At 69.0% G+C, this 57524-nt stretch carries 50 protein-coding genes and 1 pseudogene; 37 read left to right on the forward strand and 14 right to left on the reverse strand.

The features are described 5' to 3' along the window. Positions 1–266: HNH endonuclease signature motif containing protein (locus ACIA03_RS18040; protein WP_396984938.1), on the forward strand; the 266-nt coding region annotated here is incomplete at its 5' end. A 157-nt stretch (positions 267–423) separates the two neighbouring features. On the opposite strand, the gene ACIA03_RS18045 is transcribed toward ACIA03_RS18040, so the two are convergent. The 3 genes from ACIA03_RS18045 to pepN all read right to left on the reverse strand — a co-directional run bounded on the left by ACIA03_RS18045 (position 424) and on the right by pepN (position 4193). After that, positions 424–591: a hypothetical protein gene (locus ACIA03_RS18045; protein WP_396984940.1), complete on the reverse strand. Its 168-nt coding sequence runs from the start codon at positions 589–591 to the stop codon at positions 424–426. A gap of 131 nt (positions 592–722) precedes the next feature. After that, on the reverse strand, positions 723–1736 hold the full coding sequence (locus ACIA03_RS18050; protein WP_396984942.1) for an LCP family protein: 1014 nt from the start codon (positions 1734–1736) through the stop codon (positions 723–725). 48 nt (positions 1737–1784) lie between these two features. Beyond that, positions 1785–4193, reverse strand: coding sequence for an aminopeptidase N (pepN, locus tag ACIA03_RS18055; protein ID WP_396984944.1), 2409 nt, complete (start codon positions 4191–4193; stop codon positions 1785–1787). A gap of 223 nt (positions 4194–4416) precedes the next feature. Here pepN and ACIA03_RS18060 point away from each other — a divergent pair, with 223 nt between their 5' ends. Together ACIA03_RS18060 and pth are read left to right on the forward strand one after the other, a co-directional pair. Next, a complete protein-coding gene (locus tag ACIA03_RS18060; RefSeq protein ID WP_396984946.1) occupies positions 4417–5040 on the forward strand; it encodes a 50S ribosomal protein L25/general stress protein Ctc in 624 nt (207 codons plus the stop codon). Next, entirely contained in the window at positions 5037–5648 is a 612-nt protein-coding gene (pth, locus tag ACIA03_RS18065) for an aminoacyl-tRNA hydrolase (RefSeq protein WP_396984948.1), read from the forward strand. The genes ACIA03_RS18060 and pth overlap by 4 nt, the downstream gene beginning before the upstream one ends. Here the strand turns inward: pth and ACIA03_RS18070 are convergent. Then, complete coding sequence (locus ACIA03_RS18070; protein ID WP_396984950.1) at positions 5638–6267, reverse strand: LuxR C-terminal-related transcriptional regulator; 630 nt, start codon at positions 6265–6267, stop codon at positions 5638–5640. The genes pth and ACIA03_RS18070 overlap by 11 nt on opposite strands. Before the next feature lie 418 nt (positions 6268–6685). Here ACIA03_RS18070 and ACIA03_RS18075 point away from each other — a divergent pair, with 418 nt between their 5' ends. The 5 genes from ACIA03_RS18075 (at position 6686) to ACIA03_RS18095 (ending at position 12803) form a co-directional block, all read left to right on the forward strand. Next, complete coding sequence (locus ACIA03_RS18075; protein ID WP_396984952.1) at positions 6686–7678, forward strand: sensor histidine kinase; 993 nt, start codon at positions 6686–6688, stop codon at positions 7676–7678. Beyond that, the gene (locus ACIA03_RS18080; RefSeq protein WP_396984954.1) at positions 7659–8351 is read left to right on the forward strand and encodes a response regulator; all 693 of its coding nucleotides are present in this window, start codon (positions 7659–7661) and stop codon (positions 8349–8351) included. Before ACIA03_RS18075 ends, ACIA03_RS18080 begins: the two co-directional genes overlap by 20 nt. A gap of 140 nt (positions 8352–8491) precedes the next feature. Continuing rightward, positions 8492–9838, forward strand: a complete 1347-nt coding sequence (locus ACIA03_RS18085; protein ID WP_396984956.1) for an exopolysaccharide biosynthesis polyprenyl glycosylphosphotransferase — start codon at positions 8492–8494, stop codon at positions 9836–9838. 84 nt (positions 9839–9922) lie between these two features. Next, positions 9923–11986, forward strand: coding sequence for a serine/threonine-protein kinase (locus ACIA03_RS18090; protein ID WP_396984959.1), 2064 nt, complete (start codon positions 9923–9925; stop codon positions 11984–11986). A 10-nt stretch (positions 11987–11996) separates the two neighbouring features. Next, complete coding sequence (locus ACIA03_RS18095; protein WP_396984961.1) at positions 11997–12803, forward strand: 3'(2'),5'-bisphosphate nucleotidase CysQ; 807 nt, start codon at positions 11997–11999, stop codon at positions 12801–12803. A 604-nt stretch (positions 12804–13407) separates the two neighbouring features. On the opposite strand, the gene ACIA03_RS18100 is transcribed toward ACIA03_RS18095, so the two are convergent. Continuing rightward, the gene (locus tag ACIA03_RS18100; RefSeq protein WP_396984963.1) at positions 13408–13893 is read right to left on the reverse strand and encodes an SRPBCC family protein; all 486 of its coding nucleotides are present in this window, start codon (positions 13891–13893) and stop codon (positions 13408–13410) included. 30 nt (positions 13894–13923) lie between these two features. On the opposite strand from ACIA03_RS18100, the gene ACIA03_RS18105 reads away from it, so the two are divergent. Continuing rightward, positions 13924–14664 (forward strand): dienelactone hydrolase family protein, encoded by a 741-nt coding sequence (locus ACIA03_RS18105; RefSeq protein ID WP_396984965.1) that lies wholly within the window; start codon positions 13924–13926, stop codon positions 14662–14664. Beyond that, on the forward strand, positions 14664–15173 hold the full coding sequence (locus ACIA03_RS18110) for a gluconokinase (RefSeq protein ID WP_396984967.1): 510 nt from the start codon (positions 14664–14666) through the stop codon (positions 15171–15173). Before ACIA03_RS18105 ends, ACIA03_RS18110 begins: the two co-directional genes overlap by 1 nt. A 139-nt stretch (positions 15174–15312) precedes the next feature. Here the strand turns inward: ACIA03_RS18110 and ACIA03_RS18115 are convergent, their stop codons facing one another. Then, a complete protein-coding gene (locus tag ACIA03_RS18115) occupies positions 15313–16212 on the reverse strand; it encodes a crotonase/enoyl-CoA hydratase family protein (RefSeq protein WP_396984969.1) in 900 nt (299 codons plus the stop codon). A 115-nt stretch (positions 16213–16327) separates the two neighbouring features. Here ACIA03_RS18115 and ACIA03_RS18120 point away from each other — a divergent pair, with 115 nt between their 5' ends. Next, positions 16328–17455 (forward strand): sensor histidine kinase, encoded by a 1128-nt coding sequence (locus tag ACIA03_RS18120; RefSeq protein ID WP_396984971.1) that lies wholly within the window; start codon positions 16328–16330, stop codon positions 17453–17455. After that, positions 17452–18120, forward strand: a complete 669-nt coding sequence (locus ACIA03_RS18125) for a response regulator (RefSeq protein WP_396984973.1) — start codon at positions 17452–17454, stop codon at positions 18118–18120. The genes ACIA03_RS18120 and ACIA03_RS18125 overlap by 4 nt, the downstream gene beginning before the upstream one ends. Before the next feature lie 19 nt (positions 18121–18139). Here ACIA03_RS18125 and ACIA03_RS18130 read toward each other — a convergent pair whose 3' ends face one another. The 3 genes and pseudogenes from ACIA03_RS18130 to ACIA03_RS18140 all read right to left on the reverse strand — a co-directional run bounded on the left by ACIA03_RS18130 (position 18140) and on the right by ACIA03_RS18140 (position 21079). Next, the gene (locus tag ACIA03_RS18130; protein WP_396984975.1) at positions 18140–18916 is read right to left on the reverse strand and encodes an ABC transporter permease subunit; all 777 of its coding nucleotides are present in this window, start codon (positions 18914–18916) and stop codon (positions 18140–18142) included. A 68-nt stretch (positions 18917–18984) separates the two neighbouring features. Beyond that, positions 18985–19641, reverse strand: a pseudogene (locus ACIA03_RS18135) (ABC transporter ATP-binding protein); the annotation flags it as partial. A 100-nt stretch (positions 19642–19741) separates the two neighbouring features. After that, entirely contained in the window at positions 19742–21079 is a 1338-nt protein-coding gene (locus ACIA03_RS18140; RefSeq protein ID WP_396984977.1) for an LCP family protein, read from the reverse strand. 113 nt (positions 21080–21192) lie between these two features. Between ACIA03_RS18140 and ACIA03_RS18145 the strand changes: the two genes are divergently transcribed. From ACIA03_RS18145 to ACIA03_RS18180, 8 genes are all read left to right on the forward strand, one after another. Further along, positions 21193–22695: an LCP family protein gene (locus tag ACIA03_RS18145; protein WP_396984979.1), complete on the forward strand. Its 1503-nt coding sequence runs from the start codon at positions 21193–21195 to the stop codon at positions 22693–22695. Between the two features lie 98 nt (positions 22696–22793). Further along, on the forward strand, positions 22794–23729 hold the full coding sequence (locus tag ACIA03_RS18150) for a glycosyltransferase family 2 protein (protein WP_396984981.1): 936 nt from the start codon (positions 22794–22796) through the stop codon (positions 23727–23729). Next, complete coding sequence (locus tag ACIA03_RS18155) at positions 23726–24643, forward strand: glycosyltransferase (protein ID WP_396984983.1); 918 nt, start codon at positions 23726–23728, stop codon at positions 24641–24643. The genes ACIA03_RS18150 and ACIA03_RS18155 overlap by 4 nt, the downstream gene beginning before the upstream one ends. 37 nt (positions 24644–24680) lie before the next feature. Continuing rightward, positions 24681–25874 (forward strand): UDP-galactopyranose mutase, encoded by a 1194-nt coding sequence (gene glf / locus ACIA03_RS18160; RefSeq protein ID WP_396984986.1) that lies wholly within the window; start codon positions 24681–24683, stop codon positions 25872–25874. Further along, positions 25871–27886: a glycosyltransferase gene (locus tag ACIA03_RS18165; protein ID WP_396984988.1), complete on the forward strand. Its 2016-nt coding sequence runs from the start codon at positions 25871–25873 to the stop codon at positions 27884–27886. The genes glf and ACIA03_RS18165 overlap by 4 nt, the downstream gene beginning before the upstream one ends. After that, positions 27870–28769 (forward strand): ABC transporter permease, encoded by a 900-nt coding sequence (locus ACIA03_RS18170; RefSeq protein ID WP_396984990.1) that lies wholly within the window; start codon positions 27870–27872, stop codon positions 28767–28769. The genes ACIA03_RS18165 and ACIA03_RS18170 overlap by 17 nt, the downstream gene beginning before the upstream one ends. Further along, positions 28766–29563: an ABC transporter ATP-binding protein gene (locus ACIA03_RS18175; RefSeq protein ID WP_396984992.1), complete on the forward strand. Its 798-nt coding sequence runs from the start codon at positions 28766–28768 to the stop codon at positions 29561–29563. The genes ACIA03_RS18170 and ACIA03_RS18175 overlap by 4 nt, the downstream gene beginning before the upstream one ends. 125 nt (positions 29564–29688) lie before the next feature. Then, entirely contained in the window at positions 29689–31827 is a 2139-nt protein-coding gene (locus ACIA03_RS18180; RefSeq protein WP_396984994.1) for an N-acetylmuramoyl-L-alanine amidase, read from the forward strand. Positions 31828–32362: 535 nt separating this feature from the next. On the opposite strand, the gene ACIA03_RS18185 is transcribed toward ACIA03_RS18180, so the two are convergent. Next, positions 32363–33073, reverse strand: a complete 711-nt coding sequence (locus tag ACIA03_RS18185) for a TIGR03089 family protein (protein ID WP_396984996.1) — start codon at positions 33071–33073, stop codon at positions 32363–32365. A 23-nt stretch (positions 33074–33096) separates the two neighbouring features. Here ACIA03_RS18185 and ACIA03_RS18190 point away from each other — a divergent pair, with 23 nt between their 5' ends. Then, the gene (locus ACIA03_RS18190; protein WP_396984998.1) at positions 33097–34173 is read left to right on the forward strand and encodes a mannose-1-phosphate guanylyltransferase; all 1077 of its coding nucleotides are present in this window, start codon (positions 33097–33099) and stop codon (positions 34171–34173) included. A gap of 151 nt (positions 34174–34324) precedes the next feature. On the opposite strand, the gene ACIA03_RS18195 is transcribed toward ACIA03_RS18190, so the two are convergent. From ACIA03_RS18195 to cofD, 3 genes are read right to left on the reverse strand one after another with little or no spacing between them, the layout of a single operon-like run. Beyond that, complete coding sequence (locus tag ACIA03_RS18195) at positions 34325–35107, reverse strand: DUF3105 domain-containing protein (protein ID WP_396985000.1); 783 nt, start codon at positions 35105–35107, stop codon at positions 34325–34327. Positions 35108–35148: 41 nt separating this feature from the next. Continuing rightward, positions 35149–36120, reverse strand: coding sequence for a coenzyme F420-0:L-glutamate ligase (locus tag ACIA03_RS18200; RefSeq protein WP_396985002.1), 972 nt, complete (start codon positions 36118–36120; stop codon positions 35149–35151). After that, positions 36117–37130, reverse strand: a complete 1014-nt coding sequence (gene cofD, locus ACIA03_RS18205; protein WP_396985004.1) for a 2-phospho-L-lactate transferase — start codon at positions 37128–37130, stop codon at positions 36117–36119. Before cofD ends, ACIA03_RS18200 begins: the two co-directional genes overlap by 4 nt. Positions 37131–37484: 354 nt before the next feature. On the opposite strand from cofD, the gene ACIA03_RS18210 reads away from it, so the two are divergent. The 3 genes from ACIA03_RS18210 to ACIA03_RS18220 all read left to right on the forward strand — a co-directional run bounded on the left by ACIA03_RS18210 (position 37485) and on the right by ACIA03_RS18220 (position 42692). After that, positions 37485–37739, forward strand: coding sequence for a WhiB family transcriptional regulator (locus ACIA03_RS18210; RefSeq protein ID WP_008361238.1), 255 nt, complete (start codon positions 37485–37487; stop codon positions 37737–37739). A gap of 217 nt (positions 37740–37956) precedes the next feature. Beyond that, a complete protein-coding gene (locus ACIA03_RS18215; RefSeq protein ID WP_396985007.1) occupies positions 37957–40863 on the forward strand; it encodes a glycosyltransferase in 2907 nt (968 codons plus the stop codon). Then, positions 40860–42692, forward strand: a complete 1833-nt coding sequence (locus ACIA03_RS18220) for a DUF5719 family protein (protein ID WP_396985009.1) — start codon at positions 40860–40862, stop codon at positions 42690–42692. The genes ACIA03_RS18215 and ACIA03_RS18220 overlap by 4 nt, the downstream gene beginning before the upstream one ends. A gap of 519 nt (positions 42693–43211) precedes the next feature. Here ACIA03_RS18220 and ACIA03_RS18225 read toward each other — a convergent pair. Then, positions 43212–43628, reverse strand: coding sequence for a metallopeptidase family protein (locus ACIA03_RS18225; RefSeq protein WP_396985011.1), 417 nt, complete (start codon positions 43626–43628; stop codon positions 43212–43214). Here ACIA03_RS18225 and ACIA03_RS18230 point away from each other — a divergent pair. From ACIA03_RS18230 to ACIA03_RS18290, 13 genes are all read left to right on the forward strand, one after another. After that, positions 43627–44079 carry a DUF3499 domain-containing protein gene (locus ACIA03_RS18230; protein WP_396985013.1) on the forward strand — a complete coding sequence of 151 codons (453 nt, stop codon included), beginning with the start codon at positions 43627–43629 and terminating at the stop codon, positions 44077–44079. The genes ACIA03_RS18225 and ACIA03_RS18230 overlap by 2 nt on opposite strands. A gap of 18 nt (positions 44080–44097) precedes the next feature. Continuing rightward, positions 44098–45504, forward strand: a complete 1407-nt coding sequence (locus tag ACIA03_RS18235; RefSeq protein ID WP_396985015.1) for a phosphomannomutase/phosphoglucomutase — start codon at positions 44098–44100, stop codon at positions 45502–45504. Beyond that, the gene (locus ACIA03_RS18240; protein WP_045552122.1) at positions 45501–45689 is read left to right on the forward strand and encodes a Trm112 family protein; all 189 of its coding nucleotides are present in this window, start codon (positions 45501–45503) and stop codon (positions 45687–45689) included. Before ACIA03_RS18235 ends, ACIA03_RS18240 begins: the two co-directional genes overlap by 4 nt. 5 nt (positions 45690–45694) lie before the next feature. Continuing rightward, positions 45695–46726: an SIS domain-containing protein gene (locus ACIA03_RS18245; protein ID WP_396985018.1), complete on the forward strand. Its 1032-nt coding sequence runs from the start codon at positions 45695–45697 to the stop codon at positions 46724–46726. Positions 46727–46903: 177 nt separating this feature from the next. Beyond that, a complete protein-coding gene (locus ACIA03_RS18250; RefSeq protein WP_396985020.1) occupies positions 46904–47716 on the forward strand; it encodes a substrate-binding periplasmic protein in 813 nt (270 codons plus the stop codon). Between the two features lie 255 nt (positions 47717–47971). Beyond that, complete coding sequence (locus tag ACIA03_RS18255; RefSeq protein WP_396985022.1) at positions 47972–48784, forward strand: substrate-binding periplasmic protein; 813 nt, start codon at positions 47972–47974, stop codon at positions 48782–48784. A 120-nt stretch (positions 48785–48904) separates the two neighbouring features. Continuing rightward, entirely contained in the window at positions 48905–49723 is an 819-nt protein-coding gene (locus tag ACIA03_RS18260) for a substrate-binding periplasmic protein (RefSeq protein ID WP_396985024.1), read from the forward strand. A gap of 107 nt (positions 49724–49830) precedes the next feature. Further along, on the forward strand, positions 49831–50790 hold the full coding sequence (locus ACIA03_RS18265; RefSeq protein ID WP_396985026.1) for a DUF808 domain-containing protein: 960 nt from the start codon (positions 49831–49833) through the stop codon (positions 50788–50790). A gap of 172 nt (positions 50791–50962) precedes the next feature. Then, on the forward strand, positions 50963–52402 hold the full coding sequence (gene ahcY / locus ACIA03_RS18270; protein ID WP_396985028.1) for an adenosylhomocysteinase: 1440 nt from the start codon (positions 50963–50965) through the stop codon (positions 52400–52402). Positions 52403–52516: 114 nt separating this feature from the next. Beyond that, entirely contained in the window at positions 52517–53224 is a 708-nt protein-coding gene (gene mtrA / locus ACIA03_RS18275; protein WP_396985030.1) for an MtrAB system response regulator MtrA, read from the forward strand. After that, positions 53221–54837: an MtrAB system histidine kinase MtrB gene (gene mtrB, locus ACIA03_RS18280; protein ID WP_396985033.1), complete on the forward strand. Its 1617-nt coding sequence runs from the start codon at positions 53221–53223 to the stop codon at positions 54835–54837. The genes mtrA and mtrB overlap by 4 nt, the downstream gene beginning before the upstream one ends. After that, positions 54834–56552 (forward strand): LpqB family beta-propeller domain-containing protein, encoded by a 1719-nt coding sequence (locus tag ACIA03_RS18285; protein WP_396985035.1) that lies wholly within the window; start codon positions 54834–54836, stop codon positions 56550–56552. The genes mtrB and ACIA03_RS18285 overlap by 4 nt, the downstream gene beginning before the upstream one ends. 73 nt (positions 56553–56625) lie before the next feature. Beyond that, the gene (locus ACIA03_RS18290; RefSeq protein ID WP_396985037.1) at positions 56626–57342 is read left to right on the forward strand and encodes a ComF family protein; all 717 of its coding nucleotides are present in this window, start codon (positions 56626–56628) and stop codon (positions 57340–57342) included. Positions 57343–57524 lie beyond the last annotated feature (182 nt).

Consider the following 57524-nt stretch of genomic DNA (forward strand, 5'->3'; position numbering starts at 1 on the left):
ACCGGACGATAAGTGCGAGCCATACCGAAGTATTTCGCAGCACACGCCAACCATCACGGACCCGACTCGGCGATTTTCAAATCGCGACAGCCACCTGGACCGAAGCCCACCACCTCAAACCCTGGTCCCAAGGCGGCCAAACGAACGTGGCCAACATGGTCTTGTTGTGTCCCAGAGATCATCGCCGCATCCACGATCCCGACTACACCTATGAGCGGCTCTCGGACGGACGGATCCGGTTCACCAGGGCTGCCCGCACGGGCTGATTCAGAGCGGTCCGCTGGGCTGCTGACGTTGCTGGCCTGGCTGAGGTGTTGGGCGACCCTGGGCTGATCCGACACCATCAGATGGCACCAGAGCTCGGTGCGCTGATTGCTGGTGGACCGCCCGCTCGCGCGACTCCTTCTCGGACCGCTGCTCCGGTCAGTCGATCAGGCGACGTACGTCGGCCGAAACGTCACCCGCGTCGGCCGAGACGTCAGGCACGTCGGCCGAGGCGTCAGGCACGTCGGCCGAGACGTCACCCGCGTCGGCCGAGACGTCAGGTACGTCGGCCGAGACGTCACCCGCGTCGGCCGAGCTGGCAATCAAGTGCCCACTCGGCCGACGCGAGTGACGTCTCGGCAGGCCCGAGATCCCAAGCACCTGCGCGACCCAAGGATTCCGGGCCAGACCGAGAACACCCTCCGTAACGGGTCGGCGGTCATCAGCCCCGAAGAACCTCAGCTGACCGTCCGACCAGTCACAACCTCGGGGTTCTCCGCCAACCACGCGTTCATCTCGTCCTCGCGCATCGCAGTCCACAGCTGGCGCCCCTTGCGGACGTCGAGGTGGACGACACTCTGCTTCCCCTCCCGGCCCAGTCCGGCGACGGGAGCCGTGAAGAACGTGAGGTCCTCGGAGGGCATCCGAGCCAGGTCGAGAGCCAGCCCGCGGAGGTCGCCGCCGGAGAAGCCGGAGTCGACGGTCAGGTGGCGGGTGATGATGTCGAGGAGGTCGTAGGCCTTCTTGGGGTTCTTCGGGTCGACGCTCTGGCGCAGGCCGCGGAGGATCGAGCGCAGGACGTACTGCTGGCGCTTCACCCGGTCCAGGTCGCCGCCGGGGAGGCCGTAGCGCTGGCGAACGTAGAGGAGGGCCTCCTCGCCGCTGAGCAGGTGGGTGCCCTTGGTCCAGGTGCGGTGGCGCGCGGAGTCGTGGACGGTCTCGGGGATGTAGACCTCGACGCCGCCGAGGAGGTCGCCGATCTCCTCGAAGCCGGCCCAGTCGACCCAGGCGACGTGGTCGATGCGTACGCCGGTGAGCTTCTCGACCGTCTGCACGCTGAGCCGCGGCCCACCCTGGGAGAACGCGGCGTTGACCTTGGCCTTGCCGTGGCCGGGGATCCGCACCCACGAGTCCCGTGGGATCGAGACGACCGAGGCCGAGCGGCGGTCCGCGCTGAGATGGAGCAGCATCATCGTGTCCGCCCGCTGCTCACCGGGCGTCCAGGACGCGGTGGCCTCGCTGCCGGTGGTCGCCTCGCCGCCGGTGCGCCCGTCGGTGCCGAGGAGCAGGATGTTCAGCGCACCCGCAGCGTCGCCGGCCGCCTCGGGACGCTCCTCGAGCCCGGCGAAGACATCGACGCTCCGGACCTGCTCGTCGAGCCGGTGGGCGAGATACCACCCGGTGCCGGTGACGGCACCGACGAGCACGACGAACGCGATCCCGATGCCGAGCCAGATGCGCGACTTCTTCATGGCCGTCCTCAGAGGTGGGGGTCGAGGGCGGATAGAGGCTAGTGGTCGCTACTCGCGGTCGTCGAAGTGGTCCTCCCAGGAGCGCCGCAGGATCGTCGGTACGCCATTGGCCAGGGCCGCACGCAGCCCGTCGAGCTGCTCGGAATCGAGAGCGATCCGCGGGAAGGCGCGCCCGACCTCGAGGGCGAAGGCCTGACCGCGTGTGGCCAGGGCCGGCGCCTCGGTGAGGTAGGCAGCGACGTAGGGACGCAGCAGATGGGCCTGCTCGGCGATCCACATCCCCGATGCCAGTGCCCCGAAACGACGGTTGTCGACGCCGGTGGCGAGCATCGCCTCCCAGGCGGCGTCCTTGGCGATGGTCGAAGGGCGGGCGGCGAGGGCCCGGAGCGCGCCGAGGTCGCCTTCGACGGTGCCGTCCCGGTCGCGCTCGGCGGCGATGAAGCGCGCGTCGGCCTCACCGAGCGAGGCGAGACGTACGACCGCCTCCCAGCGTGTGGTCGGCAGCAGCGGGACACCGATCGCGACCCGGTCGGTGTCCAGCCAGTCGCGCAGCATCTGGGCATCGGCGCTGGTCGCGGCCAGGACCGACGCCCAGGCGAGAGCCCGCTGCTCGTCGTCGCCGGAGGCCGCCAGGCCCGCGGCGGCCGCAGCGGCGACCCGCGCGACCGCTCCGGCCGCGCGCGAGGCCGGAATCCGCTGCGGGATCACCACGGACCGGGTCTCCGAGAGCACGCCCTCGATGATGTCCGCCCGGGTCTCCTCGGGCAGGTGGGTCTCGACCAGGTCGAGGAAGTCTTGGGCCGAGAGGTCCCGCGATCGCACCCGGCGGGCGGCTGCGGACCAGAGCACGGCGCGTACGAGCGGGTCCTCGAGCCGGGACAGCCCACCGGAGAGCGCCTCCCACGACCCGGCGTCGAGCCGCAGCGCGGCGAAGGTCTCGCCGCCGGCGTTGGGCACGATGACGAGACCGGCGAACTCCGGCAGCGGCACGGGCTCGGCGCCCAGCTCGACCCGCTTGCGCCCCACGAGCCGGAGCGAGGAGTCGTAGGCGGCGACCGTGAACGCGTGCGGCCGGCTGCCCTCGCGCTCCAGGACCGGTACGTCCCCGTCGCGCCGCACGGACACCGTGTCGAAGCCGGGCTGCCGCAGCCAGGCGTCCACCCAGCCGCGTACGTCCTTCGACGAGCTCGCCGCGAGCGACCCGACGAAGTCGGCGAGGGTCGCGTTGGCGAAACGGAAGCGGGTCAGGTGACGGTTGACCCCGGCCATGAACTCCTCGTCACCGAGCCAGAAGGCGAGCTGCACCAAGCAGGCGCCGCCCTTTGCGTAGGAGATGCCGTCGAAGATGGTGGCGGCGGTGTCCACGTCGGGTACGTCGACGGCCAGCGGGGCGACCGGATGGGTCGAGCGGCGGGCATCGGAGCGGTAGCCCCACGGCTTGCTCCCGATCTCCACCTCGACCCGCAGGTCCGAGAAGCCGGCGCCGGCCTCGGCGACCCGGTAGCCCATGTAGTCGGCGAACGACTCCTGCAGCCAGGTGTCCTCCCACCAGGTCATCGTCATCGAGTCGCCGAACCACATGTGCGACATCTCGTGGGCGATGATCACCGCGCGGATCGCGCGCTGGGTGTCGGTGATCGCCCCGCGCGGCAGCAGCTCGTCGCGGTAGGTCACGCACCCCGGCATCTCCTGGGCGCCCCAGTTGAGACCGGGCACGAAGACCTGGTCGTAGGAGTCGAAGGGGTAGGGCTCGTCGATGAGGTCGGCGTAGTGGTCGAAGCACGCCTCGGTCGTACGCCGCAGCTCGGCCGCGTCCCGATCCAGCTCGGCTGCCAGCGAGCGCCGGGCATGCCAGCCGAAGTCGAGCCCAGCATGGGTCCACCGCACCGAGTGCCACGGCCCGGCGGCGACGACCAGCAGCGCCGGCGGGATCGGGGGAGTGGCCGCGAAGACCCAGCGACCCGCGTCGTGGGACACGACCGCGCCGTTGCCGAGAACGGTGTCCTCGGGAGAAGCGGTGACCGCGACCGCGAACGAAGCCTTCAGGTCGTTCTGGTCGAAGCAGGCGAAGACCTTCGAGGCGTTGTCCATGCCCAGATAGGCCGCCGCATAGCGCGACCCGTCGGCGGGGTCGGTGAAGGTGTGCATCCCGTCGCCGTCGGTCGTGTAGGGCAGTGTCGCGGTCACCTCCACCTCGTTGACCTTCTCGTCGGAAAGCAGCCCGGCGAGGCTCACCCGCCCCCCGTCGTACGCGGCCTCGACCACCTCCCCGTTGACGATCAGCGACACCGAGAGCGCGCCCTTCAGCTCCAGGAACGTCTCGGGCGCCGAGGAACGGAACCGGACCCGGGTGTGGCTCCGGAAGGTCTCGAGACCGGTGAGGTCGAGATCGAGGGAGTAGGAGACGGCGCTGAGCACGCCGGCCCGGGCGCGGGCCTCGTCGAGTGTGAGGGACACGACCTCCAACGTACGTCGTCGCAGGTCAGCACGCGCGCGCATTTCGCTGTGAGCGTGATCCGGGGATAGTCTGTGGCAGTTGCCTCGGCGAGGGAGCGCCTCGCGCTCCGTGATCGACAAGGTGGACGTCTCTTCGCAGAGACGCCGTGCCTTCGTCGCACGGCCTTCGTTGGACCTGCCGGGCGCCATTGACGTCAGCACCACTCATCGAGGAGTTCAACGCATGTCCAGCGAGAAGATCGTCGCCGAGAAGCGCACCGAGTTCGGCAAGGGTGCCGCTCGCCGCATCCGCCGTGAGAACAAGATTCCGGCGGTCGTCTACGGCCACGGCGCCGACCCGATCCACCTGACCCTGCCGGGCCACGCCACCATGATGGCGCTCAAGAACCACGGTGCCAACGCGCTGCTGGAGCTCGACATCGACGGCAAGACGCAGCTCGCGATGACCAAGCAGGTCCAGGTCGACGACGTCCGCCGCGTCATCGAGCACGTCGACTTCGTCGCCGTCCGCGCCGGCGAGAAGGTCACCGTCGACATCACCGTCCACGTCACCGGCGACGCCATCTCCGGCACCATGGTCGTCACCGACGCCAACACCCTGACCGTCGAGGCCGAGGCCACCCACGTGCCCGAGAGCATCGAGGTCAGCATCGAGGGTCTCGAGGCCGGCACCCAGATCCTCGCCGGCCAGGTCGAGCTGCCCAAGGGCACCACGCTGGTGACCGACCCGGAGACCCTGGTCGTCAACATCACCGAGGCCCGCACCATCGAGGAGCCCGCCGCTGACGAGGCCGCCGAGGGCGAGACCGGGGAGTCCGCCGAGGCTGAGGCCGCCGGCGCCGAGTGACTTCGGACTCGGTGACCGACGGCGTCTGGCTGGTCGTCGGCCTGGGAAACCCCGGGCCGACCTATGCCGGTCACCGTCACAACATCGGCTATCTCGTCACCGACGAGCTGGCCAACCGGCTGGACGGCAAGTGGCGTGCCCACAAGTCCGGCCGTGCTGACGTCGTGGAAGGGCGCCTCCGGGGTACGACCCCGGGGGTGCCCGGACCACGCGTCGTGCTCGCCCGTTCGCGGACCTACATGAACGAGTCCGGCGGGCCGGTCAAGGCGCTCGCGACCTTCTACAAGGTCCAGCCCGACCACGTCATCGCCATCCACGACGAGCTCGACATCGCCTTCGACACGATGCGGGTCAAGCTGGGCGGGGGCGACAACGGCCACAACGGCCTCAAGTCGATGCGGTCCTCCTTGGGCACCGGCGACTTCCACCGGGTGCGCGTCGGCATCGGCCGCCCGCCCGGGCGCCAGGAGGTGCACGACTTCGTGCTCTCCAACTTCTCCAGCACCGAGCGCAAGGTGCTGCCGTTCGTGGTCGACACGGCCGCCGACGCGATCGAGACGCTGATCACCGAGGGCCTGGAGAAGACCCAGCAGAAGTTCAACTCCTAGGACTGATGTAGGACTGGTGCGGCCGCAGATACCGGTCGTACGCCGCGACCGCGGCCAGCTGGGAGCCGACCCCGAACTTCCGCAGGATCGCCTTCACCTGCGTCCGCACAGTCGTCTGGGCGACCCCGAAGCGAGCCGCGATCTCGGCGACGCTCGCCCCGTCGTAGAGGAGCTCGAGCACTTCGTGCTCGCGCACGGTCAGCGAGGCGACGAGGTGGCGCATCCGCTCGCGCTCGTCCCGCATCAGATGCCACTGCGCGATCAGGCCCTCGACCTCCGACGGGGAGTGCCCCGGGCGTCCCTCGGCGGCGTCGCGAAGCGAGGCCTCGATGGTGTCGGAGTCGGTGTCGGCGGGCAGCACCTCGACCGCGCCGGCCTCGATCAGCGCACCCCACAGCCCGCCGCGCGCAGCCGTGGTGAGGGCCACCCCGGGCAGGCGTACGCCGCGCACGAGCGCACACACCCGGTCGAGATGTGGCCAGTCGTCGAGGTCGGTGACCACCAGCCAGGTCGCCGGGTCACCGAGGAGCAGGTCGGCCGGGTCCGCGTCGGTGGCAGCGGTCGCCGTCACGGTGATGCCACGCTCGTCGAGCGCTACCGTCACCGCATCGAGGGTCATCGTCTCGTCCGCTGAGACAGCGACCCTGAGTCGTGCGGTCGAGCCTGTCATGTCTGCCGCGCCGTTCGGTCGTCCGGGGCCCCGCCAGATCTCCCGGAGGGTATCGACATTCTGGCTGGTCACAGGCGGGGGTCGGGAACCTGTTCTACACTGCCCCAAGTTTGGGGATGACCTGGGACAACGCTTCCCGCAATGTAGGTTGTGGACGACCTCGAAATTCTTTGACTCCTCAATTCTCGGTATTGGCCTGGAATGGGGTCACGAGGCGATACGGTGCTCATTACGTTGCCATTAGTGAACGTTTGGTCACAACATTCAAATTGGGACGGCCCGACAAGCTCGGGCTGGGGGAGCAGGGTCTGGACACGGCCCGTCTCGGGACTCATACCTCACTGGCCGACCCGTCCTGGGGAGCAGTATGTCTACGTCCATTTTCACGCGGGTCAACTCGGGTTGGTTAACCACCGCCTATGCAACCACCACCGCCGTGTTCATCGGCGTCCAGAGCTTTCTGATCGCGGTCCTTCAGGGCCCTTGGGTCTCCTTCCATACCCACGGAGCAATCCTCTGGGTCCTCCTCACGGTCATCGTCATCGCCACCTCGCTCGCGGCCGCCGCCGCTCTCCTGCTCGGTGGCGTGCGCATCTACCGGCGCGTGTGCGCGGCAGAGGCGAAGGCGGCCGACGAGATCTACCTCGACCTGCTCAGCGCGCGGGAGACGCAGCGTCTCCATCGGGCCCGGATGCACGAAGTGACCTCGACCCTCGCCGGTGTTCGCTCGGCCAGCGAGCTGCTGTGCAACTCCGACACGCTCGACCCGGAGCGTCGCGTCGCGATGTTGACCATGATGGGCAGCGAGCTCAGACGCCTGGAGCGCCTCGTCCGGGCCCACCGCAACGGCGCCGACACGATGCCGATCGACACCGGAGTGATCGACGTCGACGCGGTGATCCACAACCTCGCCCTGGCCTATGAAGCGGGCGGCACGACGGTCATCCACGAGCCCAGCAACGCGCTCGCCGCCGGCAGCTCGGACGCGGCCTCGGAGATCGTCAACATTCTTCTCGACAACGCGGCCAAGCACGGCGCCGGCGCTGTCGACGTCACGGTCCGGCACGAGCCGGGCGAGTCCGGTCACCTGGTCGTCATCGAGGTCTCGGACGACGGCGCAGGGATCGCCCCCGAGGTCCGTGACCGAATCTTCGAGTGGGGCGTCCGCGGGCCGGACTCGGCCGGCCAGGGGATCGGTCTCAACGAGGCCCGCACCGTCGCTGAGCGGATGGGCGGCTCGCTCCGTCTCGCCGCCGCGGAACGTACGACCTTCGTGGTCACTCTTCCCAGTGCAGTCATCGAACGCTCCGAGACCGGGGCTGAGCAGGAAGGCGCCTCCAATGACGTTGTCGCCGCGTAGCCAGTATCGAGTCGTCATCGTCGAGGACCACGTCCTCTTCGCCGAGTCGCTCGAGCTCGCCGTCTCGATGGAGGGATACGACGTACGTCGGATCCCGATGCCCAGCGAGCCCGTCTCCACCGCCACCATGGTCTCCGTCGTGCTCCGCAACAAGCCGAAGGTCGTGCTCCTCGACCTCGACCTGGGGCGCTACGGGGACGGCGTACGGCTCATCGAGCCGCTCGCCAAGGCCGGCGTCGACGTCGTCGTGGTGACCGGTGCGATCGAGGAGGCGCGCTGGGGCCAGGCGCTGCGCAACGGCGCCCGCACGGTGCTGTCCAAGTCGCGCCCGCTCGGCGAGATCCTCGGCACCGTCCGGCGGCTCTACCAGGGCGCCTGCGTGCTCGCGGTGAACGACCGCGAGCGGCTGATCCGGATCTGGTTCGAGCGCCAGCACGAGGTCGCCGAGCTGAGCCGCCGCATCGAGCTGCTCACCAAGCGCGAGTCGCAGGTGCTCGGCCACCTGATGCTCGGCCGCACCGTCCACGAGATCGCCGTCATCGGCGTGGTCTCCGAGGCGACCGTGCGCACCCAGGTGAAGTCCATCCTCGCCAAGCTCCAGGTCACCTCCCAGATCGCGGCGGTGGGTCTGGCCCACCGTCTCGGCTGGCGCTCCCCGCAGTCGCTGGAGTGAGCCGACTGGTCTGGACCACCGGGCTCCGGTTCCCTCATTTGGTCTAACCGGACCCCGATCGGTCCCCAACGACCGCTTTCTTCCCGCATTGTTCTGGCATGAACTAGCGTCCGGGCGCCCAGCAGCCATGGGGGAGATGAATGACGATAGAGCTGGCGTCGGTGGAGACAGTAGTCCCGCTCGACATCAACCGCCGGAGGGTGTCCGCCAAGGCACCCTCTCTTCGGTTGCAGGCCTCGATGGTCGACGGACTCGCGCTGATGATCCTCGCTCCGCTGATCGTGGGACAGGAGGTCGTCCACGCGCTTGTGTGGGGACTGCTCTGGGGTCTGGCAACCAGGATCACCGCGCCGAAGATCCTGCCCGGCGCCGAGCGCCTGCGAGCGACGGTCTCGGGGGTCTTCAAGGCGTTCATGGCGATGAGCATGGCGACCTGGCTCCTGGGTGCGGTGATCGATCTGCCGCAAGGGCAGCTGGTCGTGCAGACGATCCTCGGCCTGGTGACCGCGCTCGCGTTCCGGGTGGTGGGCTACATCTTCAGCTCGCGGCCGCGCACGCCGCTGCGAGTCGTCGTCGTGGAGGCGGCGCATGACCACGGGGTGATCCCGGAATGGACCCACCGGCTCAGCGGCGGCCTGATGGAGGCGGCGGCGGTCTGCCGCGCCGACGGGCTCTCGGGAGCGATCGCCTCGGCCGAGCCTGACGCCGTGCTGGTCGTTCCCGGGCCCGACCTGGCCGGCCGCGAGATCCAGCGGCTGGCCTGGACGAGCGAGTCCTTCGGCCTGCCGCTCCTGGTCAGCACCCGGATGCAGGACGTGACCCCGCAGCGTACGTCCTCGATGCGGCTCGGCTCGATGACCCTCCTCTACGTCGACGAGGCCCTTCGGGCGCGGCTGACCCGGGTGGCCAAGTACGTGTGGGAGTGGCTGGCCGCGGCGGCCGCCGTAGCGGTGCTCGTCCCGGTCTTCGTCGTCGTGGCGATCGTGATCAAGCTCGACTCCTCGGGCCCGGTCTTCTTCCGGCAGGTGCGGGTGGGCCGCAACGGCAAGCAGTTCCGGATCTGGAAGTTCCGCACCATGGTCGTCGACGCCGAGTCGCTGCTGCGTACGCTCGACCACCGGCCCGGCCACGTCCTCTTCAAGCTCCGTGCGGACCCGCGGGTGACCCGGGTGGGACGTGTGCTGCGGAAGTACTCCCTCGACGAGCTGCCGCAGCTGTTCAACATCGTGCTGGGCCAGATGTCGCTGGTCGGGCCCCGGCCTGGGCTGCCGAGCGAGGTGGCGATGTACGATCGGGATTCTCATCGCCGACTCGCAGTTGCTCCCGGTCTGACCGGGCTGTGGCAGGTCTCGGGGCGTTCGGACCTCTCCTGGGAGGACACGGTCCGGCTGGACCTGGACTACGTCGACAACTGGACACTTCTGCGAGACTTCGGGATCGTCGTTCGTACGGTAAAGGCTGTTGTGCGTGGATCTGGTGCCTACTAGGGAGTAACCCCTACACTCCCAGGCCGTTGTGTGTGAGCAACCCAACACGAATGAACAACTGGATCCTCGACGGGAACGTCCCCCATGCAAACCTCCCCCCACCCCATGATTGCCGGCCGTTATGAGCTGCACCGCCTGATCGGGCGAGGCGGTATGGGCGAGGTATGGCAGGCGATGGACCTCACCTTGCAGCGCTGGGTCGCGGTCAAGGTCGTGAGGACATCGGCCGACCCGACGATGATCGAGCGGTTCCGGCGCGAGTCGCTCTCCACCGCGGCCGCCAGCCACCCCGGAACCGTGCAGGTCCACGACGCCGGGATCGAACGCACCGGCAACGGGCCGATGGCCTTCCTCGTCATGGAGCTGCTGGCCGGCCCCGACCTCGGCGAACGCCTCCGCTCGCGCGGCCCGCTGATCGCCCGGGAGGCCGGCGAGGTCATCGTGCAGGCCGCGCGTACGCTCGCTGCGGTGCACGGCCAGGGCATCGTCCACCGCGACATCAAGCCGTCGAACCTCGTCTACGACGCCGACCGCCGGATCCGGATCGTCGACTTCGGGATCGCTCAGCTCGCCCGGCTGGGCGACCAGCGGCTGACCTCCACCCACGACGTCGTCGGGAGCCTCGGCTACCTTTCGCCCGAGCGTGGCTCGGGTGGCGAGGTCGGGCCGCCGAGCGACATCTACTCGCTGGGCTGTGTCTTCTACGAGATGCTCACCGGTCGCACGCCCTACTCCGGCGGTGCTCCGGCGACGATGGTCTACCAGCACGCCACCGCACCGATCCCGCGGGTCAGCGGCGTGGTCCAGGTGCCGGGGATCATCGATGACCTGGTCGCGATGATGATGGCCAAGGAGCCCAGGCAGCGGCCGAGCGCGCAGGACGTCGTCGCGGTGCTCACCGGCTCGGGTCCGCTGCCGGTCTTCGACGCGCAGGTGCCCACGCCGCGCACGACGCACGCGTCCGGTCCGATCAGCACTTCGGGTGCCTTCAATGCGTACGCCGGGAGCGGCTCGTTCCCCGCGGCCGGTGCCACCGGGTCGACCGGCGGGTTCTCGAGGATCGGCGCGAGCGGCCCGATCCCGACGGGTGGGGCGCGGGCGGCGAAGCCCTCCGGCGCCAACCGCACGCTGAGCGTCCTGCTCGCGGTGGCCCTGCTCGGGGTCGCGGTCGGTGGCTGGATGACGTTCGCCGCCTTCGGGAGGTCCGGCGAGACGGCCCGCGCCGCCGCGCTCAGCGAGGCGCTGCCGGAAACCGTCGAGCTCGCCGTCGACGTGATCTTCGAACGCGACGCCCTGGAGCCGGTCGCGCAGGCGCCGGTCAACGTACGCTCCACCTACCTGCACACCACCGACGTCGCGGTCGAGGAGTGGCAGACGGCCGCGGCCGAGATCGACGTCGACGGTGACCCCGGGCTGCGCACGCTCCACCACGACATCACCGAGGTGCTCAAGGACTTCGAGCTCTACCGGGTCGAGATGCAGGAGGGTGACCGGGCCGCCCAGGACGCCGCCCGCGAGGTCTACACCGGCCTGGCCGACAACCTGCTGATGCTCGCGGCCCAGGTGCCGGAGCTGGAGGACGACCAGACCGGCGACCAGCTCCGCAACCTCAGCAACCTGAGGGCGGCCGCGGACGCGTTCAGCATCGAGCGCGAGCTCATGGTGGTGGCGCTGTCCGAGGGCGAGATCGACACCAAGTCGGTCAAGGAGCTCACCGATGCCGAGGCCGCCTGGGTGAAGGCGTCATCGGCGTTCTACTCGGGTGCCTCACCCGAGCTGCAGGCCGACCTCGACCGGGTCTCGGACGGCACCTTCGACAAGGGCTCCGGCGCGACGATGGTGCAGCGTACGGTCCGCGACGTCGCCGCCAAGGGCAGCATCGACGCGGTCGACAAGGAGCTGCGGGCGTCGTCGAAGGGCGAGCCGATCGTCCGCACCTGGTCCGACGGCGCCGTGGAGTACATCCAGAGCCTTCGCGAGGTCATCCTGGCGTCGACCGAGACGATGGCCGACGCAGTCACCGACGAGCACGAGCGTGCCAAGACCGGGCTGATCCTGCGTGCGGTGCTCACCGGGGTGGCGCTGGTCGCCGCGATCGGGCTCGGAGTCGGGCTGGGCCTTTCTCGGAGCCGGCGGGTCTCTCGATAGAGTGCCGCGGGTGACTTTCGAAGCAGGAGTGCCCACGCCCGAGATCCTCGCCTCCGACCACCTGCTCGCCGCCTGGCTGGCCGAGACCGCCGGCCGACGGCTGCTCGAGGTGCGCGCCACCTCCGGCCTCGAGGGCAAGGAGCTCAAGGACGCCGGTGACCTGGCCGCCCACGAGCTGCTGATGGAGCTCGTCGCCGAGCACCGGCCGGAGGACGGAGTCCTGTCCGAGGAGGGCAAGGACTCCAAGGAGCGGCTCACCCAGGACCGGGTCTGGATCATCGACCCGCTCGACGGCACCCGCGAGTTCTCCGAGCCCCCGCGCGACGACTGGGCCGTGCACGTGGCCCTGTGGGCCTCCTCCAACGGCGGCGAACTGATCGCCGGTGCGGTCGCGCAGCCGGCGCTCGCGGACGCGTCCCTGCAGAGCACCTTCCACACCGGTGCGGCCCCCGTCGTGCCGCCCTCGACCTCGCCCCGCCCCCGGATCGCGGTCTCCCGCAGCCGCCCGCCGGCGTTCGTCGAGGCGCTGGCCGAGGAGCTCGGCGCCGAGCTGGTGCCGATGGGATCGGCCGGCGTGAAGATGATGTCGGTCGTGCGTGACATCTCCGACGCGTACGTCCACGCGGGTGGGCAGTACGAGTGGGACTCGGCCGCTCCCGTGGCGGTCGCTGCCGCTGCCGGGCTGTTCACCTCCCGCATCGACGGCTCGCCGCTGCGCTACAACCAGGACGACGTCTACCTGCCTGATGTGATCGTGTGTCGTCCTGAGCTCTCCGAGCAGATCCTGTCGTTCATCAAGCGGCATGGGGTTGAGTAGGTTCATCGTTTGTCGCGACTGCGTTTTGCGCGACTGTGGGCCGCCGACCCGATCTCGAGGGTCTTCTCGACCTGATCCGGAGTAAAGGACGGCCTGCGGCCGCCGGCTTCGCCGGTCGCCTTCGGCGATCCTTGACACCGGACCACGTCGAGAAAAACTTGGCTGGCTATCGGGGCGGCGGCCCCGATGTGGCCGCGGAACAGTGACTTCACGGGCGAGGGCTGTTCCGTGGGGTGAACGAAAATTCATTCACCCGCCACTCCGAGCAGCCCCGGCCGCGCGTGAACGAAAATTCATTCACCCGCCAACTCCACCAAGCCGGAGCCGTCCACACCTGAACGAAAATTCGTTCACCCAACGGACCACAAGCCCCTACCCAACCCACATCACCGCGCCAGACCCCTGCCGCCGACCCGATAGCCAGCCAAAAATTCTCAGCGACGGCCGGTGTCAAGGACCGCGAAGCGGCCGGCGAAGCCGGCGGCCGCAGGCCGTCCTTGACTCCGGACGCCGCTGAGAACACCCTCCCGTAACGGGTCGGCGGCAAACACCAACCACAAAACACACCGACCCGCCGGCGTGCAAGAACAGAGAACCGCAGACCTCAGGCGTCGACCAACAGGTCCTCGAGCGACTCCAGGCTCTGCCGCGCGTACCCCTTCCACATCCACCCGAACACAGGCATGGCGAACGAGGCGGCAGCAGAGGTGGGGGTGACATCCCACGACCAGGTGATCCTGGTGCCCGTGCCGGCGGGAGCGAAGGACCAGCGTCCGGCGGCGTGACCGACAAGGAGCTTGAGCGGGCCGGAGAGCGGGGTGATCTCGTAGGAGAACGAGGTCGGGGCGTCGACTGCCGTCAGGGTCTCGCGCATGCTCGCGCCGTCGGCGAGGACGATCGTGCGGGTCTGCCCGGCGGCGTCCCAGGCGCCGGCCTGGTCGCGGACCTCGGCGATCGGGCCGATGGCGGCGTACCGGCGATCGAAGAGCTTCGGGAGCGGGGCCGGGAGGACGCGGGCAAGAGCGGTCTCGTAGGCGACCGGGACCGCCCGGGAGGACTCGAGATGCAGCGCTTCTGGGTGCTGGGTCATGCCTACGAGCATGGCAGTAGCGTGATCGCCGTGGTTGAGCAGATCGAGATCGAGACATCGGACGGCATCGCCGAGGCATATCTGGCCCGGCCCGAGGGCGAGCCGAAGGGCGGTGTTCTCGTCTACATGGACGCCATCGGTCTGCGGCCCCAGCTGGCCGAGATGGTCGAGCGGGTCGCCTCCTGGGGCTACGTCGTGCTCGCGCCCAACGCGTTCTACCGCGACGGCAGCGTGGCCGAGCTGGCGCCGACCGCCGACCTGCGCGATCCGGTGGCGAGGGATGCGTTCTTCGCGGACGGCGCGATGGCCCGGGTCCGCAGCCTCACTGTGGCTCGGCTGGCGGTCGACATCTCGGCGTACGTCCAGACCCTCCGGTCGTACGTCTCCGGCCCGCTTGCGACTCACGGCTACTGCATGGGCGCGCGGATCGCGGTGCGGACCGCGGGGCGGTTCCCCGACGAGTTCGTCGCGGTCGGCGGGTTCCACGGCGGCGGGCTGGCCACCACGGACGAGGCCTCACCGCACACCTGCATCGCCGGGACGAGGGCGGAGTACTACTTCGGCCATGCCGACCACGACCGTTCCATGACGCCGGAGAACGTCGCCGAGCTCGGCAGGGCGCTCGACGAGGCCGGGGTCGTCTCCACCAACCACATCTATCCCGACGCCCCGCACGGCTACACGATGGCGGACACCTCCTCCTACCAGGAGGCCGGAGCGGAGCGGCACTTCGCCGATCTCGAGGCCCTCTACGCCCGTACGATGGCGTGATGGCTGGATCGATCGCTGGACCGGTGCTGGTCGTGATGGGTGTCTCGGGCTCGGGGAAGTCGACCATCGGGGCCGCGATCGCGGGCAGGCTGCGGGTTCCGTTCGAGGATGCCGACGACCTGCACCCGCAGGCCAACATCGACAAGATGACCGCCGGGATCGCGCTCGACGACGATGACCGCTACCCGTGGCTGGAGGCCGTCGGGGAGTGGCTCGCCAGGCACGCGGACCGCGGCGGGGTGATGAGCTGCTCGGCGCTGAAGCGGAAGTATCGCGACCAGCTCCGCCGGCACTGCGCGGAGGTGACCTTCCTCCACCTGGAGGGCACCCGCGAGGTGATCGCGAGGCGTCAGGCGAGCCGGCCCGGCCACTTCATGCCGGCCTCGCTCCTGGACAGCCAGTTCCGCACGCTCGAGCCGCTCGAGCCGGACGAGGCCGGGATCGCCATCGACGTCGACCAGCCGGTCGACGCGATCGTCGAGGAGTACGCACGCCGGGTCGGGGCCTAGCGCCGAGAGGCGGCCGACACGCGCCCATCTCGGGTTGGGCACTGCGTGCCGGCCGCGGCCACACCCGGGTGAGGGACCAGCGGGCGGGCCCACTTTCGACGGTAGCCCAGGATCCCCCCTGAGGTACAGGGGGGATCGGCTATCGCTGCAGGTCAGAGCGTAAAAAGACGTCCGGAACCTCGGACGCCTTCGAGGTGAACTCCGGGGCCCGCTTCTCCAGGAACGCCGCGACGCCCTCCTTGCCGTCGCCGATCGAGGCGTAGAACATCGCCAGCGAGTCGGACAGGTGCGCCTCGACCGGGTGCCGGGCGGAGGCGTTGCGGGTGATCAGCTGGCGGACGAGCGCGGTGCCGACCGGCGACCGGTTCTTGGTGAACCTCCGGGCCAGGTCGATGGCGGCGGGCAGCAGCTCGTCGGGCAGGTGGATGCTGCGGATCAGACCGCCGTCGAGAGCCTGGTCGGGGTCGAGGATCTCGGCGGTGTAGAGCCACTCCAGCGCCCGCGGGACGCCCACCACCCGCGGCAGGAAATAGGAGGAGCAGGCCTCCGGGACGATGCCGAGCTTGCCGAAGACGAAGCCGATCTTCGCCTTGGAGGAAGCCAGGCGCGCGTCCATCGCGCACAGCATCGTGGCGCCGATCCCGACCGCCGGACCGTTGACCGCGGCGATCACCGGCTTGGGGAGCGCGTGGATGGCGAGGGTGACCTTGCCGCCGGTGTCGCGTACGCCCTCGGCGTACTCGGGGTGCTTGGCCGGGTCGGCCAGGTGCTCGGCGAGCCTCTCGGGCGTCGGGTGCAGGGACTCGTCGAGGCCGAACACGTTGCCCTCGGCCGAGAGGTCCATCCCCGCGCAGAAGGCCCGTCCGGCGCCGGTCACGACCACCGCGCGCACCTCGTCGGCCATCGCGTCGGTGGTGAAGACCTCCTCCAGCTCGCGGGCCATCGTCACCGTGAACGAGTTGAGCGCGTCCGGGCGGTTGAGGGTCAGCAGCGCGATGCCGTCTGCGTCGACATCGAAGGTCAGCGTCTCGTAAGCCATGGGTCACAGTCTGTATCGACTGCGTTCGTCTGCGGAAGGGTGGGTCCAGCGGTGACCTTTGGGTACTGTCGAAAGTCAGTACATCCTCGACTGGGCGGCAACTACCGTGGTGGGCGTGAGTCTGCTGCGCCGGCCCCGGGCCCTCGAGTCGATCCTGGCGGGCCTTCTGGTCGTGGCGGTCGGGGCCGAGCACCTCTACATGAGCGGTGCCGGTCACCCGCAGTGGTCGGGCTGGTCGGCGTTGGTGGGTGTGCTGGGGGTGGCGCTCGCGATGTGGGTCCGCCCGCGGCATCCGGCGGTCGCGGTGGCGCTCGTGTCCGCGCTGGTCGGCGGCACGGTGGTGGTCAACGACGGCTGGATCCTGATCAGCTACGTCGCGTTCGCCGTCGTGGTGAGCTTCCTGGTCGGCAGATGGGCCGAGCAGGTGTGGCCGCCCGCGGTCGTGGCGGCGGTCGCCGTGGTGACGTTGACGGTGCTGGACGCCGTCGTCAACGACGGCGGGGTGCAGGTGGCGATGGCCGGCAACATGATCATCTTCATGGCGCTGCCCTGGCTCAGTGGCCGCTATCTGCGCCAGGTCGCCCTCAGCCACTCGACCGAGATCGAGCAGGCCCAGCTCACCGAGCGGGCCCGGATCGCCCAGGAGATGCACGACTCGCTGGGCCACGAGCTCAGCCTGATCGCGCTGCGCGCCGGGGCGCTCGAGGTGGCTCCCGGGCTCTCGGAGCGGCATCAGCTGGCGGCCGGTGCGATCCGCACAGCCGCCGCCGGGGCCACCGAGCGGCTCGGCGAGATCGTCGGTGTCCTCCGCCCCGCGGCCGAGGAGGCGCCGTTGGCCCCCGCCGCGGCCGGGATCGGTGGCCTGGTCGAGCGCGCGCGTGAGTCGGGGATGGACGTACGCCTGGAGGGCTCGCTCGAGGAGGGCTCCGGAGCCACGCCGGTGCGGGACGCCGCCGCGCACCGGATCGTGCAGGAGGCACTGACCAACGCGGCCCGACACGCTCCGGGGTCGGCGGTGACGGTCTCGGTGGACACCGGCGCGTCCGGCGTACGCCTCTCGGTGAGCAACGGCCGCGCCACCCTCCCGCCGCGAGCCGGAGCGACGAGCGGCCTGGGGCTGGCCGGGCTCGAGGAGGCGGCGCGTGCCGCCGGCGGCACGCTGCGCCACGGCCCGGTCACCGGCGGTGGCTTCGAGGTGGTCGCCGACCTGCCTGCTCACCATCGGCGAGAGGTCGTGCTGTGATCCGGGTGCTGCTGGCCGACGACGAGGCGATGGTGCGGGCCGGCGTACGCGCGATCCTGGAGACCGACGAGCGGATCGAGGTGGTCGCCGAGGCCGCCGACGGACGCGAGGCGGTCGAGGCCGCCCAGCGGCACCGGCCCGATGTCGCGCTGCTCGACGTCAGGATGCCGCGGATGGACGGCCTGGCGGCCGGGGCCGAGATCGCCCGGACCACTCCCGAGACGGCGCGGGTCATGCTGACCACGTTCTCCGAGGACGCCTACATCGCCCGGGCGCTCGGCGACGGCGCGAGCGGTTTCCTGCTCAAGTCGGGCGACCCGCGCGAGCTGCTCGCGGGCGTGCACGCGGTCGCCGACGGTGCCGCGTTCCTCTCCCCGCGGGTCGCCCAGCGGGTCATCGCCGAGCTCGGCGTCGGGGCCGGCGACCGGATGTCGCGGACCGCCGAGGCACGGGCCAAGGTCGCGGGCCTCACCGACCGCGAGCGCGACGTGATGGCGCTGGTCGGTGCCGGGCTCTCCAACGCCGAGATCGGCCGCCGTCTCCATCTCGTGGAGGGGACCGTGAAGGCCTATCTGAGCAGCGCGTTCGGTCGCCTCGGCGTACGCAACCGGGTGCAGGCAGCGGTCCTCGCCCACGAGGCCGGGCTCGTGAGCGAGGACCGCTAGACGGGTTCGGGCAGAACTCTCAGGCGTCGCGCCTGCGGAACACCAGGTAGCCCGCCAGCAGCGTGACCGCCGACCAGGCGGCGAGGAGCCCGAGACCGCCGTTGCCGTCGTAGGGGAGCCCGTCGGAGAGCCCGAAGAGGGTCGCGATCCCGATGCCGAGATACTCCGTGCCGGCTGTGCCCGGCAGGTAGTAGGACACGTCGGTCATCAGGTCCATCCCGCTCATCATCAGCACCATCGGCAGCAGGAAGAGCGCCAGGAAGGCCACGACCAGCGCCCCCGCAGTGCTGCGCAGACCGACCGCGAGCCCGATGGCCAGCGCGACGACCACGCCCAGGTAGACGCTGACCTTGCCAGCCACCGTGGCCACCGAGGAGACGTCGAAGACCCCGTAGTCGCCCGCCGTGAGGTAGCCGAGCCCGGCGCCCAGGAGGGCGAGCAGCGCCCCGGAGACGAGCGCGACGACCTCCACGACGACGAGCTTCGCGACCAGCACCCGGCCGCGCCGGGGCTCGCACTGGAGGGTCGTACGCATGCTGCCGGAGGCGTACTCCGAGGTCACGGTCAGCAGGGCCAGCGCGATCAGCGCGAACTGGGTGAACAGCAGCCCCGCGGTGGCGACCTCCTCGACATGGAGCAGCTGGTCGGCATGGGACAGCTCCGGGTTGGGCTCGGCGGCGTCGAAGCCCAGCGGCACCGAGTAGAGCGCCATCAGCGCGGCCGCGCCGATCAGGCACCACCAGGTCGATCGGACCGACCAGAGCTTGGTCCATTCGGACGAGATCGAGGCAAGCATCAGGCCACCTCCGTCCCGGTGTACTCGACGCTCCCGGCGGTCAGCCGGAAGTAGGCCTCTTCCAACGATCCGTGTCCGGCGACGAACGAGGCCATCGAGGAGTCCGCGAGCAGCCGCCCGCGGCCGAGGATGACCAGGTGGTCGGCGGTCTGCTGCATCTCGCTCATCAGGTGGCTGGAGACGAGGACCGTACGCCCCTCCGCGGCGAGCGACCTGAGCAGCTTGCGGATCCACAGCACCCCGTCGGGGTCGAGCCCGTTGACCGGCTCGTCGAACAGCATCACCCGCGGGTCCCCGAGCAGCACGCCCGCGATCCCGAGCCGCTGGCTCATCCCCAGCGACAGGTTGCCTGCCCGCCGCCGGGCGACCCCGGCCAGGCCGACCCGCTCGAGCACCTCGTCGACCCGGGCCACCGGGATCGAGTTGCCCCGCGCCATCGCCACCAGATGCGTACGCACCCGGCGACCGGGGTGCACCGCCTTGGCGTCCAGCAGCGCACCAACCTCGCGCAGCGGACGCCGCAGCGAGGCGTACGGACGGCCGCCGATCGTGGCGGTCCCCGACGTCGGCCGGTCCAAGCCGAGGATCATCCGCATCGTGGTGGACTTCCCGGCGCCGTTGGGGCCGAGGAAGCCGGTGACCCGGCCGGGCTGTATCCGCAGGGTGAGATCGTCGACCGCGGTGGTCGCGCCGTATCTCTTGGTCAGGTGGTCCAGAGTGATCATGCCGTCGAACCTAGGGACGTACGCGCCCGGGCACAGTGGACGAAAAGCAGCCGTCCCTACCGACGAAAGTCAGTAGGGACGGCCGAGGCTGGTCCGAGACTCAGCCGGTGACGCTCTTCGGCAGGCCGGTCGGCGTGCAGATGTCGGCCGGGATGTCGTCGACGGTGTCGTCCTTGATGTGGCCGAACATCGTCAACGCGTCCTCCTTGCGCCAGTGGATCGCCATGTCCGCCGCCGGAACGCCGCAGGTCAGCGCCGAGCCGTCGGCGAGCGCCTTGAACGCCCAGGCGAACTTGGCGCCGCCGATGACGCTCATCCCCTTGCCGACCTTGATCCCCGCGGCGCCCTTGCCCATCTCAGCGAGCTTGAACGGGTTGAGGATGGTTCCGGGGTTGGTCATCTTCTTGCCGATGCCGGAGATGACCTCGGTCTGATTGACGCCACGGGCGAAGTCGCCGGTGCTCTCCACGTGGCGCGAGCGGGCGTAGGCCAGGGCGGTCGCGCCGTCGACCTCCTGGCAGCCCTTCTCGATGTCCAGCCCGGCCAGCTTGTCCTTCATGTCCTGCTTCGGGCAGATCTCGATACCGCCGACGCCGTCGACCAGCCGGGCGAGACCACCCATACCGATCTCGACGTAGCCGTCGATGCGTACGCCGGTGTTCTGCTCGATCGTCTGCACCAGCAGCTCCGGGCCCCCGTAGGCGAAGGCCGCGTTGATCTTGGTCGTCCCGTGGCCGGGGATCGGCACCAGGGAGTCGCGTGGCAGGGTGACGACGATCGACTTCCCCTTGCCGGTGTGCAGCAGCTTGATGGTGTCGGTGCGGCTGCCGGCCGCGTCGCCGGTCGAGAGCTTCTTCTTCTCCTCGGCGGTCAGGCCCTCACGCGAGTCGCTGGCGACGATGAGGTAGGTCGTGCCGGGCTGGTCCGCGGGACGCTCACCCGCGGTCGGCTCGTAGGCCACCTTGTCGACCTTGTTCCAGGCCGAGATGCCGATCCAGGCCACCGAGCCGACCACGATCAGGATCGGGATCATCAAGATGATGACGAAGTTGCGGAACGGATGGCGCTTCTTCGGCCTCGGTCGGCGGCCCCCGCGACCGCCGCCGTAGCCGTCGTCCGGGCCCCCGTAGCCACCGTTGCCGCCGCCGTACTCCCTCGGCTGGCTCCAGCCCTGGTTGTAGCCCTGGTTGTACCCCTGGTCGTTCCAGCCGCCCTGGCCGGGGGTCGGCGCGATCTGCCCCGGCTGCGGCAGCGGCCGGTCGTAGCCGCCACGCTGCGGCGCCGGAGGCGGCGGGCCAGCGGACGGACGCCGGACGGTCGGCATGACGTTGGTCGGCTCCGGTCCCGAGGACTGAGCAGGCTGGCCACTGCCGTACGCCCAGCCGTACTGCTGCGACCGGGGATCGTTCGGGTTGCCAGGAGAGCGGGGGTTTGGCATGCGCTCAAAGGTACCGTGCTGCGCGGCTAGAGTTAGTCGGCGCGTCGCACCACCGTGTTACTCATGTGACTAGTGATACTGGCGGTGCAAACTCTTCACTCGAGGGACCACAGATGGCTGACCAGAACTACCGGCCTCAGCGTACGGCCGCCGAGCGCGCCTCCCGCGTGCGGTTCCGCCGCGCCATGGCGCTGCTGCTGATCACGCTGCTCCTGCCGGGGTCCGCGCAGCTGGTCGCGGGCAACCGCCGGGTCGGTCGGATCGCGATCTGGACGGTGATCGGCCTGGCGGTCACCGTCGGCCTGGTCTTCGGGATCTCCCTGCTGTGGCACGGCCTGATCTTCCAGCTCGGCACCAGGCCGTGGCTGCTGGGCCTGATCCGCATCGGGCTCATCGCAGGTGCCATCGCCTGGGCCGCTCTCTTCGTGGACGCCTGGCGCCTGGGACGCCCGCTCGAGCTCGACCTCAAGCAGCGCCGGATCGTGGTCGCGATCAACGGCGCGCTCGCCTTCTCGGTCGCCGCGACCCTGCTCTTCGGTGCCCACCTGGTCGGTGTGCACAAGGGCATGGTCGAGGCGATATTCGCCGGTGCGGAGGCCGCCGAGGCCCACAACGGCCGCTTCAACGTCCTGCTGGCCGGTGCCGACTCCGACGGCGGGAAGACCCGCTGGGGCCTGCGCCCCGACTCGCTCACGGTCGCCTCGATCGACGCGGTCACCGGTCGTACCGTCCTCATCGGGCTGCCGCGCAACATGCAGAACTTCACCTTCGCCAAGGGTTCCCCGATGGACAAGGAGTTCCCGCGCGGCTTCGACTGCGACGGCTGCTACCTCAACGGCGTGAGCACCTGGGCGGAGGACCACAAGGAGCTCTACAAGGGCGAGGACCACCCCGGCATGGCCGCCACGGTCGACGCCGTCGAGGGCATCACCGACCTGCAGATCAGCTACTACGCCATCGTCGACCTCAACGGCTTCCAGGAGATCGTGGACGCCATCGGGGGAGTCACGTTGAACGTACGCCAGCCGATCCCGGTCGGTCTCCCCTCCGACAAGTTCTACACGCACATCCAGCCGGGGGTGAAGAAGCTCGACGGCTGGGAGACCCTCTGGTACGCCCGGGCCCGTCAGGACTCCGACGACTACTCCCGGATGGCCCGTCAGAAGTGCGTCCTGAACGCGATCCTGCAGCAGACCAGCCCGGCCGACGTCGTACGCCACTACCAGGACGTCGCGAAGGCGACCGGCTCCACGATCACCACCACGGTCCCGCCGAGCGAGATCGAGCGGTTCTCGGCGCTGGCGCTGAAGGCGAAGTCGCAGAAGATCTCGACGCTCTCGCTGGTGCCGCCGCTGGTCAACACCGCCGACCCGGACATGTCCGACATCCACGCCGAGGTGCGCAAGGCGGTGAAGAAGGCGACCCCGAAGAAGGAAGAAGTCTTCGCCTCGCCCGGCACCGGCGACGACGGCGAGACCAAGGCGCCCGCCGCGGGGAACAAGCCCAAGACCTCCGGCGACTCCGACAAGAGCGGCCCCGTCACCGGCGGCTCCCTGGGCTCTCGCAACAAGGGTTATCAGGCCAACGCGACCGACGACCTCGCCTCGGCATGCTGAGCACCGTGCCGAACAGCGTGTTGAACAGCGCGTTAACGAGGTGTCACGGCGACTCGCTGATTCCCGGGATACCCGGCGGTCGCGGCTAGTCTGGATCCGTGCCAGGGAGCAATCGTGTCGCCGCCGTCGTGGTGACCTTCAACCGTCTCGAGCTGCTGCAGCGACTGCTGGAGCGGCTCGACGTGGTCGACGGCCTCGACGAGGTGATCGTCATCGACAACGCCTCGACCGACGGTACGTCCCGGTGGCTCGCCGAGCTCGACGGTGCCGAGGAGCCGGGTCAGCGCCAGGTCCCGGTGGTGGCCCGCACCCTGGAGCGCAACAGCGGTGGCGCCGGCGGCTTCCACGACGGTCTGGAGCTGGCGATGGAGCGCGGCGCCGACCTGGTCTGGCTGATGGACGACGACGGCCTGCCCGACGCCGACTGTCTGGCGCTGCTGCTCAAGCAGACCGACCTCGACTTCTGGGGGCCGCTCGTCGTCGACGAGAACGACCCCGGCCGTCTGGTCTTCCCGATCCGGCTCCCGGGCCGCTCCAAGGTCGTGCACCAGCTCGCCGATGTCGAGGCGGCCGCCACCGACGGCCTGATCAAGGACATCGTGATCCCGTTCAACGGGGTCCTGGTCACCCGCGACCTGGTGGAGCGGATCGGCTACCCCCGGGCGGAGTACTTCATCTGGGGCGACGACCACGAATACCGGCTCCGGGCCGAGCAGGCGGGGGCCCGGATCGCGACCGTCGTCGGTGCTCAGGTGCGCCACCCGGCCGTGGGCGATCTCGGCACCCCGATGGCATGGGGGAGGGCGACGTACAACCACACGCCCAGCGACCTGAAGCACTACTGCATGGCGCGCAACAACCTGCTCAACCTGCGCGACTACCGAGGGTGGCCCTTCGCTTTGGCTTTCGTGGCGAAGACTCTATGGTTCTACCTGCTCACCAAGCCGCAGCCGAGCCGGATCCGGCTGTCGGTGCAGGCGTGGTGGGCGGCTGTCCGGGGGGACTTCAGTGGACACGAGAGGTTCCTTCGTTGAGCACCACCCGTGAGACGGTCGCGATCGTCGTCGTCACCTACAACCGCGCCGACATGCTGCGCGGGCTGCTCGACGGGCTCACCAAGCTCGACCAGCCCGCCGATGCCGTGATCGTCGTCAACAACGCCTCCACGGACCACACCGCGCAGGTCCTCGCCGAGGCGGTCACGCCCAACCTGCAGGTCATCGACAGCCCGGAGAACCTCGGCGGCGCCGGCGGCTTCCACCTCGGCACCAAGGCGGCGGTCGAGCAGGGCTGGGACCGGCTCTACCTGATCGACGACGACGTCGTCCCGGCCCACGACTGCCTCGAGGTGCTGCTCGCCCAGGACGAGGACTGCCTCTTCTCGGTGCGTGAGGACCGTAACGGCAAGCTGATCGAGCTGGCCGCCCTGAAGTTCGATCTGCGCAACCCGCTCGCGATCAAGCCCAAGACCGCCGCGGTCATGGACACCTACCCGACCCGCGACGCCATGCCGGAGCGTGTTCCGGTGGAGAACGTCGCCTTCGAGGGCTTCATGATCCGCCGCACCGTCCTGGAGGAGATCGGGCTCCCCGACCCCTCCTACTTCATCTTCTACGACGACGTGGATCTCGCGATCCGCGCCCGCCGCGCCGGCCGCACCATCTGGGCCGTACGCGACGCGGTGCTCGTGCGACAGCTCGACTTCAGCCAGCAGCACGACCTGGCCGGCTGGAAGGGCTTCTACATGTACCGCAACCTCTTCGTCGTCCACCTCCGCTACGGCGAGAACGTCCTCGTACGTCTCAAGCCCTGGCTCATCACCGCGGCTGTGGTCCTCCTCAGCCCGATGCGGGGCGGCAAGCACGAAGCCGTCAACGTGATCAAGGCCCTGCGCGCCGCGCGGGGTATGCGAACGCTGCCTACTTCAGCACCCTCCACCTCCTCCTGACCGACCCCTTACCCACAGAGACCTAGACTGAGCGATCGTGTCCTCCCCTGAAACCACTCCTGACCTCGTCATCGTCGGCTCCGGCCTGTTCGGCCTGACCATCGCCGAGCGCGCCGCCTCCGAGCTGGACAAGAAGGTGCTCATCATCGAGCGCCGCCCCCACATCGGTGGCAACGCCTACTCCGAGTTCGACGAGGAGACCGGCATCGAGGTGCACAAGTACGGCACCCATCTCTTCCACACCTCCAACGAGAAGGTGTGGAACTACGTGCGGAAGTTCACCGACTTCACCGACTACAAGCACAAGGTCTTCGGGAAGTACAAGGGGCAGGTCTACTCCCTGCCGATGAACCTGGCGCTGATCAACCAGTTCTTCGGGAAGTCGCACACCCCCGACGAGGCGCGCGCGCTGATCGCCGAGCAGGCCAGCGAGTTCAAGACCGAGGATGCCCAGAACCTCGAGGAGAAGGCGATCTCGCTGATCGGCCGCCCGCTCTACGAGGCGTTCATCAAGGGCTACACCGCCAAGCAGTGGGAGAAGGACCCCAAGGAGCTGTCGCCCGACATCATCACGCGCCTCCCGGTCCGCTACACCTTCGACAACCGCTACTTCAACGACAAGTACGAGGGTCTGCCGGTCGACGGCTACACCGCGTGGCTGGAGCGGATGGCCGACCACCCGAACATCACGGTCATGCTCGACACCGACTTCTTCACGGTCGTCGACGACTACAAGGGCAAGGTCCCGATCGTCTACACCGGTCCGGTCGACGAATACTTCGGCTTCTCCGCCGGCAAGCTCTCCTGGCGCACCGTGGACCTCGAGTCCGAGATCCTCGACGTGGACGACTACCAGGGCACCGGCGTGGTGAACGCCAACGACCCCGAGGTCCCGTTCACCCGCGAGCTCGAGTTCAAGCACCTCCACCCCGAGCGTGCCGACCGCTACAAGCCCGGCAAGACGATCGTGGTGAAGGAGTACAGCCGCTTCGCCCAGGAGGGCGACGAGCCGTACTACCCGATCAACACCGCCGACAACCGCGAGAAGATCCTGGTCTACCGCGACCTGGCCAAGAAGGAGCCGATGGTGCTCTTCGGCGGCCGCCTCGGCACCTACAAGTACCTGGACATGCACATGGCGATCGCGTCCGCGCTCACCATGTTCGAGAACAAGCTCCGTCCCCACTTCGAGGACGGCACCCCGCTCACCTCCGGAGGCGTTGACGAATGAGCGTGACCCGACTGCTCCAGCGGCAGATCCTGCCCCTGGACCGTGACTCCGACGTACTCCCGCTCTACGTCGACAACCAGGCTGCCATCCTCGACGCCGACAAGTACGAGGTCGGCTCCGACAAGACGGCCCAGGCGCTCAACAACGCCCAGATCCGCCAGTCGATCAACGACGGCACCCAGATCCACCCCGACCAGATCGAGTCGCGTACGGCGCTGCGGATCCTGAAGAGCGAGCGGCTCTCGCTCGGCACCTACTTCAACGCGTTCCCGGCCAGCTACTGGCGCCGACACACCGTGGTCGACAGCGTGAAGCTGACCGTCGCCCTGCAGGGTCGCGGCGCGAGCGTCATCGTCTACAAGTCGATGGCCAACGGCCGCTCCCAGCGCGTCGACGCCGCCGACACCGGCACCAACCCCGAGGGCACCTTCACCTTCGACCTGCCGCTGAAGCCGTTCGTCGACGGCGGCTGGTACTGGTACGACGTGGTCGCCTCCGACGAGGACGCCGTCATCACCTCGGCGGAGTGGACCGCGGAGGTCCCCGACGACCGTGCCGAGCACGGCACCGTCGACATCTGCGTCACCACGATGAACAAGCCCGACTTCTGCGCCAAGCTGCTCGCGCAGATGGGTGAGGACGAGCAGCTGCGCCCCTACCTCGACACCGTCTTCGTGATGGAGCAGGGCACCAAGAAGGTCGCCGACGACGTCGAGTTCCCGGCGGCCGAGAAGGCTCTGGGCGACCTGCTGCACATCATCGAGCAGGGCAACCTGGGTGGCTCCGGCGGCTACGCGCGCGGTCAGCTCGAGTCGCTGCGCAAGGGCACCGCGACGTACGCCCTGATGATGGACGACGACGTCGTCTGCGAGCCTGAGGGCATCATCCGCGCGATCACCTTCGGTGACCTCGCCAAGCGGCCGACCATCGTCGGTGGCCACATGTTCTCGCTCTACGCCAAGTCGCGCCTGCACTCCTACGGCGAGATCGTCCAGCCGTGGCGGTTCTGGTGGCAGTCGGCGCCCGGCGTCTACGGCGACTGGGACTTCGGCGCCCGCAACCTGCGCTCGACCCGCTGGCTGCACAAGCGCGTCGACGTGGACTTCAACGGCTGGTTCATGTGCCTGATCCCGCGCAAGGTGATCGAGGAGATCGGGCTCTCGCTGCCGGTCTTCATCAAGTGGGACGACTCCGAGTACGGCCTGCGTGCGAAGGCGGCCGGCTTCCCGACTGTCTCCTTCCCGGGTGCGGCCGTGTGGCACGTCCCGTGGACCGACAAGAACGACGCCCTCGACTGGCAGTCCTACTTCCACCAGCGCAACCGCTTCGTCGCCGCGCTCCTGCACTCGATCTACGACGACGGCGGCCGGATGGTCACCGAGTCGTTCTCCCACCAGATCAAGCACCTGGTCTCGATGCAGTACTCGACGGTCCTGCTGCGCCACCAGGCGCTGCTCGACGTGCTCGCCGGCCCCGAGAAGCTCCACGAGACCCTCGCGACCCAGCTCCCCGCCGTACGCGAGATGGTCAAGGACTACCCGGACGCGCAGCTCAAGGCCGACCGTGACGAGTTCCCGCCCGTGCGCCGCCACAAGCCGCCGCGCAAGGGCAAGGAGGACACCGAGGTCCCGACCAACCGCGAGGTCAAGCTGGCCGCGCTCAAGGCGCCGATCCGGCAGCTCATGAAGCCGCGCAAGCTCTCCACGGAGTTCCCCGAGGCCGAGCTCGCGGCGATGGACAACCAGTGGTACCGGATCACCAAGTACGACAGCGCCATCGTGTCGATGAACGACCAGCAGGGCGCTGCCTTCTACCGCCGCGACAAGAAGCTCTTCAACCAGATGCTGAAGGACACCATCAAGGTGCACCGCCGGCTCAAGCGCCAGTGGCCCAAGCTGGCCGAGGAGTACCGCTCCAAGCTGAGCGAGTTCACCTCGCCCGAGGCCTGGGAGAAGACCTTCGAACCGTGGAAGGTCGCTGAGGAGAAGGGGACCGATGGCAACCGGAGTTGATGAACGCCCCGTACGGATCGTCGATGCGCCGCTGGCACCTCCCGCGGAGAACCTCGGGCTGCTCTCGGTCTTCAAGCGCCGCTACCTCCTCAAGCTGCTCGTGCAGCGGGAGATCAGCGGTCGCTACTCCAACTCGATGCTCGGTGTCTTCTGGTCCTACATCAACCCGCTGACGCAGTTCCTCGTCTACTGGATCTTCATGGGCAAGATCATGGGCGCCGACCATGGGATGGACAACTACCCGGTCCACCTCTTCGCCGGGCTCGTCATCGTGCACTTCTTCACCGAGACCTTCGGAGCCGGGACCCGCTCCCTGCTCAGCAACAAGGGTCTGCTGAAGAAGATGGCGATGCCGAAGGAGATGTTCCCGGTCGCCTCGATGCTGGTCTCGCTCTACCACCTGGTGCCGGCGGCCCTCATCCTCCTTGTCGTCTGTCTGTTCAGCGGATGGACACCGACCTGGGCGGCGGTGCCGTCCCTCCTGCTGGCTCTCGGCATCGTGATGTCGCTGGGCACCGCCCTGGCGCTGGTCTTCAGCCTGGCCAACGTCTTCTTCCGTGACTTCGGCAGCGCGGTCAACATCCTGACCAACTACATCCGGTTCGGCGTCCCGATGATGTATCCGTTCTCGATGATCGAGGGTGCGCTCGGGGACAAGGCCTGGATCTACCTGCTCAACCCGATCGCGGACGCGGTGCTGCTCTTCCAGCAGGCCTTCTGGGTCGGGGTGACCCCGAATCCCGAGCTCACCGCGGCCAAGCATCTCCCCGAGCATCTGTGGCTGTTCGGGCTGGGCGCTTTCGGCGTCTCGCTGGTCCTGCTGGTGATTGCCCAGCTGATCTTCAGCAAGCACGAGAACAAGATTCCGGAGCGTCTGACATGACCGCCGACTCGATCGTGGTGGACGGGGTCACCAAGAACTTCACGCTCCGCTACCACCGCAGCATCAAGGACATCACCGTCGCCAAGATCAAGGGCCGGGCCGTCTCCAACACCTTCAAGGCGCTGGACGACGTCAGCTTCACGATCAAGCAGGGCGAGTCGGTCGGCCTGATGGGTCTGAACGGCTCGGGCAAGTCGACGCTGCTCAAGCTGATCAGCGGCGTGATGCGCCCTGACCAGGGTGTCGTGAAGACGCGCGGCCAGATCGCCGGCCTGATCGCGACGGGTGCGGGCTTCCACCCGCAGCTGTCCGGGCGGGAGAACATCTTCCTCAACGCGGCGATCTACGGGCTCTCCGAGGACGAGACCGCCGCGATCTACGACGACGTGGTGCGGTTCGCCGAGCTCGGCGACCACCTCAACTCGCCGGTCGGCAACTACTCCTCGGGGCAGTACTCGCGCCTCGGGTTCTCCGTCGCCGTCCACATCGACTCCGACATCTTCCTCGCCGACGAGGTCCTCGCCGTCGGTGACAAGCCCTTCAAGAAGAAGTGCATGGAGAAGATGGAGGAGATCCGCGACAGCGGCCGCACCGTGGTCTACGTCAGCCACGCCGCCGGCTCGGTCAAGCGGATGTGCGACCGCGTGATCTGCCTGGAGAAGGGCCGCCTGGTCTTCGACGGCGACGTCGACGAGGGCATCGAGTACCTCCACTACGGTGAGGACGACGCCAAGGGGTCGGCCAAGCTCAAGCAGCTCGAGGCCGCCGACAGCGCCCTCGGCGCGGAGGTCTGAGGCTGTCCAGCACGGCGAGAGCCCGCGAGGAATTACAGGTTTGTAGTTCTTTGCGGGCTCTTCCCAACCTGTGTTGCTGATGTGAAAGATGTTCCCTGGTGTTACGGAACCAGGGGGATCCACGCATGATTTCGCAGGCCGGGCAACAGGAGTCGAGCGACGTTCGGCGCGTTCGGTCGCGCTATGTCGCCTCGACCCAGCAGCTGCTCGTGCTCGGGGTCGTCCTGGCCGCGCTGGTGCCGGCGAGCACCGTCGTCGACCTGAAGGTGGTCCGGCCCGGGGATGCCTCGATCTCAGGGAGCGAGGTGGCCGCGCGGTCGGCGGCGCGGGTGCCCGCCGCCCCGGTCGACGCCCACCTGGCGGAGATCTCGCTCACCGCACCCCTCGCGAAGGACCGTCAGTCCGGTCGCGGGGTCATCGGCCGGCTCACCGCCCAGGCCGAGAAGGCCAGCTCTCGGGGCGACACGGTGACCGTCACCAGCCTTCCGCAGCCGGTGGACGGCTTCGGGACGGTCGGGCTCACCTGGGCGCCCGGCGCGGTCGTCCCTGAGGAGGCGGTCGGGGCCGACGTACGCACGTTGGCGGACGGGACCTGGAGCGACTGGCAGGCGATGGACGTCCATCTCGACGACCATGCTCCCGACCCAGGATCCGCGGAGGCCGACGGGGCGCGCCCGGGCACCATGGAGGCGGTCGTCGGCGAGGTCGACCAGGTGCAGACCCGGCTGCGGCTGACCGGTGCGCAGGTGCCGGCCGACCTCAGGCTGGCGGTGATCACCCCTGGCGAGGCGGAGTCGACGCGCAGCGAGTCGCCCGAGATCGAGACCGGAGCCGACGACGCCCCGCAGCCGGCCGAGGGGGCCGAGGACGTCGAGAGCGCCGAGGAGGGGGAGGCGGCTACGCTGTCGGCTGCTGCGTACACCCCCAAGCCCAGCATCTACAGCCGTCGCCAGTGGGGCGCCGACGAGAGCGTGCGTGAGTCGGGGCCGCCCGACTACAACGAGGTCCGCGGTGGGTTCGTGCACCACACGGTCAACACCAACTCCTACACCAGGGACCAGGTGCCCGGGATCATCCGGAGCATCTACCTCTACCACGTGCAGAGTCGCGGCTGGCGCGACATCGGCTACAACTTCCTGATCGACAAGTTCGGCCGGATCTGGGAGGGCCGCTACGGCGGTGTCGACCGTCCCGTCGTGGGCGCCCACACCTCGGGCTACAACAGCTACAGCTTCGGCGCGTCCGCGATCGGCAACTTCGACAACGTCGCGCCCTCCACGGAGCTGGTCAACGCGTTCGGCACGCTGTTCGCGTGGAAGCTGTCGCTGCACGGCGTCCGGGGTGACAAGGGCTCGACCCGCATGGGCGACCACACCTTCTCGCACGCGATCATGGGCCATCGTGACGCCGGTTCCACCGCGTGCCCGGGCCGCTACCTCTACGCCAAGCTGAGCACGATCCGTTCGCAGGCCGGCTCGAAGCAGGCCGGATGGGCCGCGCGTGAGCTGCAGTCGCAGATCAGCGGCCGCGGCTACCCCGACCTCGTCGCCCGGCGGGCCAGCGACAAGCGGATCGTCGTGCTCCGCACCGACGGCACCGCCCACTTCGGTACGCCGCGGGCGACCAACCTGATCGGCGGCACCTCGGCCACGCTGATGAACGCCGGTGACTGGGACCGCGACGGTGACGGCGACATCCTGATCCGCCACACGGACGGCACGATCCGGGTCAACCGGGGCAACGGCACCGAGACGTTCGCCACCGGCGTCATCATCGGGCGCAACTTCGAGTCCGTCTCCGTCATCGACGTCGTCAGTGACATCACCGGAGACGGTTGGCCCGACATCCTGGGCAAACACTCCACCGGCGAGATCCGGGTCTGGCCCGGCCACGGGACCAACGCGCTGGGTGCGTCCTACCGGATGCGCAGCGCGGTGAGCGGGTCGAGCCAGGTCATCGGCGCCGGCCGGTTCTACGCCGACGACGGCTCGCCGGAGGCGATCTTCAAGGTCTCCGGCAAGCTGCTGATCTTCCGCACGAACGGCCCTGGTGGCCTGACCACCTACTCCGACCCCGGTATCGACACCAGCGTCTTCGACTTCATCCTCGCGACCAAGGACCTGCGCGGCGCCTCCACCGGCGGCGACCTGCTGCTGCGTCGCAGGTCCGACGGGATGTGGTTCGCCTACGAGCACAACCAGAGCGGCGGCTGGGACCGGAAGACCCAGATGGGCGTCGTGCGGGGTTACGACCAGTTCGGATAGCACCGGAATCCGACGAGTCGACTTCTCGAAACTCATAGGTTTTGTGGTTTCGATATCGCGGTAATTCCGAGGATTACGTGGACACTGCTGACGACATGTGCTTACTGTGTTTTCAGCGAGTTTGCGACAGGGGAGGGCGTTTTGCGCGCTTCTAACCGGTGGTTTCCTCGCTTTCTAGGGTTCCTCGGGTGCTTAGAAAGGAGTCTGCTATGTCAAGCGGCATCATCGACACGATTATCCAGGCAGTGATCGCTGTTCTGAACATGCTGTAGGCCCGCCCACGACGCCGCGCGGCATGGTGGGCGGAGCTTCCCGATCGGCCACGACACTCAGGACAGTTGACCTCTTCCTCTGGGGTCGTGGAGCGCCGTTGCGCCGCGTCCGTAAGCGTCCTGTCGGTGCTGGTTCCGGATTACGAATACGGGGCCAGCACCGACCCAATTCTCTGAGTGCAAGAGGGAAGATTCGGACGGATGATTTCCGTTGCCGAGACGCGAATCGTCGAGCGCTCCGATATCCTTGCGGTATTGAAATATCAGGACGATTGATGCGGGAATTGCGTCGCGCGCTCGCTGGAAGCGACGACAGTCAGCCGGTCTGCGCTCGCGTTGGTGATCAGCACCAGCGAGCCGCCCCCGGCGAGCAGGGCGGCCAAGAGCTCGGCACCTTCCGGTGAGGCCGACGCGACGGTCGAGAGCAGCCGCGCGCTGTTCCCGTCGCCCCCGAACAGGTCCGTGTGGCTCGTCTCGGCGCCGGCCCACGACGTGGCCGCGTCGTCCGCGGCGGGCGGGTCCACGGGGATGAACCCGTCCGGCTGTCCCCAGACCTCGATGCCGACGTCGTGGACGCCCTGGGGGAGCGGGTCGGCGAAACGTACGCCGAAGGGCAGCAGGGAGCACGCCAGGGTCGGTCGCTTCCCGGCCTCGTCCGCCCAGGTCTCCAGGGAGTCGGGGCCGCAGACGACTGCGTCGGGGCTCTCGGAGTCGGTCACCACGAGCCCGGTGTTCCAGGCGGCACCGAGGAACACCGTGGCCAGCCAGTGGGCCGGCAGATCGATCCGGATGCTGTCGCCGCGCTCGAGACCGTGCTCGTCGACGAGCAGGCCGGACGCCTTGGCCACCCAGTTGGCGTAGGTCGTGGTCGACAGCTCCTGGCGCTCGCCGCTGGCGTCGTCGTAGAACGTCACGAACGGACCGCCGGGGTTGTTCCGCAGGGCTCGGGCGAGGGTCTCGGGAAAGCTGGTCACCCCGAAACTCTAAGGTGTGCCGCATGACCTTCTGGGCAGTGATCCCCGCCGGCGGCGCAGGCACCCGGCTGTGGCCGCTCTCGCGCTCCTCGGAGCCGAAGTTCCTCCGCGACCTCACCGGCCACGGACGTACGCTCCTGCAGGAGACCTACGACCGGCTGGAGCCTGTCTCGGACGGCATCATGGTGGTGACCGGTGCGGTCCACGAGCGGGCGGTGTGCGAGCAGCTGCCCGAGGTGCCGCACGATGCGATCCTGGCCGAGCCGAGCGGGCGCGACTCGATGGCCGCGATCGGTCTGGCCGCGGCCTTCCTGGAGCGCCGCGACCCGGATGCGGTGATGGGCTCCTTCGCCGCCGACCACGTGATCCGCAACGTCGACAACTTCCACGAGACCGTACGCCGCGCCGCGGCGATCGCCGCGGACGGCTGGCTGGTCACGATCGGGATCTCGCCGACCTTCGCCTCGACCGCGTTCGGCTACATCGCCGAGGGCAAGCCGTTGGCCGGCCACCCGGGGGCCTTCCTGGTCGACGAGTTCGTCGAGAAGCCGTCGGCCGAGGTCGCGGCCGGCTACCTTGCAACCGGCCGCTACCGCTGGAACGCCGGGATGTTCGTCGTCCGTCCCACCGTCCTCCTCGAGCTGCTCGCGGAGTCGGACCCCGGCTTCACCGAGCGGCTGCGGGCCATCGCCGCCGAGCCGTCACGGCTCGAGGAGCTGTGGGAGACGCTGCCGAAGATCGCCGTCGACCATGCAGTCGCGGAGCCGGCCGCGGCCGCCGGCAAGGTGGCCACGGTGCCCGCCGATCTCGGCTGGGACGACATCGGTGACTTCGACTCGCTCGCGACGCTGCTCCAGGCCGCCGCGACCGCCTCACCGGAGGGGCCCACGATCCTCGGCGACGACACCCTCGTCCACGCCCTCGACTCGACCGGCCTGGTGGTGCCCCACTCCGGTCGCATGATCGCCCTGATCGGCCTCGAGGACATCGTCGTCGTCGACACCGACGACGCCGTCCTGGTCACCACCCGCAGTCATGCCCAGCAGGTCAAGAAGATCGTCGCCGCCCTCAAGGACTCCGATCGCACCGACCTCACCTAAAAGAGAGTGGCGGCAGCCCCCTCATGGGACTGCCTCCACTCTCGACTGGATCTCGACCCGCCCGTCGCGACCGCTCGCAGGCTCGCGGTCGCGGGGCTCGCTCGATCTCCTCGCGTTCGCCCGGCGCAAGCGCCGGGCGAACGCGAGGACCTCACATGGCCTGGGCCTCGGGGCTGGCGGTGTAGGGGAACTTCTGCATGAAGTCCTTGATCGCCTCGCCGGAGACGTCTGCGCAGTACTGGAAGGCGCCCTTCTGGGTGGAGGCCTCGGTCGGGTTGGCCGGGTCCGCGTACCAGTGGGTGAGGGCGATGTGGGTGCCCGAGGGGAACTCGGTCTTCTTGTCGCCGGCGACCGCAGTCTCCTTGGCGTCGGCAGCGGTCCACGGGGCCGCGATGAACTTGTAGCGGAAGTTCGAGGTGCCGGAGAACTTCTTCCCGATGGCGTAGAGCAGGTCCTGCTCGTCCTTGGAGACGGTCTCGTCGTACCACACGATCGTGTAGCCGTGCTCGAGGTTGTGCACCAGCGCCTCGAGCTCCGGACGGTCCGCGGCGGTGTAGAACTTGCGCGACATGTCGGCCGGGGCGACGTTGGCCTCGTTCCAGTGCGGACCGAAGGCCGGGGGAGCAGTGGTGTAGGTCTGCTGGGTGCCGGTGGCGATGTGGTTCTGGTTGCCGTCGGCCGCCATCTCGGTCACCTTCTGACAGCCGGCGGCCTTGGGGCTCTTGCCGATGTCCTGCAGCGCGACGTCGTTGTATTCACGGTCCTTGAAGAAGCCGGTGATCGGGCCCCACGCGGCGGCACCCACGATCACGAGGGCGATGGCGACGCAGACACCGACGATCGCCGCACCACGGACGCGCTCGGCGCGGCCCTGCTTCTTGCGGATGTCGTTGATGACCGCACGGCGGTCTTTGTTGAGCGACTTGTTGGCCACGGTTCGGCGTACCTCGGGTCTTTTGTCGGGACGCGCAGATTCTAGGTGGTCAGTGGTAGCAGTAGGGAAGTTGCCCCGCGATTGTTCTCCTCGCGCTCGCATCGCCAGCCATGGGCGAAGGCCAGCGCGGCGACCACCGCCGGGTCGGCTCCCGCCACCCGGAGCCCGCCCTCGTGCGGAACGGGAGCGGTCCCGATCACCTCCACGACGGCTGCCGAGAGCTCCTCGACGCTCGCCGGGGCGCCGAACGGGGCCTGGTCCGCGACGGCACCCTTCAGGGCGCGTACGACGGCTTCCCGGGCGCCGAAGCCGAAGAAGTCCGACCCCTCGGGGCGGATGAGCGTGCTGGCTCCCGGCCCGTCGTCGCCGGGCTCGCGGACCAGGTCGGCGCGGCCGCGCAGGACCGCGAACGGCCGTGCGCCCAGCTTGCCCTGGGAGATCTCGGCCGCCGAGGCGATCTCGTCGACGACGGCGGGGGCGGTGACGACGAGGTCGTTGCCGTAGGCGTCGACCTGGCCGGCGAAGCTCTCCAGCACCTCGAGCCCGGCCGCGCCGATCGCGATGTCGGTCTGGCCGTCGCGCCAGGCGCGGCCGGCGGTGTCGGTGATGATCACCCCGACGTTCGCGCCGGTGCGGTCGCGCAGCGTCGCGCGCAGGGCGCGCGCGGAGGCGTCGGGGTCGAGCGGCAGCAGCACGATGTGGCCGGCCTCGACGTTGGAGGCGTCGATCCCGGCCGCGGCCATCGTGAGCCCGAGCCGGCTGCGCACGATCTGGGTCGGCCCGCGCCGGGCCACCACCCGCGTCGTCTCGCCAGGGAGCGCGTCGTCCCGGTTGCCCTCGCGGACCTGCCCTTCGGCCTTGGAGACCACCTTCGAGGTGACCACGACGATGTCGCCGTCGGCCAGCGGCGACGCGAGGCCAGAGTCGAGCGCAGTGAGGAGCAGGGCGGCGAGGTCGTCACCCTTACGCACCTCCGGTACGCCGTCGGGGGCGGTGACGGTGATGCCGGTCATCGGGCGACCAGCCCGACCGCGGCGGCGGCGATGTCGGCGGTCGCGTCCTCGGAGGACATCCACAGCGGGACCGCGGCCGCCTTCAGCCCGGACTCGGTGAGGGAGGCGACGGCAGCGGCGTCGGCGGTGTCGACCAGCCAGCCGTCGAGGATCCCGCCGGAGCCCCGCGTCCCATAGTGCAGACCGACGCCGGCGGCGGTCGCGTCGACGCCGATGGCGGCCAGCATCTGCTCCGCCATGCCGCGTACGTGATGGCCGCTGATGATCGGAGAGATCCCGACCACGGGGGCCGAGGTGGCGACCAGGCCCTCCCGGATCCCGGGCACGCCGAGGATGGTCCCGATCGAGACGACCGGGTTGGAGGGCGGCACGATCACCAGGTCGGACTTCAGCAGCGCGTCCATCACGCCCGGACCCGGCTTCGACTCGTCCTGCCCCACGAAGATCAGCTTCTCGACGGGAACGCCGGCTCGGAGGCGTACCCAGTATTCCTGGAAGTGAACGACCGAGAGACCGCTGGGTGAATTTTCGTCCTTGACCGCCACATGGGTCTCGACCCGGTCGTCGGTCATCGGCAGCAGCTGCACCCGGTCGCCCCATACAGGCTTCAGCCAGCGTTCGCACAACGCGGCGGTGACCTGCGACAACGGGAAGCCGGCCTCGAGCATCTGGGTGCGCACGAGATGGGTGGCGATGTCGCGGTCGCCGAGCCCGAACCAGGTGCCGGGCACGCCGTAGGCCTCGAGCTCCTCCTTGACCGACCACGTCTCGGCCTTGCGGCCCCAGCCACGCTCATGGTCGAATCCGTTGCCAAGGGTGTACATCACCGTGTCGAGGTCGGGGCAGACCTTGACGCCGTGCATCCAGAGATCGTCGGCGGTATTGGCGATCACGGTGACCCGGGCATCTTCCCTAATGCCTGGGACGCGGCCGGTAGAGATGCCGTGGAGGAGCCCGGAGATGAACTTCGAGCCACCATGGCCGCCGGAGAGAACGGTGATGTCACGCATGGTCCTAGCCTCTCAGACGAGGGCCAGCACCCCTGCTCCAGCCGGTGCGCAAAGCCCGTGTCAGCGGGGCCCTAGCAGATTTGAGGGTTGACTTGTGGCACCGACAGGCATGTAATTTCATCAGTGTGATTCGAAACTGAACCGGGGACCGACAGCGCTGGGGACAGCGCCTGAAAATCTCGGGAAAGATTTCGGCAGGGAAGTGCATCAAAATGACGACCTCGGTCGTAACAAGAGGCAGTTCCCGCAAAAACGGGGGGATCGGTTACCTGCCGATGGCGTGGAGGTGACTGGCCCAAGATGGGGTCACGGTCCCGAAAACAAGCTGAATAGGGTCGAAAGGTCGGAAAGACGATGAGAGAGCTGTTTCTCCTCGAGCCGGACACCGACGAAGGGGGCTGGCAGGAGCGCGCTCTGTGCGCGCAGACGGATCCGGAGGCGTTCTTCCCTGAGAAGGGTGGATCGACTCGGGAGGCCAAGAAGGTCTGCCAGACCTGCGAGGTGCGCCAGGACTGCCTTGAGTCTGCTCTGGGCAACGACGAGCGCTTCGGGATCTGGGGTGGACTCTCCGAGCGGGAGCGCCGCAAGCTGAAGAAGCGCGCAGTCTGAGGCAATAACCAAGCACGAGCCAGCAAGGCCCGGACCGTCAAGGTCCGGGCCTGCTGTCTTGTTCTGCCGATTGCTTCGCAATCCGCGCTTGTTTGCCGATTGCTTCGCAATCCACGCCGCGGAGCCGATGGGGCGCCGCTCATGCCCATGGGGATATCGCCGATCGCCCGACAGGTCCATTCGGTCTATCACCAGTTGGGCACTAGGGTTGCCGATCGTGCAAGCGTCGGTCGCTCTCGTCCTCGTCTCTCATAACGGCGCCGGCTGGCTTCCGACCGTCATCGACGGGATCAGGAACCAGCAGGCTCCGGTGAGCTTTGCCGTCACGATCGACACGGGCTCGACCGACAGGTCGGTCGAGATCCTGGAGGAGACCTTCGCCCAGGTGGTCAAGCTCCCGGCGTCGACGACGTTCGCGGATGCGGCCAACGAGGCCCTCGCGATCCTCCACCAGGCGGCGCAGCCGCCCGAGTGGATCTGGTTCCTGCACGACGACTCCACCCCGGACCCGCACGCGCTCGCGACGCTGCTCAACGCCGCCGAGGAATACCCGGAGGCCGACATCCTCGGCCCCAAGATCCGGGAATGGCCCTCGTTGCGCCGGATGCTCGAGCTCGGCGTCTCGATCTCGGTCACCGGCAACCGGGAGACCGGCCTGGAGCGCGGCGAGTACGACCAGGGTCAGCACGACGAGGTACGCCGCGTCCTGGCCGTCAACACCGCCGGCATGCTGATCCGGCGCGAGGTCCTCGAATACCTGGGCGGCTTCGACAAGCACCTCCCCGTCCTCGGCACCGACATGGACCTCGGCTGGCGGGCCGCCAACGCCGGCTTCACGACCATCGCCGTCCCGGACGCGGTCGTCTTCCACGTGGAGGCGGCCCACCGCGGCGTACGCAAGACGCAGCTGACCGGGCGCCGGATCCACTATCAGGAGCGACGGGCCGCGCTCTACACCCTGCTGGTCAACGGCCGGCCGGGGACGCTCCCGTTCACGATGGTCAGGTTCTTCTTCCAGACCCTGTGGCGGATGCTCGGCTTCATCCTGGTGCGCGACCCTGGGATGGCGCTCGACGACCTGGCCGCGTTGGGCTGGATCTACGGCCACACCGGCCAGATCATGGTCGCCAAGAGGCGGCGCCGGAAGCAGGCGCACGCCGACAAGGACGTCGTCAAGGCGCTGCTGCCTCCGCCGTGGCTGCCCTACCGCCACGGTCTGGACTTCGTCTCCGACGTGGCCACCGCGGTCACCCTGCAGGCCTCCGACATCGCCGAGCGGCGCCAGATGGCGCAGGCCGAGGCCGATCCGGCCTCCTTCGCCGCCAAACGGCAGGCCGAGCGGGCCCAGCTGGAGGAGGACGAGATCCCGGCCGAGACCGGGTGGCTGGTACGGCTGTTCACCAACCCGGTCGCCGTGCTCCTCGTCGTCGTCGGCATCCTCGGCGTCATCGGCGCACGTGCGGCGCTCGGTGGCGTGGCCGGCAGCGGCCTCGGGCCGACGCCCCAGACCGTGGGCGACTGGTGGCGGCTGCAGTTCGAGTCCTGGCACGCCATCTCGCAGGGCACCGGAGTGCCCGCGCCGCCACACGTCTTCCCGCTGGCGGTGCTCGCGACGTTCCTGGGCGGCAACCCGAGCCTGGCGGTCACCGCCGTCATGCTGCTCAGCTTCCCGATCGCGCTCGGCGGCGCGTGGCGCCTGCTGCGGGTCGCGGGCCGGCTGATCAGCCACCTCGGCGCCCCGCGCTGGCTGCTGCTGTGGGGTGCGACGGCGTACGCGCTGGTGCCCTACGTCAGCGGCGCCTTCGGTGACGGCCGGATCGGTGCGGTCGTCGTCGGCGCGCTGCTGCCCTGGCTCGCGCACGCCGCGCTCGGCTTCGGCGACCCCGTCGCCGACCGCCGCTGGCGCGCCGGGTGGCGCACCGGTCTGCTGCTGACCATCATCACCGCCTTCGCGCCGATGGCGTTTCTCGTCGCTGCCGTCTTCGCGGCGGTCATCTTCATCGTCGCCCGCCGGCTGATGCCTGCCGTGCTCAGCGACCGCGACCAGTGGGGTCCGCCGACGGCGGCCATCGCGACGCCGGTCGGCCTGCTGCTGCCGTGGTGGCTGCCGTCGATCTTCTCCGGCGGCTGGGCCGGGCTGCTGCTCGACCCGGGCCGGCTGCCGGCGCCGGCAGCCGGTGGGTTCGACCTGCTCGTGGGCCGTCTGACCGGTCTCGACGGCGCCGACCTCGGCGCCCCGTGGTGGCTGGGCCTGGCGCTGCCGCTGCTGGCGGTCCTCGCCCTGATCCCGAGCCGCACCCGGATCCCGGTCATGGTCTGCTGGATCGGCGCGGTCGCGACGGCCGTCGTCACGATGCTGCTGTCCTGGATCCCGATCCACCTCGACGCCGGCATCGCCCGGGTCGGCTGGGGCTTCCCGCTGGTCGCCATCCAGGGCCTCGCCGTGGTCGCAGCCGTGCTGGGGGCCCAGGGTGCCATCCTCGACGGTCTGAGCGGGCTGCGGAAGATCATGGTCGGTGCGGCGGCCACGGTCGCCGCGGTCGGGGTGATCGGCAGCCTCGGCTGGTTCGTCTACGCAGGCTCCGGCGACCTCACCGACAACACCCGGGCCCTCGGCCACACCGGGGTGCCCTCCTACATGCTCGACCCGACCTCGACCACCCTCGGCCCGGAGGACGGCGTCCTCGTGCTGCGCGGCTCGGTCGACGAGGGCATCCGCTACTCCGTCCTCCGCAACGACGGGATCACCCTCGGCGAGGACGAGATCGCGCAGGTCGCCGGCGGCTCCGACGAGCTCACCGGCGTCGTACGCCGCCTGGCGGCCGACCCCGACGACGCGGTGATCGGCGACCTGGCCGCCCAGGGCGTCGCCTACATCGTGATGCCGGGTCCGGCCGACTCCTCGGTCGCCGAGGGCATCGACGCCTCCGGGTCGGTGACCCAGGCGAGCACCGTCGAGCGCTCGACGCGCGCCTGGCTGCTCGACTCCGAGCCGAGCGATCCGGGCGTGACCGAGTCGCAGTCCATCATCCGTACGATCCTGTTGGTCCTGGCCGGGATCGGGCTGTTCGTGGTCCTGGTCCTGTGCCTGCCGACGCTGATCCAGAGGAGGGAGTCGGCATGAGTCACTCACGGGACCCCTACGACCGCTCGCACGAGCCGCAGGCCGACGACGTCTACGGCCAGGAGCCGTGGATGCTGGACCCCTACGCCGACCCGTACGCAGGGCAGACGGCCCAGAACCCGCCGGAGGGCTACACCCCGGAGCAGCTCTATGCCCAGGAGCCTTACGTGCCTGGTCCGGAGACCGGTCAGATGCTCGCCCAGACGGGCTATCCGCCGCCCTACGAGGGCGACTACCGGACCGGTGAGTTCCAGGCCCCGTACGAGCCCGAGCCGGAGCCGGAGTTCGAGGCCTGGCCGACCTCCGAGGAGATGCGGGCGGGGGAGGAGCCGGAGGCCGAGCCCGAGCGTGCCAGGGGCGGACGGATGGCGGCGGCGGCCGCGGCCGCTGCCGCGGCGCGACCCCGGCTGCGCCGCGTACGCAAGCAGCGCAGCCGACGGCTCGACAACACCGCTCTGGTGGCACTGGGCCTGATCGCCGTGATGGCCGTCGCCCTCCTGCTCAACCGGCCCCACCAGTGGGAGCAGCCGAAGCTGGCCGCCGACAGCAGCGCACCGGCCGCGGCCACCGTGGTGTGCCCCGGCAAGGCCAGGAAGGGCACCGACCAGGTCACCGTCACGAACGCCGCCGACGGGTCCGGCGAGGTCACGCTGAGCGGTCCGGGTGCGGGCAAGGGAACCCAGGCCACCGTAGGGTCCGGCAAGGTCACCGGCGCGTCGGTCAAGCCCGGCTCGGTCGTGGTCAAGGCCGGCAAGGAGGTCGCGCCCGGCCTGGTCGCGGGACGCTCGACGACCAAGCCGCTCGCCGCGACCGGCTGCCTGGCTCCGCAGGCCGAGGCCTGGTTCCCCGGGGTCGGTGCCGGTGCCACCCACAACTCGGTCCTCGAGCTCACCAACCCCAACAGCGGTGCGGCCACGGTCGACATCTCGCTCTACGACGACAAGGGTGCGGTGGCGGTCCCCGAGGACCTGCGCGGCGTCGCGATCCCCGGCAACACCACCCGCACCTTCGACCTGCTGCACGTGATCCCGCGCAAGGGCGAGCTGTCCCTGAAGACCACGGTCGTACGCGGCCAGGCCGGGGTGATGGTTCGCGACCGAGCCATCGCGCTCGAGAGCGGGGCGACGTCCGAGGACTACTTCCCGGGCCAGTCGACGCCGGCTGAGACCAACTTGCTGGTGGGCTATCCCAACAGCTCCTCGCGCCGCACGCTGACCGTCGCCAATCCCGGCGACACCCAGGTGAGCGCGGAGTTGCGCCTGCTCACGCCGAAGAACGTGCTCACCCCCGAGGGCGCTCCGGAGATCAAGGTGCCGCCCAACGGGCAGACACAGGTCGACCTGACCAAGCTGCTCGGCAAGGACAGCGCCGGTGACGCGTACGGCGTCGAGATCGTCGCCTCCGGCCCGGTCACCACCGCGATGCGCTCGGTCGGCGGCGGCGACGTCGCGATCACCACCGCCACCGAGACCATCTCGAAGCCGACCGCCGTCGTCGTCCCGGCCGGGGCCGGCGTCGGCAAGAAGCGGGTCGTGATCTCCGGCCCCGTCGCCAAGACCGGCAGCAGCGGCACCGTCAAGGTGGTCCCGATGACCGCGAAGGGCAAGGCGCTCAAGGCCAAGTCCGTCAAGGTCGGCCCGGGGCTGGGCGCCGAGATCGAGGTGCCCGCGGAAACCGCGCTGATCCAGCTCGTCCCCGAGGGTGTCCAGGTCAATGCGGCCGTGGTGCTGAGCGGCGACGGCGATGCGGTCGTACCGTTCCATCCGCTGCGCTCGGAGGTACGCACCGCCGGTGTCGCGCCTGGGCTGCCGTTGCCGTTGGAGCCCTGAGTCATTGGCGCTGCGCGCCGGCGGGTTGGTCCGTTTTGTGGTTGGTGTTTGCCGCCGACCCGTTACGGGAGAAATTTTGGCTGGCTATCGGGTCGGCGGCAGGGGTTTGGCGCGGCGATCGGGGTTGGGCACGGGCTTGGGGCATGGCGGTGAACGAATTTTCGTTCACATACGGGGTGGGGCTTCGGCTGGGTGGGGTCGGCGGGATGAACGAATTTTCGTTCACCCACGGGAGCGTCTGCTTCCGTAGGGGTGAATGAATTTTCGTTCATGCGGGGCGTCTACCTCCCGAGGAGCGACCGGCCTGCGGCCACACTGGGGCCGCCGCCCCTGATAGCCAGCCAAGTCTTTCTCGACGTGGTCCGGTGTCAAGGATCGCCGAAGGCGACCGGCGAAGCCGGCGGCCGCAGGCCGTCCTTTACTCCGGAGCAGGGCGAGAAACACTCGAGGACAGGGTCGGCGGCCCAGACCAGCCCCGAAGTCTCAGCACCGAAGTGCCCTTAGATGACAGACCGAGCCTCAGGGCTGATAGCGCGGATCCACATCCTCAGCGTCGATCCCGAGCAGATCGGCAACCTGCTCGACCACGACCATGAGCACCATCGCCTCGACCTCGGCACGAGTGTGGCAGCGGTGCTCGATCGGACGCCGGTAGATCACCAGCCGCGCCGGCTTCGCGCCCGAGCCGCGCTCGAGCGATCCGAGCGGGATGTGGTCCTCGACGGCCCAGTCCTTGGGGATGTCCGGCGACTCCTCGACCGCGTACTCGATCAGGCCCAGACGTGACTGCCAGCGCCCGTCGATCTCGGTGACGATCCCGAGCGCGATGTCGTCGAAGCGTTCTCGACGGGTACGCAGGACCGGGACCTTCGGGTCGGTCGGGACGGCCATCGGTCCGCGTCTGCCACGGCCGTGCCGATCCCTGTGCCTGGTCATGTACGCGAGCCTAACTGCGCGGCTGGCCTCAGGGGAGTACGGTTCACCCGTGACTGCTCGTCGTTGTTCGCGTACCGCCTGCCAGCGCCAAGCCGTCTGCACGCTCACCTATGTGTACGCCGACCAGACGGCCGTTCTCGGCCCGCTGGCGACCTATGCCGAGCCGCATGCCTACGACCTGTGCGAGGAGCACGCCGAGCGCCTCTCCGCGCCCCGTGGCTGGGAGGTCGTCAGACTGGCCCGAGAGCCGGTCGACCCGCAGCCCAAGGGCGATGACCTGCTCGCGCTGGCCGATGCCGTCCGGGAGGCCGCGAGGCCGCCGGCACCCGCGCCCCGAGGCCCCGCCGTCGCCCCCGGGCAGGGCGACCCCGACGAGCCCGTGACGAACGACGGCCAGCCGCGCCCCGGCGGCACCCGTCGCGGCCACCTCCGCGTGCTGACCTCGGAGTAGGGCACTAGAGTTCCGGACATGCCGGAGAGAGTCGACCCCGACATCGCCAACGCCGTCTTCAAGGCGTACGACGTCCGTGGCACCGTCCCTGACCAGATCGACGAGAACCTCGCCCGACTCGCCGGGCGGGCCTTCGTGCACGTCGTCGGTGCGCGGGGTGGGGAGATCGTCGTGGGCCACGACATGCGCCCCAGCTCTCCGTCGCTCTCGGGAGCCTTCGCGGAGGGTGCGACCGAGGCAGGCGCTGACGTCACCATCATCGGGCTGGCCTCGACCGACGAGCTCTACTTCGCCTCCGGCCATCTCGGCCTGCCGGGCGCGATGTTCACCGCCAGCCACAACCCGGCGCAGTACAACGGCATCAAGCTGTGCCGGGCCAACGCGGTCCCGGTCGGCGCGGAGAGCGGGCTCAACGAGATCCGCGACCTGGTCATCTCCGGTGAGGCCCCCGTCGTCGACGTCGCGGGCAGCATCAGCGAGACCGACGTGCTGGAGGCGTACGCCGCGCATCTGCTCGGTCTGGCCCCGGTCAAGGGTCGCAAGCTCACCGTCGTCGCCGACGCCGGCAACGGCATGGCCGGCCACACCGCCCCTGCGGTCTTCGGCCGCCTCGGCACCGACGCCGTCGAGCTGATCCCGATGTACTTCGAGCTCGACGGCACCTTCCCCAACCACGAGGCCAACCCGCTCGACTCGACCACGCTGGTCGACCTGCAGGCGCGCGTGCGCGAGACGGGTGCCGACGCCGGTCTCGCCTTCGACGGCGACGCCGACCGCTGCTTCCTGGTCGATGAGAAGGGCGACCTGGTCAGCCCGAGCGCGATCACCGCCCTGATCGCCGAGCGTGCCCTGGCCAAGGAGCCGGGCGCGACGATCATCCACAACCTGATCACCTCCCGCGCCGTCCCCGAGATCGTCACCGAGCTCGGCGGCACCCCGGTACGCACCCGCGTGGGCCACTCCTACATCAAGGCCGTGATGGCCGAGTCGAAGGCGGCCTTCGGCGGCGAGCACAGCGGCCACTTCTACTTCCGCGACTTCTGGCGCGCCGACTCCGGCATGCTCGCCGCGCTGCACGTGCTCGGCGCCCTCGCCGAGACCGACAAGCCGCTGAGCGAGCTGCTGGCGGCGTACGACCGCTATCCGATGAGCGGTGAGATCAACTCGACCGTGCCCGACCAGGCCGCCACCGTGGCCGAGATCGAGAAGGCGTACGCCGGGCGCGACGGTGTCACCGTCGACAAGCTCGACGGCCTGACCCTCTCCCACGCCGACTGGACGTTCAACGTCCGCGCCTCCAACACCGAGCCGCTGCTGCGGCTCAACGCGGAGGGCAAGGACATACTCACCATGGAGCGCGTGCGCGACGAAGCGCTCGCCATCATCCGAAAGACTGAACCCAATGAAAGGCGGGGTCCCGCATGAGCGCCCTAGGTTTGAGCGAGAAGCTGCTCGAGATCATCGTCTGCCCGCAGTGCCACGGCGACCTGCTGCCCGTCGAGGCGGACAGTGAGCTGGTCTGCCAGGGGGAGTGTGGCCTGGCCTATCCCGTACGCGACGGCATCCCCGTCCTGCTCATCGACGAGGCCCGTCCGACCAAGGGCGAGTGACTCCGATGACCTGGTTCGACGAGTCGAGGCTGGACGACGAGCGGGCGCTGGCCGGCATCGACCTGCTGCTGCGTTCGCTGGCCGAGTCCGGTGCCCGGGTCCGCCGCGAGGCTGCGCGTGCCGCAGAGCCCCTGCAGGAGGCCGTACGCCGCGCCGCAGAGACCGGGCGACCGCGGGCCGTGGTCGCCGCCGGTCCCGACTCGCGCCTGCTGCGCGCGGTCCTCGAGCCGTTCTGTCCGGTCCCGTTCGTCGCCTGGCCGGCCCCGGGTCTGCCGGGCTGGGCCGGGAGCCTCGACCTCGTGGTCGTGCTGGCGCCCACCGGCTCCGATCCGGGTGAGGCCTCGGCCGCCGCCGAGGCCGTCCGTCGTGGCGCCCAGCTGGTCGTGGCCGCGCCGGAGAAGTCGCTGGTCGCCCAGCATGCCGAGGGCCGCGACAGCACCTTGCTCCCGGTCGAGGGTGGCGACACGCTCGCGATGGCGATCCTGATGCTCACCTACCTCAACTCGATCGGTCTCGGTCCCGAGGCCGACGCGGGCAAGGTGGCCGATGCCCTCGACGACGTCGCCACGGCCTGCTCGCCGCATCGCGACATCTCGGTCAACCCGGGCAAGATCCTGGCGATCTCGCTGGCCGACTCGCTCCCGGTCGTGTGGGGCGGCTCCGTCCTGGCCGCCCGTGCTGCCCGTCGTGTCGCCGAGGGCCTGCGACGCGCCAGCGGCCGCGGTGCCATCGCCGGTGACGCCGACGACCTGCTCCCGGTCCTCGAGGCAGCCCGGCCCCGCAACGTCTTCGACGACCCGTTCGCCGAGGAGCAGGCATCCGTACGTCCCGTCCTGGTCATCCTCGACGACGGCGCGACCGATCCGATCATGGTCGAGCAGCGACGCTCCCTCACCGAGGCCGCGGACACGCGCGGCGTACGGGTGGAGGTCGTCGAGGCGAACGCGAGCACCGAGGTCGCCCGCTATGCGTCGCTGCTGCTCCAGGGAACATACTCCGCGGAGTATCTTCGTTTGGGTTTGGTTAACGATGTTTAATTCCGCATGATGGACAGATCCATGTGATCTGCGTCATGTCTTGCGGTCAGGTTCGTTGGCGGAGCGTAGTCACGATGTGAGACCCCTGGACGCCGGAGAGTGGGCCGTTGTTTTATTTGGCAACAAATCGGTCACATCAAGGCCGCATCCCCCACCCTGGAACAGGATCCCCCTCCCATGAACCAGACCAAGTTCGTCGTCGCCGGTGCCCTGGCGCTCCTGGGCGCCGTCGTCTTCAGCGGACGGCTCTCCGAGTCGGCCCCGTCCGCGACCGACGAGGCGAGCGCTGCTGTCGGTGGCACTCTTCGGATCGGCGTCGACGGCGCCGAGCCGGCCTACTACAAGGTCGACGGCGTGACCAAGGGCTTCGACTACCAGATGGCGCGCAGCGTCGCCGAGGGCATGGGTGCCGAGCCTGAGTTCGTGGAGATGGATCTCAACGAGCTCTTCCCGGCTCTGCGGGCGGGCAAGATCGACATGATCGGGGCCCAGGTGACCAAGACCGCGGAGCAGGAGCGCGAATTCGACTTCAGCACTCCCTACTTCGTGACGTACGTGTCGTTCCTCGCTCCCAAGGGCTCGCCCATCCGGACCCGCCGCGATGTCGATGGCAAGAACATCGCGGTCGTCGAGGGCACGGTGCAGAAGCGCTACCTCGAAGAGCAGTACCAGGACGTCAACATCATCGAGGCGCCGAACGCCGACGAGGCGGTCAGGTCGATGCAGCGAGGCGAGGCCGACGCGTTCTTCTACGGCGCTCCCTACTCCGAATCGATCATCAGGAGCGCACCCATCCCGCTGACGGAGCCGATCGTCTACCAGGCCGAGGACGCGCCCATCGGCTTCGTGGTCCGCGAGGGTGACGAGCGCAAGGAGCAGATCGACGGGGTCATCGAGGACATGGTCCTCAACGGGGAGTGGATGAAGATCAAGACCGACTACTTCGAGGCGGCCCCGCTCTCCGAGGTCTTCCGTGAAAAGGGCGCCTGATGTTCACAAGAACGCGTTTGTGTCTGCTCGTCTGGTGAGGGTCCGGTTTGGCGAACATAGCGCGTGATGCGTATCACGCGCCACGGTGAAAGTTCGGTTACGGAACGTGACGAGGACTGTCGAAGACCTGGACGTGGGGGAGCAGTCAGGTGTTTGATGCAACATCAACCGGCCACCCTTGGCCAGCACGTCTCGGATTCTCGGCGCCGACGTGACGGGCATGCCCCCACCATCCCGGAAATACAGGACTTTTGCATGAACCAGATCAAGTTTGTCGTCGCCGGCGCCCTGGCCCTCTTGGGGGTCCTGGTCATCGGCGGCTATTACGCCGACCCGGCCCCGAAGGCGACCGAGGAGAAGAGTGCGTCCGCAGGCGGCACGCTGCGGATCGGTGTCGACGGCACCGAGCCGGCCTACTACAAGATCGACGGCGTGACCAAGGGCTTCGACTACGAGATGGCACTCGGTGTCGCCGAAGGCATGGGCGCCAAGCCGGAGTTCGTCGTGATGGACTTCAGCGATCTCTTCACCGCGCTCGAGACCGGCGACATCGACATGATCGGCGCCCAGGTCACCGAGACCGCGGAGCGGAAGCAGGACTTCGACTTCAGCGCGCCCTACTTCGTGACGTACCTGTCCTTCCTCACCCCGGAGGACTCGACCATCAAGACGCGCGACGACGTCAACGGCAAGAACATCGCGATCGTCGAGGGCACGATCCAGGAGCGCTACCTCGAGGAGCAGTACGAGGGCGTCAACATCATCAAGGTCAAGGACGAGGACTCCGCGGTGAAGGCGATCCAGAGCGGCGAGGCCGACGCCTTCTTCTACGACGCTCCCTACACCGCGCCGATCATCAACCGGGCGCCGATCCCCCTGAAGGAGGCGATCGTCTACCCGGCCGACGACGCCCCGATCGGGTTCGTCATGCAGAAGGGTGACGAGCGCAAGGAGCAGGTCGATGGGGTTCTCGAGCAGATGATCCTCGATGGGGACTGGCTGAAGATCAAGAAGGAGTACTTCAAGGAGTACCCGCTCTCGGAGGTCTTCAAGGACAAGGGCGCCTGAGCCTGACGACGCTCGCCCACTTCGGGGCGCCTGAAGTCCAGTAGCCTACGATGCCCGCTGGCCCGGCTCAGCCCAGGTCACAGCGTCTCGGCGCACCCCTCCCCCCACCCAGGACGTCGTATGAAATCCTTGAAATTCATCCTTGCGGGCGCGGTCACCCTCCTGGTGATCCTGATCGTGGTCTCCAACACGGTTGAGACGACCGGCCCGTCCTCTGCCCGGCGCAGCAGTGCGGCCGATGACGGCCAGCTCAGGATCGGTGTGCTGAACAGCGCGCCGGTGTATTACACCGAAGGGTCCGGCGCCAAGGGCTTCGACTACGAGATGGCCCTCGGCGTCACCAAGTCGCTCGGCATCAAGCCCTCGTTCGTACCGATGGACTTCGCCGACCTGTTCACCGCGCTCGATGCGGGCGACATCGACATGATCGCCTCCCAGGTGAGCGTGACCGAGGAGCGCGAGGAGGCCTACGACTTCTCGCACCCCTACTTCGTCACGTACCTGTCCTTCACGACCCCGAAGGACTCCCCGATCCGAAAGCTCAAGGACATCAACGGCACCCGGGTCGCCATCGTGGACGGCACCGCGCAGGAGGGCATTCTCAAGGCGCGGTTCCCCAAGGCCGAGATCGTGAAGCGGAAGAACGAGGCGGCCGCGCTCGAGGCGGTCGCCGCGGGCAAGGCGGACTCGTTCTTCTACGACGCTCCGTTCACCAAAGGGCTGATCAAGCACGCCCCGATCCCGATGGAGGAGCGGATCGTCTTTCCGTCCGACAAGGCCCCGATCGCCTTCGTCTTCCGCAAGGGCGACGGACTCAGGGACCAGGCCGACGACGCGATCGACGAGATGATCCTCGACGGGACCTGGCTGCGGATCAAGACCGACTACTTCGAGGAGTACCCGCTCTCGGAGCTGTTCCGGGAGCAGGGCGTCGAGTAGCCCGATCCACCCGATAGGGTTCGGATCATGAGCGAGCGTCAGCGAGCGACAGTGAGCCTCAGGCCGTCGCCTCCGTACTATTCGCCCTTCGCTACGGAGGCGACGGCATGAGCGCCGGACTCTTCGCACTGCTCGACGACGTAGCCGCCATCGCCAAGCTGGCGGCTGCGTCCGTCGACGATGTCGGCGCTGCCGCCGGCAAGGCCTCGGCCAAGGCCGCCGGTGTCGTCATCGACGACACCGCGGTGACGCCGCAGTACGTCCACGGCATCGCCGCCGAGCGCGAGGTGCCGATCATCAAGAAGATCGCCTTCGGCTCGCTGCGCAACAAACTGCTGATCATCCTGCCGGTCGCGCTGATCCTGGCGCAGTGGGCGCCATGGGCGATCACCCCGATCCTGATGCTCGGCGGCGCCTTCCTCGCCTTCGAGGGTGTCGAGAAGGTCCTGGAGTGGGTGCGACCGCACGCCGAGACCCACGACACGCCGGTCGTCGAGGAGGGCCCCGAGGCCGAGAAGACGATGATCGCGGGGGCCGTACGCACCGACCTCATCCTCTCCACCGAGATCATGGTGATCGCGCTCAACGAGGTCATCGACCAGAGCTTCTGGCTGCGCCTCGGCGCGCTGGTGGCGGTCGCGTTCCTGATCACGATCGTGGTCTACGGCGTGGTCGCCCTGATCGTGAAGATGGACGACACCGGGCTGGCGCTGTCCCAGCGCCCCGGCGCCTTCGCCCAGCGGCTCGGGCTGGGCATGGTCTCGGCCATGCCGAAGGTGCTCACCGTGATCTCGATCGTCGGCACCGTGGCGATGCTCTGGGTCGGTGGCCACCTGATCCTGGTCGGTCTCCACGACGTCAACGGGCTCGCCGCCGGCCACCCCGGCTGGTCGTGGCCCTACGACACCGTCCACCACCTCGAGGAAGAGGTCCACCACGCCCTCGGTGCCGTCGGTGCGGCCGCCGGATGGCTGGTCAACACCTTCTTCTCCGCGGTCGTCGGGCTCATCGTCGGTGCAGTCGTGGTCGGCGTACTCCATCTGCTGCCTTTCCCGAAGAAGCACTGAGCGCGGTCGGTGTCACCTGATGCTGGTCCATTGATGTTGGCCTGGCGTTTGCCGCCCAGGATTACCGCGGACGCCGAGGGCCGCTTGTAGTCTGGGGAGACCCTGCGTGGGAGATCCCGCTGGTGCGCAGATGCGCGACGCAGGCCCGCATTACATTCGGTAAGGAATAACCATGGACTACAAGGTTGCCGACCTGAGCCTGGCCGAGTTCGGCCGCAAGGAGCTCACCCTCGCCGAGCACGAGATGCCGGGCCTGATGGCCATGCGCGAGCGCTACGGCAAGGACCAGCCGCTCAAGGGCGCCCGCATCGCCGGCTCGCTGCACATGACCATCCAGACCGGCGTGCTCATCGAGACGCTGACCGCCCTCGGCGCCGACGTGCGCTGGGCCACCTGCAACATCTTCTCCACCCAGGACCACGCCGCCGCGGCCGTCGTCGTCGGCACCGGCACCCCCGAGGAGCCCAACGGCACCCCGGTCTTCGCCTGGAAGGGCGAGACCCTGGCCGAGTACTGGGACGAGGCCGAGAAGGTCTTCGACTTCACCGACGAGGCCGGCAACAAGGTCGGTCCGAACATGCTCCTCGACGACGGCGGCGACATCACGCTGCTCGTCCACAAGGGTGTCGAGTTCGAGAAGGCCGGCGCCGTGCCGGGCCAGGACTCCACCGACAACGAGGAGTTCAAGGAGGTCCTCCGCGTCCTCGACCGGAGCCTGAAGAACGACCCTACGCGCTGGACCAACATCGCAGGAGGCATCAAGGGCGTCACCGAGGAGACCACCACCGGTGTCCTGCGCCTCTATGACCGGTTCAAGGAGGGCTCGCTCCTCTTCCCGGCGATCAACGTCAACGACTCGGTCACCAAGTCGAAGTTCGACAACAAGTACGGCTGCCGCCACTCGCTCATCGACGGCATCAACCGCGCCACCGACGTCATGATCGGCGGCAAGGTCGCGGTCGTGTGCGGTTACGGCGACGTCGGCAAGGGCTCGGCCGAGTCGCTGCGTGGCCAGGGCGCTCGCGTCATCGTCACCGAGATCGACCCGATCTGCGCGCTGCAGGCCGCGATGGACGGCTACGAGGTCCGCCGCCTGGAGTCGGTCATCGAGACCGCCGACATCTTCATCACCACGACCGGCAACTTCGACATCATCCGGGTCGAGCACTTCGAGAAGATGAAGAACCAGGCCATCGTCGGCAACATCGGCCACTTCGACAACGAGATCGACATGGCCGGTCTCGCCAAGATCCCGGGCATCGTCAAGGACGAGATCAAGCCGCAGGTCCACCAGTGGATCTTCCCCGACGGCAAGAAGATCATCGTGCTGTCCGAGGGCCGCCTGCTCAACCTGGGCAACGCCACCGGTCACCCGAGCTTCGTGATGTCGAACTCGTTCACCAACCAGACGCTGGCCCAGATCGAGCTCTTCACCAAGACCGACGACTACCCGATCGGCGTCTACGTCCTGCCCAAGGCGCTCGACGAGGAGGTCGCCCGCCTCCACCTCGACGCCCTCGGCGTCGAGCTGACCGAGCTCAACCAGGCTCAGGCCGACTACCTCGGCGTCCCGGTCGAGGGTCCCTACAAGGCGGACCACTACCGCTACTGATCACCGTCCGAGTCGGCGCGTCCACCCCGCAACACCGGGGCAGACGCGCCGACTCGCGCGTTGTGGGGTGGCTCATGTGATGCCTCGCACGCACAGGGTGACAGAATCGGACACATGGCCGATCGCAGCGCTCCCGACCAGCCCGCCAAGGGAAAGGTCCTCGTCGTCGATGATGATGCCTCGCTGAGCGAGATGCTGGCGATCGTGCTGAGACAGGAAGGCTTCGACTCTCAGCTGGTGGCCCGCGGTGACCTGGCGATCCATGCCTTCCACGACTACAAGCCCGACGTGGTGCTGCTCGACCTGATGCTTCCCGGGATGGACGGCATCGAGGTGTGCAAGCTGATCCGCAAGGAGTCGGGTGTGCCGATCGTCATGCTCACCGCGAAGGGCGACACGGTCGACGTGGTGGTCGGGCTCGAGTCCGGGGCCGACGACTACGTGGTGAAGCCGTTCAAGCCCAAGGAGCTGATCGCCAGGATCCGGGCACGCGTACGCAGGCACGGCGACGCCGTCCCCGAGGTGCTGGAGATCGGCGACCTCACCATCGACGTGGCCGGCCACCAGGTCACCCGTGACGGCGAGCAGATCCAGCTCACGCCGCTCGAGTTCGACCTGCTGGAGTGCCTGGCCCGCAAGCCCCATCAGGTCTTCTCCCGCGAGGTGCTGCTGGAGCAGGTGTGGGGCTACCGCCATGCCGCCGACACGCGGCTGGTCAACGTGCATGTCCAGCGACTGCGGTCCAAGGTCGAGCACGACCCGGAGAACCCCGAGATCGTCGTCACCGTCCGTGGCGTCGGCTACAAGGCAGGGCCCGTGTGACACTCCAGCAGGTCGTCCGCGCAGCATCACGGACGCCCAAGAAGCTCCTGACCACGTGGCGCCGCTCGATCCAGACCCGCGTCGTGGTCTACACCGTGCTGCTCACCGCGGCCGCCGTCAGCCTGGTCGGGCTGATCCTGCTCGAGCAGATCGGCGACGAGCTGGTCCAGGACCGCGTCGCCTCGGCGAAGGCAGAGGCCTCCGAGGAGCTCTCCGCGGCCCGTTCGAGCATCGCGGAGACCTCGGGAGACAACGGTGGCACCCCGCTGCAGCGCAACGACCTGGGCGACCCGATCATCCAGCGCAGTCTCTCGCGCGGCTACGGCGTGGTCATGGCGGGTCCGGTGACGTCGACGTCGGGCCGGATCAGCGATGACGGTGTCGAGTGGACACCGGGTGTGGACGTACGCAGCGTCCCGCGCACGCTCGAGGACCGGTTCCAGTCGATCCGCGCCGAGTCGGCCTGGACCTACACCCGGATCTCCTACGACGACGGCGAGCGGTCCCCCACACCCGGCATCGTGATCGGGTCGCAGGTGGAGCTGCACGACGACACGTACAACGTCTACTTCCTCTTCCCGATGGACCAGGAGCAGGAGACGCTCGGCGTCATCACCCGCGGACTGCTGGCGGCCGGCGCGATCCTGATCCTGCTGATCGGCGTCGGCAGCTGGATCGTGACCCGCCATGTGGTCACGCCCATCCGGATCGCCCGCCGGACCGCGGAACGGCTCGCCGCCGGACGCCTCGAGGAGCGGATGGTCGTCCACGGCGAGGACGACCTCACCGGTCTGGCGATCTCGTTCAACCAGATGGCCAGCGGTCTGCAGAACCAGATCCGACAGCTCGAGCACCTCTCCCGCGTCCAGCGCCGGTTCAGCTCCGACGTCTCCCACGAGCTGCGTACGCCGCTCACCACCGTCCGCATGGCCAGCGACGTCCTCCACGAGGCCCGGGACAGCTTCGACGCCCCGACGGCCCGGGCGGCCGAGCTGCTGCAGACCGAGCTGGACCGCTTCGAGACGCTCCTGAGCGACCTGCTCGAGATCAGTCGCTTCGACGCCGGAGCGGCCGTGCTCGACCTCTACGACACCGACCTGACCGCGCTGGCCCACGCCGTCGTCGAGGCGTACGAACCACTCGCCGCCAAGCGCGACATCGAGCTGAAGGTCGTCGCTCCCGGCCATCCGTGCACGGCCCAGGTCGACCACCGCCGGGTCGAGCGGATCGTACGCAACCTGGTGGCCAACGCCACCGACCACGCCCTCGTGGGCCAGACCGTCACCATCCGCATCGACAGCGACGAGCACGCGGCCGCACTGACCGTGCGCGACCACGGCGTCGGGCTGGCGCCGGGGGAGACCGCCCTGGTCTTCAACCGGTTCTGGCGCGCCGACCCCGCCCGCGACCGCTCCAGCGGCGGCACCGGTCTGGGCCTGTCGATCTCCCTCGAAGACGCCCACCTCCACGGCGGTTGGCTGCAGGCCTGGGGACGCCCCGACCAGGGGGCCCAGTTCCGGCTCACGCTTCCCCGCTACGCCGGGGCCGCGCTGCGGCACAGCCCGCTCCCGCTCGTCCCGGCCGACGCCCGCGACACCCTGGAGGCGTCGTGAGATCCGCACTCGCCGCCGTGCTGACCGGGGTCGCACTCCTCGCCTCGGCGTGCTCGAGCGTGCCCGACTCCGGGCCCGTCCAGCGCGTCGACCTGGCCGCGCCAGCCGCACAGGAGGAGGTCATCCCCTACAACCCCGGCGCCCCCCGCGCGGGCGCGTCCCCGGGCGAGATCGTCGACGGCTTCCTCGACGCCATGAAGGCCACCCCGATGAGCACGGCCTACGCCCGCCGCTACCTCACCAGAGATGCCGCGATGAACTGGGCGCCCGCCGGCCGCACGCTGGTCTACGGCGAGCTCGGCAGCCACGTCAGCTCGTCGCCGCGGGTCTCGGTCGAGCTGGAGGATGCCGGCTGGCTCGACGAGCGTGGCGTCTGGCGTGGTGCGCTGGCCTCCTCGCAGGCGATCCTCGACTTCGAGCTGACCCGCACCGAGGGCGAGTGGCGGATCAGCTCGGCGCCGAACGCCCTGGTGGTCGAGGAGGACTGGTTCCTGACCCACTTCGCTCGCAGCAACCTCTACTACGTCGAACCGACGGGGCACACCCTGGTGCCGGAGCCGATCTTCGCCCCCAAGGGCACCTCCTACGCCGCCACCCTCGTCTCCAGCCTGCTGAGCGGCCCGGGAGAGGAGGCACAGGGCGTCATCCGCAGCGCGCTCCCGACCACGGCGAACGAGCCCCGCTCGGTGGACGTACGCGACGGCGTGGCCGAGGTCGACCTGGCCGGTGACCTGGGTGATCACAGCTCCGAGGAGCTTCAGCTGATGGGCGCCCAGCTGGCCTGGACCCTGCGCCAGGACGCCAGCGTGGAACGCATCCGGCTCACGATCGACGGCGAGCCGGTGGTGCTGCCGGGCTACGGGGACACGTTCAGCGCCGACAACGGCGGTGGCTACGACCCCAACGGCACCTCCGCGCGGGTCGACCTCTACGCGCTGCGCGGCGGCGCGCTGGTGACCAGCACCGGCGAGAACGGCGACCCATGGGTGCCGGTGCTCGGCGGCTGGGCGAAGTCGCACGGCGTGGTCGATGTCGCCGTCGACGCCGACGGTTCGACCGCCGCCGCCGTGACCGCCGACCGCACCGGCGTCGTCGTCGGCGAGCTGACCAGCGACGGCGAGCTCGCCAAGGCTCGGGTGACGGGCACCCGGCTGCTGCGGCCCTCCTGGGACCTCGCCGGCCGACTGTGGCTGGTCGACAAGGACTCGACGGGCGCCCGGGTGATGTACGTCGACGGCGACCGCCGCGTCCGCGTCGCCATCCCCGGGGTGACGGGGGAGAACGTGAAGCGGTTCCTGGTCTCGCGCGACGGCACCCGGTTCGTCGCGGTGATCGGTGGCGAGTTCTCGGACCGCATCGTGGTCAGCCGCCTGCGGGCCAGCTCGAAGGGCGAGATCACGACCGCGACCTCGGCGGTCCTGCTGCCGCATCCGGATGCCGCCACGATGCAGGTCACCGACGTCGCCTGGACCTCGCCGACCACGATCGTCGCGGTCCAGCAGATCAGCTCGACCGCGCTGTTCCAGTCGGTCTCGCTCGACGGTGCCCCCAGCGGGGAGCGCTACACCCTCAGCGATCGGGTCACCGGCGTCGTCGGCTCCCCGGTGGCCTCGGCCCGCCTCTACGCGATGTCCGGCTGGACCCTCCTGGACCCTCTCGACCGGTTCGACCTCGAACTTCCCTCCGATCTCTCGGACATCACCTACCAGGGCTGACTCTCCACAGCCTTATCCACAGGCGATCGGTTGTCGGTTGCCCCCGGGCACTCACCCTGGTCGACTCGGGAGCATGAGTCTTCGAGGCGATCTCGCCGACGCCTGGCACGACCTGATCGTCGGCGGCCGCTGCGTCGGCTGCGAGCGACCGGGCCGGCTCCTCTGCCGCGGCTGCCACGCCGAGCTGCCGCAGAGAGCCCGACCGAGCCCGCCGACCCCGGCGCCGCCGGGCATCGTCCCGGCCTTCGCGGCCGGGCCCTACGAGGGCATCCTCAAGCAGCTCGTCATCGGGCTCAAGGAGCATCAGCTCCTCGGCCTCCGTAGGCCCCTGGCCGGCCTGCTCGCGCTCTCCGTCCTCGAGGCGATGGCGAGGACCGGTCCCGGCCCGACGGTCCTCGTCCCGGTCCCTTCCCGGCCGGCCTCCGTGCGCGAGCGCGGCCTGGACAGCACCGCGGCGATCACGAGCCGAGCGGCCGCGATGCTGAGGCAGCGCGGGGTCGGCGTACGTCATCACCAGCTGCTCCGCACCAGACCGGGCGTCGCGGACCAGGCCGGTCTCGACTCCCGGCAGCGGCAGGCCAACCTGGACGGTTCGATCACCTGCCCCACGTCCGGCATCCGGACACTTGCGAGGTCGATCCCGCGAGCGAGGTTCATCGTCTGCGACGACGTGATCACCACCGGCGCGACCGCCCGCGAGGCTCAACGAGCGCTGGAATCGGTCGGTCTGAGGGTCACGGCGATCGCGACCGTGGCGGCCACCCAACGTCGGCCTCACGTTCAAATGTAGGAAACCGGCATGTAATTCTGTTGAAGGGCTTTCGTGGGGCAGATCGGCGAACTACCGTCGCTACATGGAGTCCGCCTGGGTCCGTGGTTGCGTCGCAGAGAGGTCCGCATTGCGGGCATCCGAGCGGCAAGCCGATGCCAGTCGCAGGCGAAACGGTCCACGTAACCCTGCTGTCCCAGATT

The organism is Nocardioides sp. NPDC051685 (assembly GCF_044453405.1).
GTDB lineage: Bacteria > Actinomycetota > Actinomycetes > Propionibacteriales > Nocardioidaceae > Nocardioides.

Bases quoted from the DNA above. Each gene is read 5' to 3' on its own strand.
- ACIA03_RS18050 (WP_396984942.1), bottom strand. From the start codon at position 1,736: ATGAAGAAGTCGCGCATCTGGCTCGGCATCGGGATCGCGTTCGTCGTG.
- ACIA03_RS18060 (WP_396984946.1), top strand. From the start codon at position 4,417: ATGTCCAGCGAGAAGATCGTCGCCGAGAAGCGCACCGAGTTCGGCAAG.
- ACIA03_RS18070 (WP_396984950.1), bottom strand. From the start codon at position 6,267: ATGACCCTCGATGCGGTGACGGTAGCGCTCGACGAGCGTGGCATCACC.
- ACIA03_RS18075 (WP_396984952.1), top strand. From the start codon at position 6,686: ATGTCTACGTCCATTTTCACGCGGGTCAACTCGGGTTGGTTAACCACC.
- ACIA03_RS18080 (WP_396984954.1), top strand. From the start codon at position 7,659: ATGACGTTGTCGCCGCGTAGCCAGTATCGAGTCGTCATCGTCGAGGAC.
- ACIA03_RS18085 (WP_396984956.1), top strand. From the start codon at position 8,492: ATGACGATAGAGCTGGCGTCGGTGGAGACAGTAGTCCCGCTCGACATC.
- ACIA03_RS18090 (WP_396984959.1), top strand. From the start codon at position 9,923: ATGCAAACCTCCCCCCACCCCATGATTGCCGGCCGTTATGAGCTGCAC.
- ACIA03_RS18100 (WP_396984963.1), bottom strand. From the start codon at position 13,893: ATGACCCAGCACCCAGAAGCGCTGCATCTCGAGTCCTCCCGGGCGGTC.
- ACIA03_RS18110 (WP_396984967.1), top strand. From the start codon at position 14,664: ATGGCTGGATCGATCGCTGGACCGGTGCTGGTCGTGATGGGTGTCTCG.
- ACIA03_RS18115 (WP_396984969.1), bottom strand. From the start codon at position 16,212: ATGGCTTACGAGACGCTGACCTTCGATGTCGACGCAGACGGCATCGCG.
- ACIA03_RS18130 (WP_396984975.1), bottom strand. From the start codon at position 18,916: ATGCTTGCCTCGATCTCGTCCGAATGGACCAAGCTCTGGTCGGTCCGA.
- ACIA03_RS18140 (WP_396984977.1), bottom strand. From the start codon at position 21,079: ATGCCAAACCCCCGCTCTCCTGGCAACCCGAACGATCCCCGGTCGCAG.
- ACIA03_RS18145 (WP_396984979.1), top strand. From the start codon at position 21,193: ATGGCTGACCAGAACTACCGGCCTCAGCGTACGGCCGCCGAGCGCGCC.
- ACIA03_RS18165 (WP_396984988.1), top strand. From the start codon at position 25,871: ATGAGCGTGACCCGACTGCTCCAGCGGCAGATCCTGCCCCTGGACCGT.
- ACIA03_RS18170 (WP_396984990.1), top strand. From the start codon at position 27,870: ATGGCAACCGGAGTTGATGAACGCCCCGTACGGATCGTCGATGCGCCG.
- ACIA03_RS18175 (WP_396984992.1), top strand. From the start codon at position 28,766: ATGACCGCCGACTCGATCGTGGTGGACGGGGTCACCAAGAACTTCACG.
- ACIA03_RS18180 (WP_396984994.1), top strand. From the start codon at position 29,689: ATGATTTCGCAGGCCGGGCAACAGGAGTCGAGCGACGTTCGGCGCGTT.
- ACIA03_RS18190 (WP_396984998.1), top strand. From the start codon at position 33,097: ATGACCTTCTGGGCAGTGATCCCCGCCGGCGGCGCAGGCACCCGGCTG.
- ACIA03_RS18200 (WP_396985002.1), bottom strand. From the start codon at position 36,120: ATGACCGGCATCACCGTCACCGCCCCCGACGGCGTACCGGAGGTGCGT.
- cofD (WP_396985004.1), bottom strand. From the start codon at position 37,130: ATGCGTGACATCACCGTTCTCTCCGGCGGCCATGGTGGCTCGAAGTTC.
- ACIA03_RS18210 (WP_008361238.1), top strand. From the start codon at position 37,485: ATGAGAGAGCTGTTTCTCCTCGAGCCGGACACCGACGAAGGGGGCTGG.
- ACIA03_RS18220 (WP_396985009.1), top strand. From the start codon at position 40,860: ATGAGTCACTCACGGGACCCCTACGACCGCTCGCACGAGCCGCAGGCC.
- ACIA03_RS18230 (WP_396985013.1), top strand. From the start codon at position 43,627: ATGTACGCGAGCCTAACTGCGCGGCTGGCCTCAGGGGAGTACGGTTCA.
- ACIA03_RS18225 (WP_396985011.1), bottom strand. From the start codon at position 43,628: ATGACCAGGCACAGGGATCGGCACGGCCGTGGCAGACGCGGACCGATG.
- ACIA03_RS18235 (WP_396985015.1), top strand. From the start codon at position 44,098: ATGCCGGAGAGAGTCGACCCCGACATCGCCAACGCCGTCTTCAAGGCG.
- ACIA03_RS18240 (WP_045552122.1), top strand. From the start codon at position 45,501: ATGAGCGCCCTAGGTTTGAGCGAGAAGCTGCTCGAGATCATCGTCTGC.
- ACIA03_RS18245 (WP_396985018.1), top strand. From the start codon at position 45,695: ATGACCTGGTTCGACGAGTCGAGGCTGGACGACGAGCGGGCGCTGGCC.
- ACIA03_RS18250 (WP_396985020.1), top strand. From the start codon at position 46,904: ATGAACCAGACCAAGTTCGTCGTCGCCGGTGCCCTGGCGCTCCTGGGC.
- ACIA03_RS18255 (WP_396985022.1), top strand. From the start codon at position 47,972: ATGAACCAGATCAAGTTTGTCGTCGCCGGCGCCCTGGCCCTCTTGGGG.
- ACIA03_RS18260 (WP_396985024.1), top strand. From the start codon at position 48,905: ATGAAATCCTTGAAATTCATCCTTGCGGGCGCGGTCACCCTCCTGGTG.
- ACIA03_RS18265 (WP_396985026.1), top strand. From the start codon at position 49,831: ATGAGCGCCGGACTCTTCGCACTGCTCGACGACGTAGCCGCCATCGCC.
- ahcY (WP_396985028.1), top strand. From the start codon at position 50,963: ATGGACTACAAGGTTGCCGACCTGAGCCTGGCCGAGTTCGGCCGCAAG.
- mtrA (WP_396985030.1), top strand. From the start codon at position 52,517: ATGGCCGATCGCAGCGCTCCCGACCAGCCCGCCAAGGGAAAGGTCCTC.
- ACIA03_RS18290 (WP_396985037.1), top strand. From the start codon at position 56,626: ATGAGTCTTCGAGGCGATCTCGCCGACGCCTGGCACGACCTGATCGTC.